This window comes from Pseudomonas sp. I8001, from assembly GCF_013385345.1.
In the GTDB taxonomy this organism is placed as follows: domain Bacteria; phylum Pseudomonadota; class Gammaproteobacteria; order Pseudomonadales; family Pseudomonadaceae; genus Aquipseudomonas.
Genome location: NZ_JACAQC010000055.1, coordinates 1 through 54,773, shown reverse-complemented (window position 1 = coordinate 54,773; position 54,773 = coordinate 1). Strand labels below are relative to the sequence as shown.

Below are 54,773 nucleotides of genomic sequence, written 5' to 3'. Positions count from 1 at the left end.
CCAATCTCAGCCATCACCCAAAAAACGGATATACACGCAAACCACCTTCCCCCGAGAAAGCACAAAGGGGACCCGAAGGTCCCCTTTAATTTGTCGTTGCGTGCTCTTTTTTTATTATTGAGGGGCGGTCTATTGTTGTTTTTGGCAACCGTGGCCCTTTACCGCTGTTTTTGGCGACCCCCATCCGGGGTCAAGAGCAAACGTATTTTTTTGAGCGCTGATCCGCTTCTTCGCACGCGATCCAACCAGTGGGTAGCTACCTTGAGGTAGTTTTTTGTTCTTCTCTATCCGGTTGCGGGTTTCGGCAAGCCGTACCCTGCGAAGCACATCTTCTCCAAAAAAATCTGTTAGCTGCGTCTCTGCCGTGTTGTTTTTGTTATGTCAGAGTCGTTACGTCTTATTTTTATTAGGTTTGGTGCTTTTTATTCTTGTTATGCAATAGAGATAGCAGAAGCCGTGCCAACTTTATAAAGTCCTTTAAAATCAATGCCTTGATTTTTTGGTGAGAAATTTCCTTCAGGAAATGCGACAAAATATGTTCCCGTGTTACCCGATGTGTAGCCGCGAGGTAACACATCGTCACAAGCGCACTACTCAACCGGCGCTGCGAGCCTTCGCCACGCGCGAACCGGTGGGGCGGCCGAGTACCGTACAAATCTGCTGACCCGCCAGAATCAGCTTGTCCATGTCGATACCGGTCTCGATGCCCAAGCCATTGAGCAGGTACAACACATCTTCAGTGGCAACGTTACCGCTGGCCCCCTTGGCATAGGGGCACCCGCCGAGGCCCGCAATAGAGCTGTCGAACACCTGGATACCTTCCTCAAGGCTGGCGTAGATATTGGCGATGGCCTGGCCATAGGTGTCATGGAAGTGCCCGGCCAGCTTGTCCCGTGGCACCTGCGCGCCGACCACCTCGAACATCCGGCGTGTTGCGCCTGCAGTGCCGGTGCCAATCGTGTCGCCCAGGGACACCTCATAGCAGCCCATGGCGAACAGCTCGCGAGCGACTGCCGCGACCTGTTCCGGCGCGACCTGACCTTCATAAGGGCAACCCAACACACACGACACATAACCCCGCACACTCACACCGTGCTGCCTGGCCGCGTCCATGATCGGCACGAAGCGTTCCAGGCTTTCGCTGATGGAGCAGTTGATATTGCGCTGGGAAAACGCCTCGGAAGCCGCCGCAAATACGGCCACTTCTTTTACGCCCGCCGCCAGTGCATCTTCAAAACCCCGCAGGTTTGGCGCCAGCGCGCCATAGGTCACGCCCGGCTTGCGCTGGATCTGCGCAAACACCTCGGCCGACCCGGCCATCTGCGGTACCCATTTGGGCGACACAAAACTGCCGACTTCGATGTAACCCAGGCCGGCGGCACTCAGGGCGTCCACCAATTGCACCTTGTCGGCGACGCTGATGGGTTGCGCTTCATTCTGCAGGCCGTCGCGGGGGCCCACTTCCACCAGGCGCACATGAGAGGGGAGGGACATGGCAGCTACCTTTTATGAATGGCCAACCTGGCCCTGAATGGTCTGTTCCAGCGCCTGGGTGCAACGCTCTTCGGCGGTGTCCAGTTCGAGCTTCATTTGTTCGATGTCGAGCAACTGTTGTTCCAGCTGCTCGCGGCGCTCGGCGATTTTCGCCAGCATGCTGTGCAGCTGTTTCTGGTTGCCGCTGGTAGGGTCGTAGAGTTCGATCAGTTCCCGGCACTCGGCCAGGGAAAAACCGATGCGCTTGCCCCGCAGGATCAGCTTCAGGCTGACCTTGTCGCGGGGCGAATAAATGCGCTCCTGGCCCCGGCGTTCCGGGGACAGCAGGCCTTGTTCTTCATAGAAGCGAATGGCGCGGGTGGTGATGTCGAGCTCGCGGGCGAGGTCGGAGATGCTGTAGGTCGTGCTCATGAGGGCGCTCAAGGAGTGTCTTGAGCGTTAAGCTAATGGCTGGTTGACGTTAACGTCAAGCTCGCTCCTACAGTTTGTCCAGCTTCTTCTCATGGGCCGTCACCTGCTGGCACAACTCGATCATCTGCTCGCGCATCCAGCGGTTGGCCGGATCCTGGTCGGTGCTTTCATGCCAGTACAGATGGGTTTCCACCATCGGCACATCATTCACCGGCAGGTTGAACCAGTGCAGTTCATGGCGCCGTGCGAAGCGCTCCGGCACGGTCATTACCATGTCGGTTTGCTGCAGCACCTGCGAGGCCATCAGGTAGTGCTGGGAGCGCAGGGCGATCTTGCGTTGCAGGCCCATCTTGCCCAGCGCCAGGTCGACATGGCCCAGGCCGTTGCGCCGGCTGGAGATATGAATGTGGGTCAGCGACAGGTAGTCATCCAGCGTCAGTTTGTCCTTGCCCGCCATCGGATGGCCCTTGCGCATGGCGCACACGTAGCGGTCTTCCATGAGCTTGACGTGGCGCACTTGCGGGTCGGTGTTGAGCGGCGCATCCACGGCAAAGTCCAGGCGACCGGCCGCCAGTTCCTTGGTGGTTTCCCGGCGCTTGGACAGGAAGCTCTCGATTACCACCGTAGGTGCCAGGCGGCGCAGACGCTGGAACAGCGGCGGCAGAATCACCGCTTCGGTGAGGTCGGTCATGCTGATGCGGTAGGTCTTGGCCGCCTGTTGCGGGTTGAAGATCCGGCTTTCCTGTACCGACACTCGCAGCAGCGACAGCGCGTTACGCACCGGGCCAATGATGTTCTGGGCCATGGGTGTGGGCACCATGCCTTGGGCTGTGCGCACGAACAGCGGGTCGTTGAAGGTCTCCCGCAGGCGGGCCAGAGCGTTCGACACCGCAGGTTGAGTAATCCCGACAATCTGCCCGGCGCGGGTCAGGTTGGCTTCGGTGTAGATCGCGTCAAAGACGATGAAGAGGTTGAGGTCGACCTTGCTCAGATTCATTTCGCTGCGCTCTTATTGTTAGGTGTCCATACGCCGATCATATATCGGTGATGAATGTTAATACACGCCGAGAATAGGCTAGGTAAATTATCAACGCTGTTCTAGCATCGATTCATGACCTCAACAACCTCCATTGAGAAGGTGCTGCCCATGGATTTCGCCTATTCGCCCAAGGTTCAGGAACTGCGTGAACGCGTCACCGCGTTTATGGACGCCTACGTTTATCCGGCCGAGCCTGTGTTCGAACGCCAGGTTGCCGAAGGTGACCGCTGGCAGCCCACCGCCATCATGGAAGAGTTGAAGCTCAAGGCTAAAGCCGAAGGCCTGTGGAACCTGTTCCTGCCGGAATCCGAATTGGGCGCCGGCCTCACCAACCTGGAATACGCACCCCTGGCCGAAATCATGGGCCGCTCCTTGCTGGGGCCGGAGCCGTTCAACTGCTCGGCACCGGATACCGGCAACATGGAAGTGCTGGTGCGCTACGCCAACGAAGAGCAAAAACAGCGCTGGCTCGAACCGCTGCTGCGCGGCGAAATCCGCTCGGCATTTGCCATGACCGAGCCGGACGTGGCTTCCTCCGACGCCACCAACATGGCCGCCCGTGCAGAGCGCGACGGCGACGAGTGGGTGATCAACGGTAAAAAATGGTGGACCTCCGGCGCCTGTGACCCGCGCTGCAAGATCCTGATCTTCATGGGCCTGAGCAACCCGGATGCGCCGCGTCACCAGCAGCACTCGATGATCCTGGTACCAGTGGATGCGCCCGGTGTGAAGATCGTGCGCCCGCTGCCGGTGTTCGGCTACGACGACGCACCCCATGGCCACGCCGAAGTGCTGTTTGAAAACGTCCGCGTGCCGTACGAAAACGTCCTGCTGGGCGAAGGCCGGGGCTTTGAAATTGCCCAGGGGCGCCTTGGCCCGGGCCGTATTCACCACTGCATGCGTTCCATCGGCATGGCCGAGCGCGCACTGGAACTGATGTGCAAGCGTTCCGTCAGCCGTACTGCCTTCGGCAAGCCGCTGGCCCGCCTGGGTGGCAATATCGACAAGATCGCCGACTCGCGGATGGAAATCGACATGGCGCGCCTGCTGACCCTGAAAGCTGCCTACATGATGGACACCGTGGGTAACAAGGTCGCGAAAAGCGAAATCGCCCAGATCAAGGTGGTGGCGCCGAACGTGGCGTTGAGGGTGATCGACCGCGCCATCCAGATCCACGGTGGCGCCGGCGTATCCAATGACTTCCCGCTGGCCTACATGTACGCCATGCAGCGCACCCTGCGCCTGGCCGATGGCCCGGACGAAGTGCACCGCGCAGCAATCGGCAAGTTCGAGATCGGTAAGTATGTGCCGCGGGAAATGATGCGCAGCGGGCAGTAAAACCGAGGTGTCTTCATCGCAGGCAAGCCAGCTCCCACAGGGGAATGCAGCCAACTGTGGGAGCCGGGCTTGCCGCGATGAGGCCAGTTGATCGTTCCCACGCTCTGCGTGGGAATGCTGCCCCGGACGCTCCGCGTCCTCAATACACCCAGACCTCCACCCGCCGGTTCTTGATCCGTCCCTCATCCGCCGTATTTGCCGCCACCGGCATCTCGGCACCGAACCCCTGAATGTCCCTCAGCACCACGCCGCTTTTAACCAGTTCCCGGCGCACCGCCATCGCCCGCAACTTCGACAATAGCGCCGCCCGTTGCGCATCACTCTTGGCATCCCCAAACCCCACCAGCGTCACCTGCTTATCCAGCTTGCCGTGGCTCTTTATATAAGCCACTACCCGCATCAGGTCCTGGCGCGCCTTGTTGTCGAGGCTGGCACTGCCTTCCTCAAACCGGAAATTCACCGTCAGGCGCTGCGCTTGTCGGGCAATCGCCTGGTAATCCCCGGGCATCGGCGCCCGTGGCTCCACCGCCATGGCCTGCACCTGCTGTGCGATAAAACCGTTGGCGGCGACGATCGCCTGGCCCTTGCTGCTTTGCGCAAAGTCCACCAGGGCCTTGGCCCAGGGGTTTTGTGCAACAGGTGGCAGGTAGAAGAACAACCGGCGTGACAGTGGGTAGTCCTCGGTGGCGATCAAACTGTTCAGCGGCAGCATCGGCTGCGAGTCGCCATCGACGATGGCCACCGCCTTGGCCTGGCGCACATAGGGCAATCCGATAAAACCGATGCCCTGGGGGTCATGGCTGACAGCATCCGACAACTGCTCGCTGGATTCGAAGCGCTTGGCGCTGCCATCCAACGACTTGCCGCGCCGGCTGAGCACCAGTTCCTTGAAGGTGTCATAGGTGCCGGATTGATCATCCCGCGCGTACAGGTGAATCTGGCCACCGATGCCGCCCAGTTGTTCCCAGGTCGAGACTTCGCCGCTGAAGATCTGCGCCAGTTGCGCGGTGTTCAGCGTCCCCAGCGGGTTGCGTGGGTTGAGGATGATCGCCAGCCCGTCAATGGCGATGACCTGTTCGGCGTCGGGGCTTTTCAGGTCGCCGAGGGCTTCGAGGTCCACCAGTTCGCTGTCCTTGATCGGCCGGGAAGACGCCGCGAGGTCGGCGCTGGCGTTTTTCAGGGCTGCGAACCCGGTGCTGGAGCCATGGGCCGCCACTTCCACCGTCACCTTCTGGCCCTGGCGAGTCTTGCCGACGATGTGCTGTTCGTTGGCCTGGTCAGATGGCTCGCTGTGCACCGCTTGCAGCCCCTGTTGCTCCATCAGCCCCTTGACCAGCGCCGGGCCAAGTGCCGCGCCGATGGTGTTGGAACCCTGGATACGCAAGGCCGGGCCATGTTCGGGGAAGGGCAGAGGGGTGGAAAAAGCGGCGAGGGGAAATGCGCTGAGCAGGGCCAGCAGGGATAGAACGCGCAGCATCATGCCGGCACCTTCTCAAGCCAAAGGGAGTGCCGCGAGATTAAGTCAGAGAGGTTTCAGCAATATGACCGGCATCACGCCGTCAAAAAGTGTGGGAGCGGGCTTGCTCGCGAATACGGTGTGTCAGTCGACGTATCCGGTGACTGACACACCGTATTCGCGAGCAAGCCCGCTCCCACATTTAACGGCGCTGCTGTTAAGAAGTCAGCTCAATTCCAGCCAGATCGGTGCATGATCGGAGGGTTTTTCCATGCCGCGCAGGTCGTAGTCCACACCGGCATCCTTTACCCGGGGCAACAAGCCCTGGGAAGCCAGGATCACGTCGATCCGCAGCCCGCGCTTTGGCTCGTCTTCAAAACCACGGCTGCGGTAATCGAACCAGCTGAAGCGGTCTGCCACATCCGGGTTGAGGTGGCGGAAGCTGTCCACCAGGCCCCAGTTCTTCAGGCGGGCCATCCACTCGCGTTCTTCCGGCAGGAAGCTGCACTTGCCGGTCTTCAGCCAGCGCTTGGCGTTGTCGGCACCGATGCCGATGTCGCAGTCTTCCGGGGAAATATTCACATCCCCCATTACCACCACGGCCTGTTCATTGCTGAACTGCGACTCCAGGAGGGTTTGCAGGTCCTCGTAGAAGCGCTGCTTGGCCGGGAACTTGGTGGGGTGGTCGCGGCTTTCGCCCTGTGGGAAATAGCCGTTCATGATGGTAATCGGGTTGCCGTTGGCGTCGGCGAAGGTGCCCCAGATAAACCGGCGCTGGGCGTCTTCTTCGTCACTGGCAAAGCCTTTGTGCAGCGCCAGCGGTTCCTGGCGCGAGAGCAGGGCAACACCGTAGTGGCCTTTCTGCCCGTGGTAATACACGTGATAGCCGAGGGCCTTGATCTCATCCAGCGGGAACTGGTCGTCGTGGACCTTGGTTTCCTGCAGGCCGATCACGTCCGGCTGATGTTTCTCGATCAGTGCCGCCAGCTGATGAGGGCGGGCGCGCAGCCCGTTGATATTGAAAGACACGATTTTCATGGTCGGCGGTCCAGTCTGGCAAAAGGGCGATGCTAGCCGACAATGTAGGACGGGAGCCAGCCTTGTAGCAGCTGCCGAGGCACAAGGCTGCGTTGGGCTACGAAGCGGCGTCCGGTGGCTACACTGAACGAAACAGTGCCGCAGACGTTCGTAATAACAAGAGCGCGACCTTTTGAGTCAGCGCCCAGGGGAGATTCACTGTTATGCCTGACACCTCGACTGCCATCGCCCAGATCCACATGCTCGACAGCGGCTATTCCCGCGAAGCCCGTTCGCTGTTGTACCAGGCCTATCGCCATGAGCCGACGTTCGCCTACATCTTCGAAGCCGAACGTCCCGGCTACGAACAGCGGGTGCGCGCCACGGTGCGTGAACTGGTCAAGCAGCACTTCTTCCAGAAACTCCCGGCGATTGGCCTGTTGGTCAACGACCGGCTGATCGGCATCGCCCTGATCGCGCCACCGACCCGCCGCCTGGGCATCACCGAAAGCTGGGCCTGGCAGTTGCGCATGTGGCTGAGTACCGGTGTGCGCGGTACCCGGCGTTACCTGGAATACCATCAGGCGGTGCTGGCATGCCTGCCCTCGGACTCGGTGCATGTGCTGCCATTGCTGGGGATTCACCCGCAATTCCAGGGCAAGCACTACGGTGAGCAACTGCTGGAAGCGGTGCATAACTGGTGCGCCGAAGACCCGCATTCCTCGGGCGTGGTGCTGGACACGGGGAATTCTCGCTATCTGGAGTTCTATAAGCGCCAGGGGTATGAAGAGATTGGCGAGGTGGCTGTAGGACCTGTTCTGGAGCACGTGTTCTTTCACGCAAATCCGCAGGTGTTACAGGCTGCAACGGTTTAAGACAGAATTATTCAGACAAATCCGGGTTCTAACTCGCTCCCAAGCTCGTGTAGCATCCCGGCCTATGAAGTTTCCAGGAAGATTTACCAGCGGCTTGATTCTGCTGTTCACGAGCTGCGGCGCCTTGGCGCAAAGCGAATTGGATGTGCGCATCAAGCCTTCAAACGACGCGTTGAAAGCCAACATCGAAGGCTATATCGGCGGGGTCGGCGATCGTGACGAAGAAGCCCTGCTGCGGTTCAGCCGTGGCGCCGAGGAGCAGGCCCGCAAGGCCGCCCAGGCGCTGGGCTACTACCAACCGCAGATTGCCAGCGATGTGAAGGGCGGCAAGAACCCGCGCCTGATCCTCACCATCGACCCCGGCGAACCGGTGCATTTGCGCAATGTGACCATTCGGGTCGACGGCCAGGCCGCCGACCTCAAGGCCTTTCGCGTGCCCGCCAGCGACCAACTCAAATCCGGCGCCGTGCTCAACCACGGCAACTACGAAGACGCCAAGCGCGTCATCCAGAACCAGGCGTCACGCTACGGCTTTTTCAGCGGGCGCTTTACCAGTCAGAAACTCTCGGTCGACCCCAAGGCGGGTGTGGCCGATATCCAACTGATTTATGACAGTGGCCCACGCTACACCTTGGGCAAGGTCAGCTTTGCCGGCGATACGCCGTTTGATGAAGACCTGCTGCAACGCATGGTGCCGTTCAAGAGCGGCACGCCTTACGACTCCGAACTGATCGCCGAACTCAACCAGAACCTGCAATCCAGCGGCTTTTTCGAGGGCGTGCGCGTGGACGCCGCCCCGGCGGCCTCGACCAATGACGTGATCCCGGTGGCCGTGCAACTGGAAACCCGCAAGCCGCGCACCATGGGCCTGGGCCTCGGTTACTCGACCGATGTCGGCCCGCGGGGCAAGGCCAACTGGACGCGCCACTGGGTCAACCCCCAGGGCCACAGTTATGGCTGGGAAGCCGAGCTTTCCGCGCCTCGGCAGAACGTCGGGTTGTGGTACGACATTCCCATGGACCCGCCACTGACCGACAAATTGCGCTTTGCCGGCGGCTACCAGAATGAAGAAATCGCCAACACCGACACCCTGAGTAAACTGCTCACCCTCGGCCCCGAGTGGCACAGCAAGTTGCCCAGCGGCTGGACGCGGGTGATTTCGCTCAAATGGCAGCGCGAAGAGTATCGCCTGGGCAACGACTCGGGCCTGAGTACGCTGCTGATGCCCGGCATCAGTTATTCCTACCTGCGCAGCGACAACCGCATCGACCCGCACAATGGCTATCGCCTGCTGTTCGACGCCAAGGTCGCCAAGGAAGGCCTGGGTTCCGACACCAACCTGCTTTACGGCACGGCGACCATCAAGGGCTTGACCACCCTGTGGGACAACCACCGTTTCCTGGCACGGGCGCAGTTTGGCGGCAGTGCCACCAATGGCTACAAATCCGTGCCGCCGTCGTTGCGCTTTTTTGCCGGTGGCGACCAGAGCGTACGGGGTTACGAGTACCAGACCCTGTCCCCGGAAAACGATCGTGGCGACCGCATCGGCGGCCGCTACATGGTGGCCCTGAGCGCCGAGTACCAATATTCCATCGCCGAAAAATGGCGGATCGCGACCTTTATCGACCAAGGCAACTCGTTCAACACCCTGGAAATGCCAAGCCTGAAAACCGGCGTGGGTGTGGGTGTGCGCTGGGTGTCGCCGGTTGGCCCGATCCGCCTCGACCTGGCCCATGCCCTCGAAGATCCGGGCGGCATTCGTTTGCACTTTTCCATGGGGCCTGAGCTGTGATGCGTGGTTTGAAAATAGCGGGGCTGGCCATTCTGGCGGTCCTCGCGGTGATAGTGCTGGCACTGTGGACGGTGCTGGGTACCCAAGCCGGCAGCCGGTGGGTGCTGGGCCAGGTGCCGGGTTTGACCGTGGAGAATTTCCAGGGTCGCCTGGGCGGGCAGTGGAGTGCCGACCATCTGTTATGGCAGCAGGACAGCAGCCGCGTGGAGCTTCAGGCGCCGAAGTTCGACTGGTCGCCCGCGTGTTTGATGCGCATGACCTTGTGTATCAACCAACTGGATGTGGAGCAGGTGAGCCTGCAATTTCCACCCGGCACCGAAGAAAGCAGCGGCCCGATTACCCTGCCGGACCTGAAACTGCCGGTCGCCCTTCAGTTGGGTGACATCCGCGTTGGCAGCCTGCTGTTCAATGGCAGCGAAGAGCTCCAGGGCCTGCAGCTGGCGGCGCACTGGACTGCCGCCGGGATGCAGATCGATTCGGTGCACCTGCAACGGGACGGTTTGGTCCTTGACCTGTCCGGCCTGCTGCAACCCACCGGCAATTGGCCGCTGGCCGCCAGCGGCAACCTGAGCCTGCCTTACGCGCCGGGCGGTGCGCCCTGGACGCTGGCGCTCAAGGTCGATGGCGATTTGCTCAAGACCCTCAAGCTCGACGCCGACAGCAGCGGCTACCTGCCGGCCAAGCTCAGCGGCGAATTGCAACCGCTGGTGGAAAACCTGCCGGCGCAGTTGCACATCACCGCCGACGGCTTCAAACCCAGCGCCGATTTGCCCGATACCCTGCAACTCAATCAGCTGGACCTGACCGCCAAGGGCGACCTGAGCAGCGGTTACCAGTTGCTGGGCAAAGCCGTACTGCCCGCGGAAAAAGGCCCGGTGGACCTGCTGCTGCAAGGCAAGGTCGACGCCAAGGGCGCGCAGATCGCCGGGCTGGATTTGAATGCCGGTGACAAACAAAGCCTCAAGCTCAGTGCCAATCTGGACTGGCAGCAAGGCTTCAGCGCCGACGCGAAAATCGACTGGCTGGATTTCCCGTGGCATCGCCTGTACCCCGTGATCGACGAACCCCAGGTGGCCTTGCGTACCTTCAATGGTGAAGTTTCCTACAAGGACGGCAACTATCTGGGCAACTTCAAGGCCGACCTCGACGGCCCTGCGGGCAAGTTCAGCCTGGCCAGCCCGTTCAGTGGCGACCTCAAGCAAGTGTTCCTCCCCGAGTTGAAACTCGCGGCTGGTCAGGGCAAGGCCGAAGGCCACCTGAACCTGCAATTTGCCGATGGCATCGCCTGGGACACGGCGCTGGACCTGTCGGCGATCAACCCGGCGTATTGGGTCGCGGAGTTGCCCGGCACCCTCGCGGGCCCGTTGCGCAGCAAGGGCGAAATGAAGAACGAGCAACTCAAGCTCAATGCCGACCTCGACCTCAAGGGCCGTCTGCGTGGCCAACCTGCCGTGCTCCAGGCCAAGGCCGAAGGCGCAGGCGAGCAATGGACCCTCGGCACCCTCGACATTCGCCTCGGCGACAACCGCATCTATGGCAGCGGCAGCCTGCAACAGCGCCTTGCCGGGCAGATCGACATCAAGCTGACGCGCCTCGCCCAGCTCTGGCCGCAACTGCGCGGGCAGATGAATGGTCGCCTCGACGTCGCCGGCACCCTGAAAGCGCCGCAAGGCAAGCTCAACCTGGTTGGCCAGCAACTGGCGTTTGAAGATAACCGCCTGCAAAACCTGACCCTGGACGCGAACCTGGATAATGCCCAGCGCGCCAAAGTCGACCTGAAAGGCAGTGGCATCCAGGCCGGTGAAACCCAGCTCGGCACCTTCAGTGCCAGCGCCCAGGGCGATATCAAAAGCCAGAAAGTCCAGCTCGACCTGGCCGGCCCGTTGCTCAAGCTGGCCCTGGCCCTGGACGGCAACCTCGACAAAGGCAACTGGCGCGGGCGCCTGGCCAGCGGCGATGTGCAAGCCGGTGGCCAGGACTGGAAGCTGCAAGCGCCGGCGAAGATCGAGCGCCTGGCCGATGGCAAGCTGACCTTTGCGGCGCACTGCTGGGTCTCCGGCCCGGCGAGCCTGTGCGGCGAAGACCAGCGCCTGATGCCCGAGCCGAAGCTGCGTTATCACCTCAAGCAGTTCCCAATCGACAGCCTGGCGCAGTGGTTGCCCAAGGATTTCGCCTGGCAGGGCAAGCTCAATGCCGACGTGCAGCTCGACCTGCCGGCCAGCGGCCCCAAAGGCGTGGTCTCGGTGGACGCCAGCGGCGGTACCCTGCGGGTCAAGGACAAGGACCAGTGGCTGGATTTCCCCTACGACACGCTGAAGCTGGAAACCACCCTCAACCCCACGCGCATCGACACCCAGCTCAATTTCCGTGGCGGCAAGCTCGGCGAGTTGCTGTTGCAGGCGCAGCTCAATCCGCTGGCAAAGAACAAGCCGATCACCGGCAACTTCACCCTGACCGGCCTCGACCTCGCGGTGGCCCGCCCCTTTGTACCCATGGTCGAGAAGCTCAACGGCAAGCTCAACGGTAACGGGCGAATTGGCGGCAGCCTGCTGGCGCCTCAGGTCAACGGCAGCATCAACCTGGTGGGGGGTGAAATCTCCGGCCCGGAACTGCCCACCAGCATTGAAGGCCTGAATATCCAGGCGTTGATTGCCGGCGAAAGCGTGCAGCTCAATGGCGGCTGGCGCAGCGGCAAGGCCGGGCAGGGCACTATCAAGGGGCAGATCGACTGGGGCCAGGCCCTGGCGGTGGATATCGCGCTGCAAGGCACGCAACTGCCGGTCACCGTGGAACCGTACGCGGCCCTGGAGGTGGCGCCTGACCTGAAGATCAGCATGAAGAACGACAAGCTGGCGATCTCCGGCAAGGTGCAGATTCCCAAGGGCGAGATCACCGTGCGGGAATTGCCCCCATCGACGGTCAAGGTCTCGGATGACACGGTGATCGTCGGCAGCCAGACCGAAGAGGGCAAGCCGCCGATGGCCATGGCGATGGACATCGATGTGGAGGTAGGCAAGGACAAGCTGAGCTTCGCCGGGTTTGGCCTTACCGCCAACCTGCAAGGCCATGTGCACATCGGCGACAACATGGACACCCGTGGTGAACTGTGGCTCAACGACGGCCGCTACCGGGCCTACGGCCAACGCCTGACTGTGCGCCGCGCGCGATTGTTGTTTGCCGGGCCGATTGACCAGCCGTTCCTGGATATCGAAGCGGTGCGGATCACCACCGAGCCGTCCCGGACCGTCACCGCCGGTATTCGTCTGAGCGGCAGTGCCGAGCAGCCGACTACGCAAATTTTCTCGGAGCCGGCCATGGCCCAAGAGGATGCATTGTCGTACCTGGTGTTGGGGCGTTCGCGCACCACCAACGGTGAGGACAACAACATGCTGGCCGAAGCGGCGCTGGGTCTTGGGTTGATGGGCAGTGCCGGGGTCACGTCGGACATCGCCAAGAACCTGGGCATCCAGGACTTTGAACTGGACACCCAGGGCAGTGGCAACAACACCGCCGTGGTGGCCAGCGGCAAGATCTCCGAGAAGCTCAGCCTGCGTTATGGCGTGGGGGTGTTCGAGCCGGCCAACACCATCGCCTTGCGCTATTTGCTGAGCAAGAAGGTGTACCTGGAAGTGGCCAGCGGCGTGGCCAGCTCCCTGGATATTTTCTACAAGCGCGATTTCTGATCCGTCCACGGTAATGGTGGGAGCCTGGCTCCCACCATTTATCCGCTAATTAGCAAGCAACCTAACTATTCGTTTGACATTCGCTGCCTAGGCAGTAACATCGTGTCACACATTCACTGCTTAGGCAGTTAATAGGCTGGTCACGATGAAGCACTTCACCCCCGAAAACTTCCACAACTGCCACCTCGGCCTGCTGCTGGGCCGGGCTGCGCTGCTCAAAGACAAGATCATCGACACCCACATGGAACCCCACGGCATCACGGCCGCGCAGTTCAAGGTGTTGATCATCATGGCCCAGTACGGCGTCGACACCCCGGCCGAGCTGTGCCGCAACCTGTCGTTGGACAGCGGCTCCATGACCCGCATGCTCGACCGCCTGGAACAAAAGGACCTGCTGGCGCGCAAGCGTTCCGAGCAGGACCGGCGCCAGGTGCAGTTGGTGCTGACCGCCGAAGGCCAGCGCGTGGCCGACATGCTGCCGCACATCGGTGCCCAGGCCTTGAACCAGTTGGCGGGCGCGCTGGAGCCGGGTGAATTGCAAACCCTGGAAAAAATCCTGAAGAAAATTCTGATAGCTGCGGGTGACCCCATCACCATCCAGCGGGTAGGTAGTGCATGAACAATCGCTCCTTGCGTGCCGGCCTCAGCCTTGTGCTGGTGGCCATGACTATGGCCGGTTGTGCCAATTTCAGCGGCTTGGACACAGAAGGCAAACGCCTCGAAGCCAATAACCTGCAAACCGGCAAATCCCTCAGCGGCGTGACCCTGTCCGCCGCTGCCTGGCCCACCGCCGACTGGTGGAAAGGCCTTGGCGATCCACAGCTCGACGGCCTGATCCAGGAAGCCCTGCAGAACAGCCCCGACATGCAAGTGGCCAGCGCCCGTGCCCACCAGGCCGAAGCCGCTGCCTATGCCGCCGACGCCGAGCGCATGCCAACCCTGGATGCCAGCGCCGGTGTCAGCCGTTCGCGCCTGGCCAAGGACCAGGACCCGTTGGGCCAGGGCGATGCCTACGCCACCGTGCGTAACATCGGTGCCAGCTTCAATTATAACTTCGACCTGTGGGGTGGCCAGCGCGCCGCCTGGGAAGCCGCGCTGGGCCAGGCCCGCGCTGCCGAAGTCGACCAACAGGCCGCGCGCCTGACCCTCGCGGCCAACGTCGCCAAGGCCTACAGCGACCTGGGCCAGGCCCATATCGTGCGTGACCTGGCCAATGATGACCTCAAGCGCACCCGGCAGATGCTCGACCTGGGCCAGCGTCGCCTGAACTCCGGGATCGACAGCCAGTACCAGTACCAGCAAACCGAAAGCCTGGAAGCCAGCTCCCAGTCGCAACTGATCGATGCGGAAAAGCAACTGCAGAGCGCGAAGATCGCCCTCGCAGTGTTGCTCGGCAAAGGCCCGGACCGTGGCAGCGAACTGGTACGCCCCAACGTGCTCAAGCCGAGCGCGGTTGCGGTGCCTTCGGTGTTGCCTGCCGAGCTGGTGGGCCGTCGCCCGGACCTGATCGCCGCACGCTGGCGGGTGGAGGCGGCGAGCAAGAACATCGCGGCCAGCAAGACCCGTTTCTACCCCAACCTCAACCTGAGCGCGAGCGCCGGGGCCGAGTCGTTGCTGGGGGATGCGATGTTTGGTTCGGCCAGCCGCTTCTTCAGCATTGCGCCGACCGTCTCGCTGCCGATCTTCGACGGCGGCCGCCTGCGCGCCGACCTCGACGCTCGCGACGCCGACTACGACCTGGCCGTGGCCCAGTACAACAAAACCCTGGTGCAAGCCTTGGGCGATATCGGCAACACACTCTCGCAATTGCGCGAGACCGGCCGGCAGATCCAGGCCCAGCAACACGCCGCTGACATTGCCCAGCAGTCCTACGACACCGGCGTCCAGCGTTACAGCTCAGGTATCGGCAATTACCTGGACGTGCTCAGCATCGAACAGCAACTGCTCCAGGCCCAGCGTCAGTTGGCCACCCTGAATGCCGAGCAAATCGATCTTTCGATTCAACTGATGCAGGCCCTGGGCGGCGGTTTCCACGCCGATAACGTGGCCTCGACCACCCCAGCCACGCGCACTGAATAATTCAAGGTACTTGTCATGGCCACTGCCGAAACCAGCAACAACGCTCCTGAAACAAACAAGGCTGAACAACCCAACAACAGCAACCCGCGCAAACGCAAAGTCATGCTGTTTGTGCTGGCGCTGATCGTCATCCTCGGCGCCCTGGGCGTGTGGGGTTGGTACGAATTGTATGGCCGCTTCAGCGAAAGCACCGACGACGCCTACGTCAATGGCAACGTGGTGGAAATCACCCCGCTGGTGACCGGCACCGTGGTGAGCATCGGCGCCGACGACGGCGACCTGGTGCATGAAGGCCAGGTGCTGATCAACTTCGACCCCAACGACGCGGCCGTCGGCCTGCAAAGTGCCCAGGCCAACCTGGCCCGCACCGTGCGCCAGGTGCGTGGTTTGTACAGCAACGTCGATGGCATGAAAGCCCAGGTGCTGGCGCAACAAGCCAACGTGCAAAAGGCCCAGGACAACTACAACCGACGCAAGAACCTCGCTGCCGGCGGGGCGATTTCCCAGGAAGAACTGTCCCACGCCCGTGACGACCTGACCTCGGCGCAAAACGCCCTGGCCAACGTGCAGCAACAGTTCAAGACCAGCAGCGCCCTGGTGGATGACACGGTGATTTCGTCCCACCCGGACGTGCAGGCTGCCGCCGCACAGTTGCGCCAGGCTTACCTGACCAACGCCCGCAGCACCCTGATCGCACCGGTGACCGGCTATGTGGCCAAGCGTACCGTGCAACTGGGCCAGCGGGTCCAGCCGGGTACTGCACTGATGGCGGTGATCCCGCTGGATCAACTGTGGATCGACGCCAACTTCAAGGAAACCCAGCTGCGCAATATGCGTATCGGCCAGCCGGTGGATATCGAATCCGACATCTACGGCAGCGACGTGAAATTCAGTGGCACCGTCGACAGCCTCGGCGCGGGCACGGGCAGCGCGTTTGCCTTGCTGCCGGCGCAGAACGCCACCGGTAACTGGATCAAGATCGTGCAACGGGTGCCGGTGCGTATCCATGTGAACGCCGATGAGTTGGCCAAGCACCCGCTGCGGGTGGGCCTGTCCACCGTGGTCAACGTCGACCTGCACGACCAGAGCGGCCCGGTACTGGCCCAGCAGGCGCCGCAGAAGGCGTCGTTCACCACCAACGTTTACGACCGCCAGTTGGCCGAAGCCGACGCGATGATCACCCAATTGATCCATGACAACAGCGTCGCCGCTCCCAAGGCTGCCCAGCGCTGATTCGCCAATCCATCAGCTGCGGCCCCGGCGGCCGTAGCGCCAATCATGTTGCACAGGATTCGCGATGAGTAACGCTAACGCCTCCTTCACGCCGCCCAGCTTGCTGATGGCCACCATCGGCCTGTCCCTGGCGACCTTCATGCAGGTGCTCGACACCACCATCGCCAACGTGGCGCTGCCGACGATTTCCGGCAACCTCGGCGTGAGTTCGGAGCAGGGCACCTGGGTCATCACCTCGTTTGCCGTGAGCAACGCCATCGCGCTGCCGCTGACCGGCTGGCTGAGCCGTCGCTTCGGCGAGGTGAAGCTGTTTCTGTGGGCCACCATCCTGTTTGTGCTGGCCTCGTTTCTCTGCGGTATTTCCACCTCGATGCCCGAGCTGATCGGCTTTCGGGTATTGCAAGGCCTGGTTGCCGGCCCGTTGTACCCGATGACCCAGACGCTGCTGATCGCGGTCTATCCCCCCGCCAGGCGTGGCATGGCCCTGGCGTTGCTGGCGATGGTCACGGTGGTGGCGCCGATTGCCGGGCCGATCCTCGGCGGCTGGATTACCGACAGCTACAGCTGGCCGTGGATCTTCTTTATCAACGTACCCATCGGCATCTTTGCCGTGATGGTGGTGCGCTCGCAACTGAAGAAACGCCCGGTGGTCACCAGCTACCAACCGATGGACTACGTCGGCTTGCTGAGCCTGATCGTCGGCGTCGGCGCCTTGCAGATCATCCTCGACAAGGGCAACGACCTGGACTGGTTCGAGTCGAACTTCATCATCATCGGCGCGGTGATCTCGGCTGTCGCCCTGGCGGTGTTCGTGATCTGGGAAATGACCGACGAGCACCCGGTGGTCAACCTGCGGCTGTTCGCCTATCGCAACTTTCGCATCGGCACGATTGTGTTGGTACTCGGGTACGCGGGTTTCTTCGGGATCAACCTGATCCTGCCGCAATGGCTGCAAACCCAGATGGGCTACACCGCCACCTGGGCGGGCCTGGCGGTGGCGCCGATCGGGATTCTGCCGGTGTTGATGTCGCCATTTGTGGGCAAGTACGCGCACAAGTTCGACCTGCGCTTGCTGGCTGGCCTGGCGTTCCTGGCGATTGGCTTGAGTTGCTTCATGCGTGCCGGGTTTACCAATGAAGTGGACTTCACACACATCGCCCTGGTGCAGTTGTTCATGGGTATCGGCGTGGCGTTGTTCTTCATGCCGACCTTGAGCATCCTGATGTCCGACCTGCCGCCGGCGCAAATCGCCGACGGCGCTGGCCTGGCGACCTTCCTGCGGACCCTGGGCGGCAGCTTTGCGGCCTCGTTGACCACCTGGATCTGGATTCGCCGGGCGGACCAGCACCATGCCTACATGAGCGAAAACATGACCACCTACGACTCGGCCACCCGGGACGCCTTGCAGGCGCTCGGCGGGGCAGGGCACAAGGCGTATGCGCAGTTGGACCAGATACTGACGAGCCAGGCGTACATGATGTCCACCGTGGATTACTTCACGTTGCTGGGGTGGATGTTCATGGCGTTGATCGTGATTGTATGGCTGGCGAAACCGCCGTTTGCAGCGAAGGCGGGGCCGGAGGCTTCTGGCCACTAAGCCTCAATCCATGATCATTCCCACGCTCCGCGTGGGAATGCCACTTTGATGATCGTTCCCACGCTCTGCGTGGGAACGCCGCTCTGGACGCTCTGCGTCCGCCTTTGATGGTCGTGACGCAGAGCGTCACAGGATGCATTCCCGCGCAGAGCGTGGGAACGATCTGGGTCAAGCGCCGGGCAGTGCCAACTGCGGATTGACGAAGTCAAACGCCGCCAGTTGAAACCCTTGCTCATCCACCTGCAACGCCCACCCTTGCTTGTCCCAATCCCCCAGCACAATGCGCTTGGCCGCTTGCTCGCCAATCTGCAACTTGTGAATCGCCGGGCGGTGGGTGTGGCCATGCACCAACGTACGCACGCCGAACTGCTGCATCACCCTCGGCACTTCCTCAGGCGTTACATCGACAATGTCGTTGGTCTTCATTCGCGTCTGCGCGCGGCTTTCACTGCGCAGCTTGCGCGCCAGCTTGTGCCGCGTGCGCATGGGCAGGTGGCGCAGGATGAGCAGCGTGATGGGGTTACGCAGGATGCGCCGCAGCTTCATATAGCCAAGGTCGCGGGTACACAGGCTGTCGCCGTGCATCAACAGCACGGGCTCGCCTGCGAGTTGCACCACACTCGGGTCCTTGAGCAAGGTTGCGCCTGCGGCTTTGCAGAACGCCTTGCCGATCAGGAAATCCCGGTTGCCATGCATGATGAAAATCTGGGTGCCGCTGTCGCTCAGCTCGCGCAGGGCCAGGCAAATCGAACGCTGGAAGGGCGTCATCCCATCGTCGCCAATCCAGGCTTCAAAGAAGTCCCCCAGAATGTACAACGCCTGGGCAGAACGGGCGCGGCCGTGCAGTAAATCCAGAAACGCCCGGGTTATGTCCGGGCGCTCCTCTTCCAGATGCAAATCTGAAATCAGCAATATCACTCAACGATCTCGGCTTTCTCGACGATAACGTCTTCTACCGGAACGTCCTGATGACCTGCCTTGCCGGTGGTTTGCACACCCTTGATCTTGTCGACAACGTCCTGGCCTTCGGTGACTTTACCGAATACCGCGTAGCCCCAGCCCTGCACGTTCTTGCCGCTGTGGTTCAGGAAGGTGTTGTCGGCGACGTTGATGAAGAACTGCGCGGAGGCCGAATGCGGCTCCATGGTACGGGCCATGGCGACGGTGTACTTGTCGTTGGAAAGGCCGTTGTCCGCTTCGTTCTGGATGCTGGGACGCTTGTCTTTCTTTTCTTTCATGCCCGGCTCGAAACCGCCGCCCTGGACCATGAAGTTGCCGATGACACGGTGGAAAACAGTGTTTTCGTAGTGGCCGGCTTTAACGTACTCGATGAAGTTGGCGACGGTGATCGGCGCTTTCTCGGCGTTCAGCTCGATGACGATGTCACCGTGGTTGGTGGTCAGTTTGACTTGAGTCATGTTCACTACTCTTTCAAGGAATTCGTGGGTTTGGGCGTTTTGCGCCTTACCTGCTTGGCAAAAACGGCAGCCAAGGCGCGCAGTTTAGCGTGACCTGCGGGAATTTCGAGGTGGTTTTTTACCGCCCGTGCAATAAATGCAGCAGTTTTTGGCCACGCTCTGTCAGGGCCTTGACAGCATCGGCTATGATAAGCCCTTTGTTTGTCGGCCTCACCCGGCCAAGTACTTCGTCTGTTCAAGGATCCTATGAGCAAGCCCACTGTCGACCCTACCTCGAATTCCAAGGCCGGACCTGCCGTCCCGGTCAATTTCCTGCGCCCGATCATCCAGGCGGACCTGGATTCGGGCAAGCACACGCAGATCGTCACCCGCTTCCCGCCTGAGCCCAACGGTTACCTGCACATCGGCCACGCCAAGTCGATCTGTGTGAACTTCGGCCTGGCCCAGGAGTTCGGTGGCGTCACGCACCTGCGTTTCGACGACACCAACCCGGCCAAGGAAGACCAGGAATACATCGACGCCATCGAGAGCGACATCAAGTGGCTGGGCTTCGAATGGTCCGGTGAAGTGCGCTATGCCTCCAAGTATTTCGACCAGTTGTTCGACTGGGCCGTCGAGTTGATCAAGGCCGGCAAGGCCTACGTAGACGACCTGACCCCGGAGCAAGCCAAGGAATACCGTGGCACCCTGACCGAGCCGGGCAAGAACAGCCCGTTCCGCGACCGTTCGGTGGAAGAGAACCTGGACTGGTTCAACCGCATGCGCGCCGGCGAGTTCCCGGACGGCGCCCGCGTACTGCGTGCCAAGATCGACATGGCCTCGCCGAACATGAACCTGCGCGACCCGATCATGTACCGCATCCGCCACGCCCATCACCACCAGACCGGTGACAAGTGGTGCATCTACCCGAACTACGACTTCACCCACGGTCAGTCGGACGCCATCGAAGGCATCACCCACTCCATCTGCACCCTGGAGTTCGAAAGCCACCGTCCTCTGTACGAATGGTTCCTCGACAGCCTGCCGGTACCGGCGCACCCGCGTCAGTACGAGTTCAGCCGCCTGAACCTGAACTACACCATCACCAGCAAGCGCAAGCTCAAGCAACTGGTCGATGAAAAGCACGTGTTCGGCTGGGACGACCCGCGCATGTCGACGCTGTCGGGCTTCCGCCGCCGTGGCTACACCCCGGCATCGATCCGCAATTTCTGCGAGATGGTCGGCACCAACCGCTCCGACGGCGTGGTCGATTACGGCATGCTCGAATTCAGCATCCGTCAGGACCTCGACGCGAACGCCCCGCGCGCCATGTGCGTGCTGCGTCCGTTGAAGGTGGTGATCACCAACTACCCGGAAGACCAGGTCGAAAACCTCGAACTGCCGCGTCATCCGCAGAAAGAAGAGCTCGGCGTGCGCAAGCTGCCGTTCGCCCGTGAAATCTACATCGACCGTGATGACTTCATGGAAGAGCCGCCAAAAGGCTACAAGCGCCTGGAGCCGAACGGCGAAGTGCGCCTGCGCGGCAGCTACGTGATCCGTGCCGACGAAGCGATCAAGGACGCCGATGGCAACATCGTCGAACTGCGTTGCTCCTACGACCCGGACACCCTGGGCAAGAACCCGGAAGGCCGCAAGGTCAAGGGTGTGGTGCACTGGGTGCCGGCGGCGGCCAGCGTCGAGTGCGAAGTGCGCCTGTACGATCGCCTGTTCCGCTCGCCGAATCCCGAGAAGGCCGAAGACAGTGCCAGTTTCCTGGACAACATCAACCCTGACTCGCTGCAAGTTCTCACGGGTTGTCGTGCCGAGCCATCGCTTGGCGACGCACAGCCGGAAGACCGTTTCCAGTTCGAGCGCGAAGGTTACTTCTGCGCGGATATCAAGGACTCGAAACCCGGTGCTCCGGTATTCAACCGTACCGTGACCTTGCGTGATTCGTGGGGCCAGTGATTCTGTTTTAAGGAACTGTCGTGCTAACGATCTACAACACACTCAGCAAGACCAAAGAAGTCTTCAAGCCGCTGGATGGCAACAAGGTGCGCATGTACGTGTGCGGCATGACCGTGTATGACTACTGCCACATCGGCCACGGCCGCAGCATGGTTGCCTTCGACCTGGTGACCCGCTGGTTGCGTTTCAGCGGTTATGACCTGACGTATGTGCGCAACATCACCGACATCGACGACAAGATCATCAATCGCGCCAACGAAAACGGCGAGTCGTTCGACGCGCTGACCGAGCGCATGATTGCTGCGATGCACGAGGACGAGGCACGCCTCAACATCCTCAAGCCGGACATGGAACCGCGCGCCACGGACCATATCCCGGGCATGCACGCGATGATCCAGACCCTGATCGACAAGGGTTACGCCTACGCCCCGGGCAATGGCGACGTGTACTACCGCGTCGCCAAGTTCATGGGCTACGGCAAGCTGTCGCGCAAGAAAATCGAAGACCTGCGCATCGGTGCGCGGATCGAAGTCGACGAAGCCAAGCAAGACCCGCTGGACTTCGTGCTGTGGAAAGGCACCAAGCCCGGCGAGCCGAGCTGGGAGTCGCCATGGGGCGCCGGGCGCCCGGGCTGGCACATCGAATGCTCGGTGATGTCCACCTGCTGCCTGGGCGAGACCTTCGACATTCATGGCGGCGGCAGCGACCTTGAGTTCCCGCACCACGAAAACGAAATCGCCCAGAGCGAAGCGGCCACCGGCAAGACCTACGCCAACGCGTGGATGCACTGCGGCATGATTCGCATCAATGGCGAGAAGATGTCCAAGTCCTTGAACAACTTCTTCACCATTCGCGACGTGCTGGAAAAGTACCATCCGGAAGTGGTGCGCTACCTGTTGGTGTCGAGCCATTACCGCAGCGCGATCAACTACTCGGAAGACAACCTCAAGGATGCCAAGGGCGCCCTGGAGCGTTTCTACCACGCGTTGAAAGGCCTGCCCTCCGTGGCGCCTGCGGGCGGCGAAGCGTTTGTTGCGCGGTTCACCGAAGTGATGAACGACGACTTCGGTACGCCTGAGGCCTGCGCGGTGCTGTTTGAAATGGTGCGTGAGATCAACCGCCTGCGCGAGAGCGATCTCGACGCAGCGGCGGGGCTTGCCGCACGTTTGAAAGAGCTGGCGAGCGTGCTGGGCGTATTGCAGATGGAAGCCGATGACTTCCTGCAGGCGGGCGCTGAAGGGCGTGTGGATGCCGCTGAAGTTGATGCGCTGATCCAGGCACGTTTGACTGCCCGGGCCAACAAGGACTGGGCGGAGTCTGACCGTATCCGTGACCAACTGACCGCGATGGGTGTGGTGTTGGAAGACGGGAAGGGCGGGACGACGTGGCGGTTGGCTGATCAGGCTTGATTGGTGATTGCTGAATGAAAAACGCCCCGACTGGTTCGGGGCGTTTTTTTTGGCCTGTCTATCCGTTATTCGGGTATTGGCGGCTATGGCGACCGCGCTTGCAGCGGACCACGGGCCGGACGCCTGTGCGGGGACATAGTTGACACATTCAAGGACAGATCAGGCCGGTTCAGGATCAAGCGCATAGCTGCTTAATGTGGGAGCTGGCTTGCCTGCGATACAGACACCTCGATTTAACCCAATTACTCAATGAGCATCAGCGCTTGCCACCGACCTCATACCGGCTTTGAACAAACCCATTATCCGACGCATACGTGCCGATATGCCGAAGCTCATGCTCGCCACCCAACTGGCTGAACAAGGGGATCCCCTGGCCCAGCACAACCGGAATACGCGTGATGATCATCTCGTCGATCAAACCCGCCTCAAGAAACTGCTGAATCGTCTGGCCTCCGTCGATATACAGGTGTTTCATCCCGCGCTCGGCCAACGCTGCCACGAGGCTGGTGACATCCTGGCTCACCACCTCAACCTTGCCCTTCAAAGCTGCAGGTAGCTCAACCGATTGGTGAGAGAGTGCTATGACCGGCGTGCCCTCATAGGGCCACTCCGGAAAGGACAACACTTTTTCCAGGGTCTTGCGGCCCATCACCAGCGCATCCACGCTGGCGATGAAGTGTTCATAGGTCACGCCGTTCAATTCGGCGCCTTCGTACTCTGGGCGATGAAGCCACTCGATATCACCGTCTGGCCTGGCAATAAAGCCGTCGACGCTGGCTGCGATAAAGACCGAACATTTGCTATCCATGGGGCGTGAAACTCCTTTTCTGTGTGCTTGAAAATATCGACTGTCATGGGTCGGCAACGCTAATGTTAATTTAATCTTCCGATGCAATAAGCGAGCATTGCCAAAAATCACCGTGGGTACCCGGCGTAGGCCGGTGTCCCTTTTCGTATTGCGAGGCTCTATGCGCCGTTGGTTAATCCGCTACCGTTACGCGATCATTTTCTGGCTGTGCTTCGGGGTTTTCCGCACCTCCCTGGCTGACTGGAATCCCATCCCGTCCGGTTCCATGCGCCCGACGTTGCTTGAGGGCGATGTGGTGCTGGTCAATCGCGTCGCGTATGACCTCAAATTGCCCCTTACCGATATTTCCCTGGCGAGACTGGATAACCCCCAGCGCGGCGATGTCGTCACGTTCTCTTCGCCCAAGGACGGTACGCGCTTGATCAAACGCATTGTCGGTATCCCCGGCGATACCCTGGAAATGCGCGACGAGGTGTTGTGGGTCAACGGTACGCCGGCCACCTACAGTAATGGGCAGGACATCAGCGAGCCCATCGCGCCTGGCCAAACAGTTCCGGGGATCAAGGTGACGGAGCGTGCGAACAGCAGCCAGCGCACGGTGCAGTTCATGCCGACAGTACGGGCGCTGCGCGATTTCGGCCCGGTGGTGGTGCCTGCCGACAGTTACTTCATGCTGGGCGACAATCGCGATAACAGCGATGACTCCCGCTATATCGGGTTTGTGCCGCGTCGGCTGTTGATCGGGCATGCCCACCATATCCTGGCGTCAGCGCAGATCCTGGATCACTGGATGCCACGATTGGGTCGATTTGGCGCGCCGATCCTGTAGTGGGCTGATCACGCGTTTGCGCTCAGCGCCCGCAGTGCAAAACCCGCAATGCGCTCCAGCTGCTCAGTGGTGGCGCCGCCCTTGCTGGCGACTTTCATGCCGCTGAGGGTGGCCATCAGAAAATCACACGCGCCCGAGCGATCGGTGCCGACGGTCAATTCGCCTTGTTCCTGCGCACGCTCTAGCGTCTGTTCGAATGCATTGCGCAAGCGTTCGGCGCTGTGGGCGGTGAGTTGATTGATCTCATCATCTTCCAGGCCGAACTCGCAGATGGCATTGACGCCCATGCAACCCGCCGTCCCTTCCCGCAGGGCGCGGGTGGCGAAGGATTGCAGGGTGTCGTGCAGTGCCTGCAGTGGGGTCGGGCCCTGGTTCAGGCGCTCGATCAAGTCGTCGACGCCGGTGCGCTGATACTCGGCCATCGCCAGCAGATACAACTGACGTTTGTCGCCAAAGGTGTTGTACATGCTCTGGCGGCTCAGTCCCATGGCCTGCATCAGTTCTTCAGTCGAGGCCGCGGCAAAACCCTTGTCGCAGAAAACCCGGATGGCCTCGCGCAGCACCTGGTCGCGGTCGAATGCTCTGGGTCTTGCCATGGTTACCTCGGGGGAAATTGCAGGTGAAGGCTCAGGCCAGGTAGCCGCCATCGATGGTCATGCTTGTGCCGGTGACAAATGCCGCTTCTTCGGACGCGAGATAAGCAACCATGCCGGCAACATCGTCGGCGGTGCCCACGCGGCCCAAGGGGATCAGGCTTTTGATCATGTCCGCATGGGGCCCGTCTGCCGGGTTCATGTCGGTGCTGGTCGGGCCCGGCTGCACGTTGTTGACGGTGATGCCGCGCGGCGCGAAATCAATCGCCAGGCCGCGGATCATACCGGCGATCGCCGACTTCGTCATGCTATAGACGCTGGAGCCCGGGAAGCCCGAACGTTGGGCGACCACGCTGCCGACGGTGATTATTCGGTCACCTGTGTGCATTACCGCCGAGCTGGCCTTGGCCGCCGCAAACGTGGCCCGCACATTGACCGCAAACATTCGGTCGAAGTCTTCCAGGCTGAAGGTGTCGACGGTGCCCATCAGCAGGATCCCGGCGTTGTTGACCAGGATATTCAAGGCGCCGAAATGCTCGACAGTGGCCGCGACCGCCCGTTCTATTGCCGCCACATCGGCGCTGTCGGCCTGAATCGCCAAGGCTTTTCCGCCCTTGCTTTCGATCAGGCCAACCAGCGCTTGCGCCTTGTCGGCAGAGGAGGAATAGGTAAACGCGACCGCTGCACCTTCAGCTGCAAGCCGGCGGACAATCGCTTCGCCGATACCGCGGGAACCGCCGGTGACCAGGGCGACTTTGTGGTTGAAGCGAGGGGTGTGAGCTGTCATGGGGGAGGCCTGAGGTTTAGTGGATTAAATAATCCACTAAACCGTACCAGCCTGGAAATACTTAGCCAAGCTGTTTTTGGATTAATTAATCTTTAACTTCCGGATGTGCTCTCGAATCCGTCATCAGACGCCGGTCATTTCAGGTCGCTGTAGGTCAACCTGAACTCCGACAGCGCCGGGTGCTCGGTTTTCCACTGGCGGCCATACGCCTTGGCTGTTTCCATTTCTTCGGCAGTCAGCGCGCTGGCCAGTTGTTGCAGGTAGCCTGCGGCATCGGCGTGCCGTGGGTTTTGCCGGGTACTGTCCATGACCAGCCAGTAGAGCCCATAGGCGTGGATTTTGTTCTCGGGGTAGTGATAGCGGTTGGTGCCACTTTCATCGATATCGAACCCGCCGAGCGCACCGGCATAGGTCATGACGCCATCAAGGTCATTCAGCGCCAGCCGTTTTTCCAGGTGTATGCGCTGGTAGGAGAGGTTGCGGTAGTAGGTCTGCATGTTGGCCAGCCACTTCATCGCTGGCGGGAAGCCCTTGAAGGCCGCATACCTGAGCATGGAGTCGCGGTTGTCACTGGCCTCCGGGTTTTTGTCGTACAACAGCGCCGCAATGTAATAGGCCTCGGCGCAGCCGGCATCACCTGCCTTTCTCAGCCACGAGCGATCTTTGGTCAGTTCATACAGCTGCAGCATCGCTGCGCCGTCGCCAGCATCGGCACCTGCCTGGGCGAGGGTCTTCGCCTTGGCCAGGTTGGTTTCGCCACCCAGGCGCATCAGGGCGTACACATGATCCTGGGCAGCGGCCAGGCGGTACCACGCCTGGGCCTCGGGGTCGACACTGCCGACCCGGCGCCGGATGGCTTCGCCCAGGGCGTATTGGGACGGCGCATCGCCGGCCGAGGCGGAGATGGTCAGGTGGATTTCGCACTCTTCGAATTCACCGAGTTGATACAACTCGAGACCCCGCTGCTTGGCTGCCTGTTGCTGGCTCGTCAAATGTGAAATCAGCGCATTCAGCGAGTTGAGCAAATCAAACAGCGTGGTCAGTGCATCGGAATGGGTATACATGATCATTACCTGTATCGGGATACGTTGTCCGATAAAGGTAGGTGGGGCGGTGGGGCCCCAGGTGACAGATAGTTATCGGCAGGAGCGCTGCCTTTCCCGCGCTCTGGGCAACCCCTCAAGCGCTACGGCTGCCACGTATTGCCTGGTCCAGAAACAACGCCGCATTCGCCACGGCCTGCATGCCTTCGGGCAAGATTGCCGCAAACAAATGCCAGACATGAAACATCCCGGGCCAAACCTCCAGCGACACGCGTACCCGGTTTTCCCCCAGGTGGGTGGCCAGGCGCATGGCGTCGCTGAGCATGACTTCGTTTTCGCCGATCTGCACCAGAATGGGCGGCAATCCCCGGACGTCCGCGAACACCGGCGACGCATCGGGATCATTCGGCAGCGCGCCATTGAGAAACGCTTTTGCAAGCAGCGTCAGCCCCAGTCGTGAGGCTTGCGGGTCGAGGCCGTCACGGTTGTCGATGGAGGCGCCGGTGTGTTCCAGGTTGGCCCACGGCGACAAGGCGGCGCCCCCGGCGGGCAGTGGCAGGCCTGCGTTGCGGGCCTTGACCATCACCGACACCACCATTGCGCCGCCGGCCGAATCGCCCGAGAACACGATGGACCTGGGGTCATTGCCCTGGTCGAGCAGCCAGCGATAAGCCTGCAACGTGTCATCAATAGGTACGGGGAACGGATGCTCGGGCGCCAGGCGGTAGTCGGGCAGGTAGACTTTTGCACCCAGCAGTTTTGCGAAGTGGCCGGCAAGGCCCAGGTAGCCCCGCGGGCTGCCGCCGACATAACCACCGCCATGGATGTAAAGCAGCACCCGGTCACCCTCAAACCCATCCGGCACGACCATCATGCCCGGTACGCCACCCATATCGACGTCACAAAAGCTGACACCGGCGGGAATCGGATGGGAACAAAGCACCTGCTCATAAGCCTTGCGCTGCTCATTGAGGGTGAGGGTGGTTTCCTGGCCCGTGAGAAATGGGCCGAAGTCAGCGGCGCAGGCAACCCACGCGTCGAGATGGGCCTGGACAAGGGGAGTGAATGCCATGGGGGAGAACCTCATAAAGTGATCCCGATACCGGGATTAGCGATTGAGGTTCTATTTTATGGATTCTATTGGAGAACGAATTTCACCACTGCGGCGCCTGCCGGGATCAGCTGCCGCTGTCAGTGCGACGGCTACTGACTTCAGCCGGCACATCATCCCCAGCCATGCGCTTGCGGAACAGCGCAGTGCGTGCCAGCAATAACGTGGTCACCGGCACCGTGATCGACAGCAGGATCGGGATCAACCAACCGTGCAACACCGGCCCGGACTTGAGCACCGAAAAGTAGATGATCGAGGCCAGCGCCACACACCAGGCGCCCAAGGTCGAGGCCAACGCCGGCGGGTGCATGCGCTGGAAGAAGTCTTTCATCCGCAACAACCCAATCGCCCCAATCAGCGCAAACAGGCTGCTAAGCACCAACAATACCGCGACGATCACTTCAACCCACAGCGGCAACACATCGACATTGATCATTCGATCACCTCCCCACGCAGCAGGAATTTCGCCAGGGCAAACGACCCCACAAAGCCAAACAGCGCAATCAACAGCGCCGCTTCAAAATACGTGTCACTGGCATACCGAATACCCAGCACCAGCATCATCAGCATGGCCAGGATGTACAGGTAATCCAGCGCCAGCACCCGGTCTTGGGCCGACGGGCCTTTGAACAGGCGCACCAGGGTCAGTACCATGGCCAGGGAGAACAGGAACAGGCTGAACAGGATCGCATTGGAGAGCAGGGCGCTCATTCGAAGATCTCCATCAGGGGCCGTTCGTAGGCGTGTTTGAAGTGCTCGATAAACTGCGCTTCGTCATCCAGGTCGAACACGTGGATCAGCAGGACGCTGCGGTCCAGGGCCAGTTCCGACCATACGGTGCCCGGCGTCACGCTGGTGATCATCGCCAGCACGGCCAGGCCGTTGGCATCCCGCAGGTCCAGGGGGATCTTGATAAAGCGCGAACGCGGTGGGCGAGAGCCGCAGGTCAGGATGCCCCAGGCCACGGCGAGGTTGGAGATGATCACGTCACGCCCCACCAGGAAGAACAAACGGATGATCACCCCCGGGCGGCGGATGCGGATCGGCAGCGGGCGCAACGGCGCCATCATCAGCGGTGCCGCAAAGCCGAGGATCGCCCCCAGCAGCAGGTTGCCGGGGCTGACGGACAGGTTCAGCACCAGCCACAACAACCACAATGCCAATGACAGCCACGGGGCAGGGAACAGGCGCTTCATGGCTGCACCTCCAGGGCGGCGGCCTTGGCTTCAGGGCTCGGCACCGGACGCGTCGCCATGACCGCCATCACATAGTGTTCCGGGTTGTTCAGGCTCTCGGCGGCCGCCTGGGTATAGCGCATCAGCGGCTCGGCCTTGAAGGTCAGGGCGATGCTCAGGCCCAGCAGGAAGAAAATCGGCACGCATTCGAAGCGGCGCAGCAGCGGCGATGGACGTTCTTCCGGGGTCCAGAAGCGCTGGATGCCGAGGCGGGCGAAGGCGATCAGCGAAGCCAGGCCGGAGAAGATCAGCAGTGCCACCAGGCCCCAGGCGGCCGGACGCACCGGTTCGTCGATGGCATTGCCCAGGCCCAACGGGTTGATCAAGGCGCTGAGCAGGCTGAGCTTGCCGATAAACCCGGACAGCGGCGGCATGCCGATGATCAGCAGGGCGCAGGCGATAAAACTCAGGCCGAGGAACGCCACCGTCCAGGGAATCACCTGGCCGACCACGGCTTTCTGTTCATCGTCGAGGTTGGTGCCGGGCGGTGGATGCAGGGATTCCATGGCCTTGGGCAGGGCTTCGATTTCGTCGTCCAGGGGCATGTCGTTGGCCGAGCGCGAACGCTCGATCAATTCGGCCAGCAGGAACAGCGCACTCAGCGCCAGGGTGGAGCTGACCAGATAAAACAGCGCCCCGGCGGTCAGGCTTGGCTGGGCAAACCCCACCGCCGACAGCAGGATCCCGGCGGACACCAGGATGCTCAGGCTGGCCATGCGTTCCAGACGTTGCGCCGCAATCATCGCCAGCGCCGCGCAGACGATGGTTGCCATGCCGCCGTAGATCAGCCAGTCGCCACCGAACAGCGCCGAGGCACCCGCCTGGCCGGAGAACAGCAGGTTCCACAGGCGCAGCACGGTGTACACGCCGACCTTGGTCATGATCGCAAACATTGCCGCCACTGGCGCACTGGCCGAGGAGTAGGCAGGCGCCAGCCAGAAGTTCAGCGGCCACATCCCGGCCTTGGCCAGGAAGGCGACGGCGAGGATGCCCGCACCGGCATGCAGCAGGCCGCGATCGGCTTCCGGCACCAGGGGGATTTTCAGTGCCAGGTCGGCAAAGTTCAGGGTACCGGTGACGCCATAGATCAGCGCCGCGCCAATCAGGAACAAGGTCGAGGCCAGCAGGTTGATCGAGATGTAATGCAGCCCCGCCGACACCCGCGCCCGGCCGGAACCGTGGAGCATCAGGCCGTAGGACGCCGCCAGCAGCACTTCGAAAAACACGAACAGGTTGAACAGGTCGGCGGTCAGAAAGGCGCCATACAGGCCCATCAACTGAATCTGGAACAGCGCATGGAAACTGGTGCCGGCCCGATCCCAACGGGCCATGGCGAACAGCAGGGCGCTGACGCCAATGATCCCGGTGAGCACCAGCATCATCGCCGAGAGTTGGTCCACCACCAGCACGATGCCGAACGGCACCTGCCAGTTGCCCGGCAGGTACACACCGATGGAGCCGGGGCCGCCTTTCTGGGTCCAGTACAGCAACAGCACGGCGATGCCCAGGCCCACCATGCTGGAGAACAGGTTGATCCGCGCCTTGAGCGGGCGGTGCTTCTCGCCGAGCATCAGCATCAGCGCGGCGGTCAGCAACGGCAGCAGGATCGGCGCGATGATCAGTTGATTCATCCAGGTCATTCCTTGGGCTCCCGGCCGTCCACATGGTCAGTGCCGGTCAGGCCCCGGGATGCCAGCAGCACCACCAGGAACAGTGCGGTCATGGCGAAGCTGATCACGATTGCCGTCAGCACCAGGGCCTGGGGCAGCGGATCGGTGTAGTTGAGCAAGTCTTGCGGCACGCCATCCTTGATGATCGGCTCCTTGCCGATGAACAGGCTGCCCATGCTGAAGATGAACAGGTTGACCCCGTAGGAGAGCAGGCACAGGCCCATCACCACCTGGAACGTCCGTGGCCGCAGGATCAGCCAGACGCCGGAGGCCGCCAGGACCCCAATGGCAATTGCGATGACTTCTTCCATCAGGCGGCTCCTCCTGGGCTGGCAACGGCTTTCGCCTGGTTACTGGGTTTATGGGCGCGCACCGATTGGTGGCCGAGGGCGGTGAGCATCAGCAAGGTCGAGCCGACCACCATGGCGTACACACCGACGTCGAAGAACAGCGCGCTGGCGACGTGGATGTCCCCCAGCACCGGCAGGCTAAAGTGCCAGGTGTGCGTGGTGAGGAACGGGTAGCCGGCGAGCAGTGCGCCCAGCCCGGTCAGGGTTGCCGACAACAAGCCAAAACCCATCCAGCGCATCGGCCGCAGGCTCATCTGCGCCTCGACCCACTGGGTACCGGCGACCATGTATTGCAGGATGAACGCGACGGACATCACCAGGCCGGCGACAAACCCGCCGCCCGGTTGGTTGTGCCCACGCATGAACAGGTAGAACGAGACAACCAGCGCAATCGGCAGCAGCAGGCGCACCAGCACCGCCGGCACCATCATGAAGCCCAGGGCGGTGTCGCTGGCCTGGCGCGGGTTGATCAGGTCGGTGGCCACGTCGGGTGCCAGTTGGCGCTGTTGCGCGGGCAGTTCCATGCTTTCCTTCGACGGGCGGAAGCGGCGCAGCAGGGCGTAGACGGTCAGCGCCACGGCGCCGAGCACGGTGATTTCACCGAGAGTGTCGAAGCCCCGGAAGTCCACCAGCATCACGTTCACCACATTGCTGCCACCGCCTTCTGGCAGGGCACGGCTGAGGTAGAAGGAGGAGATGTCGTTGGGCGTCTGGCGGGTCAGCATCGCGTAGGAGAGCAGCGCCATGCCGCCACCGACCACGGTGGACAGGAGGAAGTCCCGCAGGCGGCGGATGCGTGCCTTGCGCAGCGAGCTGGGCAGTGGGGAAACTTCTTCGATCCGCCGTGGCAGCCATCGCAGGCCCAGCAGGATCAGCACGGTGGTGACCACTTCCACCACCAGTTGCGTCAGCGCCAGGTCTGGCGCCGAGAACCAGACGAAGGTCACGCAGGTCACCATCCCGCACACGCTGACCATGGTCAGGGCTGCCAGCCGGTGGTACTTGGCTTGCCAGGCGGCGCCCAGGGCGCAGGCGATTGCCAGCAGCCACAGGGTGACGAACACGATGGAGCCCGGGATCTTCGGCCGGTCGCCCCAACTGATGCCGCTGTAGAGCATCGGGATCAACCCGGCGATCACCGCCGCCAGCACCAGCAGGAACAGCTGGGTTTGCAGGCGCTTGGTGCTGATGCGTTTTTCGATCTTGCGCACCCCGCGCATCATCACCACCAGGCAGCGCTCGAAGCCGCGCTTGCCATTGAAGTAGCTGATGATCGGCGGGTATTTGAAGCGGCCCAACTTGAGTTGCTTGCGCAGCAGCAGATAGAGCACCACGCCGCCGGACATGGCCACCAGGCTCATGATCATCGGCGCGTTCCAGCCGTGCCAGATGGCGAGGCTGTATTCCGGCAGTTCGCCGCCGACCACCGGCAGGGCCGCTGCGGCGAGGATCGAACCGACCACCTGGGCCGGGAAAATCCCCACCAGCAGGCAGGTAAACACCAGCAACTCCACCGGCGCACGCATCCAGCGTGGCGGCTCGTGCGGGGTGTGGGGCAGGTTGGTGGCCTTGGGGCCGAAGAACACATCCACGGTAAAGCGCAGGGCATAGGCCACGCTGAAGGTACCGGCGATGGTGGCGATGACCGGCAGGGCGATTTCCACCCAGGCGGTGGCGGAGATGAACACGGTCTCGGCGAAGAACATTTCCTTGGACAGGAAGCCGTTGAGCAGCGGCACGCCGGCCATGGACGCACTGGCGACCATCGCCAGGGTGGCGGTAAACGGAATCAGCTTGAACAGGCCGCTGAGCTTGCGGATGTCACGGGTGCCGCTTTCGTGGTCGATGATCCCCGCCGCCATGAACAGCGACGCCTTGAAAGTGGCGTGGTTAAGGATATGGAATACGGCGGCGACAGCGGCCAGCGGGCTGTTGAGGCCCAGCAGCAAGGTGATCAGCCCGAGGTGGCTGATGGTGGAGTAGGCCAGCAGGCCCTTGAGATCGTTCTGGAACATGGCGCAATAAGCGCCGAGCAGCAGGGTAATGGCACCGGCACCGCCGACAATCCAGAACCACTCTTCGCTGCCGGACAGCGACGGCCACAGGCGGGCCAGCAGGAACACGCCGGCCTTCACCATCGTTGCCGAGTGCAGGTAGGCCGACACCGGCGTCGGTGCAGCCATGGCGTGGGGCAGCCAGAAGTGGAAGGGGAATTGCGCGCTTTTGCTCAGGGCGCCGATCAGCACCAGGGCAAGCATGATCGGGTACAGCGAATGGGCACGGATCTGATCACCGGCAGCCAGGACCTGGTCCAGGTCGTAGCTGCCGACGATATGCCCGAGCAGCATCACCCCCGCCAGCAGGCACAAGCCGCCCGCGCCGGTGACCATCAGCGCCATATAGGCTCCACGCCGGGCATCGGCGCGGTGGTGCCAGTAGCCGATCAGCAGGAACGAGAACAGGCTGGTGAGCTCCCAGAAAAACACGATCTGGATCAGGTTGCCGGAGATCACCAGGCCGAGCATCGCACCCATGAAGGCCAGGAAAAACGCGAAGAAGCGCGGCACCGGGTCTTCCGGCGACATGTAATACCGGGCGTACAGCGACACCAGGGTCCCGATGCCCAGCACCAGCATCGAGAACAACCAGGCAAAACCGTCCATGCGCAATACGAAGTTCAGCCCGAGGCTGGGCAACCACATGAATTCTTCACGTATCACGCCACCATGGGCGATCTGGGGGTAGAGCAGGGCGACTTGAACCGTCCCGACCAGGGCCACAAGGCCGGCCAGCAGGGACTCTGTGTTGCGTGCGTTGTGCGGCAGCAAGGCCGCCAGACAGCTGCCGATAAAAGGCAGAAGCAGTAGAACTATCAGGGACATAGGCTTCTAATCTGCGGGAGTTTGGGATGCATCATACGTGCCGGAATCTTGATCACCAAACGGCAAGATGTGGCAGGATCCTACAAGGTAGGCTGAAAAAGGCTGTTTGGCATTGTTTCAATGCCCGTATCCAGGGCAGGTATGCTGTTCAGAGGTTTTTTTCAGCCTGTTGCATAAGGACGTGTGATGACCCAGCGATTGCTCCACCTTGACCATGTCGCCTGCAGCCTGCCGGATGGACGCAGCCTGTTCGACAACCTGAACCATGCCTTCAGCGCCCGGGCGACCGGCCTCGTGGGGGCCAACGGGACTGGCAAGTCCTTGTTGGGCGCAATGCTCGCAGGCACCCTGCAGCCCACCCGCGGGCATGTGCGCCGTGAGGGCAGTGTGTACGCGGTGACGCAACTGCTGGAGCCCGAACACTATCCCAGCGTGGCGGCGCTGGCGGGTGTCGACCAAGTGCTGGCAGCGTTGGCGCGCATCGCCGAGGGCAGCGTGGACGAACACGACCATGCACTGGCTGTTGATCAATGGGATTGCGCGCCTCGACTGGCGGCGGCCCTGGAGCAAATCGGCCTGGGGCACTTGACTGCCGACTCGCCAACCGCGGCCCTCAGTGGCGGCGAACGCCAGCGCGTCGCTTTGCTGGGCGCCTGGTTGTCGAGGGCAGACTGGTTGATCCTCGATGAGCCCAGCAACCACCTGGACATCGATCAGCAGCACAAGCTTGCCCAGCAGATTGATCGCTGGTCCGGCGGCCTGGTGCTGATCAGCCATGATCGCGGGCTGCTGGAGCACATGGATGAGATTGTCGAACTGTCGCCCAAGGGCTTGGCGGTGTACGGCGGTAATTACAGCCACTATGCGGCGACACGAGAGCAGGAGCAGCAGGCGTTCCAGTCGGCGTTGCAGGGGGAGCGCGCGCACGCCAAACGTGAGCAGCGTGAAGCGGTTATCCAGATGGAGCGTCAGCAGCGCCGCAATGCCCGGGGCGACCGCCAGGCCCGGGATGGCAACCAGACCAAACTGATCACCAACGCCCAGAAAGAGCGCAGTGAAAACAGCCAGGGCAAGTTGCGCCTTAACCAGCAGCTGGCGCGTGAGCAGCAACAGCAGCGGATCGCCGAGGCGCGTGCGCGGTGTGCGCCGGAGATCCAGCGCATGATGCTGTCGCCGGAAAGCGTGGTGCCCCAGGGCAAGCTGGTGTTGCAACTCAACGAGGTGGTGCTGCCGTTTGGCAGCCCGGCACCGATCAATCTGACCCTGACCGGCCCGATGCGCATGGCAATCGTGGGGGCCAATGGCAGTGGTAAGTCGACCCTGTTGCGGGTGATTGCCGGCCAGTTGCCGGTGGCTGCCGGTGAGTTGGCGCGCAGTTGCCATATCGGCTGGCTGGACCAACACGCCGGGCTGGAGCACCCCGAGCGCACGGCGGTGCAATGGCTTTACGAAAGTAATCCGCTACTGGCGGAAAGCGAAGCGCGTACCCGGCTGGCGCAAATGGGCATCGATGCCGACCGGGCGGTCCTCGATACGCGCCAACTGAGCGGCGGCGAGCGTCTGAAAATTGCCCTGGCCGCACAGCTCTACGCCGAGCATCCGCCGCAATTGTTGTTGCTGGACGAACCCGACAACCATCTGGACTTGCCCAGCCGGATTGCCCTGGAGCAAATGCTCAATCAGTACCAGGGCGCGCTGATCGTGGTGTCCCATGACGAGGCGTTCCTGCAGGCCATCAACCTGGACGGTGAGTTGCGCCTCTGAGGCCGTTCAACCCTGGTTTTCATGTTCCAGTTTGGCCTGGGGCTCGGCGAGCCGCTGACGGCGGGTTTTCATCTCACTGACAATCACCGCCGCCACGATCAACGCCGCGCCCACCATGGCAATCGGCGGGAAGCGCTCCCCGGCAATCCGCCCGACTACGCCGGCCCACACCGGCTCCCCGGCATAAATCAGCGTGGCGCGAGTCGGCGAGACGCTTTTCTGCGCCCAGTTCATCGCCACCTGAATCACCGCGCTGGTCAGCCCCAGGCCCACCGCGCTGAACAGCAGCAACCAGGAAAACCCTGGCAGCGCCTCGCCCATCGGCACCACCATCAGGAACGACAGCACCGACGCCGTGGCCAGTTGCACCACCGTTACCCGGCGTACATCCACCTGCCCGGCAAAGGCGCTGATCAGGATGATCTCGGCGGCAATTGCTACCGCACCGATCAACGTGGCGATTTCACCGGGGCTGAAATTCAATGATGCCCCGGCCGGGCCGGTCAGCAGCATCAGCCCGGTAAACGCGAGCATGATGCCGATGCTCGGCATCAACCCCGGCCGCCGTCCCAGTACCAGCCATTGCAGCAGCGGCACGAATGGCACATACAGCGCAGTAATAAATGCCGATTGGCTGCTCAGGATCGTCTGCAAGCCAATGGTCTGCAAACCGTAGCCGAACATGATCGCCACACCGATAAAGCAGCCGGCCTTCAATTCAAACAGCGTCAGGTTCCGCAGGCTGCGGAATGAGAACGCCCCGACGATGAACGCCGCCGCAGCAAAACGCAGGCCGACGAAAAACATCGGGCCGCTGACCGCCATGGCGTGCTGCACCAGCAAAAAGGTGCCGCCCCAAAACATGGTGATCACCACCAATACACATTCGGCTTTGCTGAAACGGGAAAACAACGGGGAGGTGGTCATGGCGGCTCGGTCTTGCACAGGAAGGGCGCGGACCGCACAATGCGCCGCAAGCTGGGCAGTATACTGCGCAACCCCACCCTGTGAGCAATATAGTGCACAAAGAAAATCCGCAACGGGCCTCGGTCCTGCAACACGTCAGCCAGAACGTTCGGCGCCTGCGCCATGCGGCTGAGTTGAGCCAGACGGCGCTGTCCGAAAAATCCGGCGTCAGCCGGCGCATGCTGGTGGCAATCGAGGCGGGGGAGAAAAACGTCAGCCTGTCGACCCTCGACCGGGTGGCCGAAGCCCTGGACGTGGCCTTCAGCGACTTGATCCAGGCCCCGGATGCCGCTGATCACAGCCGTATCAACGAACTGGCCTGGGCCGGTGACATCCCCGGCAGCAAAGCCGTGCTGCTGGCCAAGGCCACCGCGCGTCGCGAGGTGGAACTATGGGAGATGCGCCTGGAGCCCGGCGATCGCTACATGCCTGAACCGGACCCCGAGGGTTGGAGCGTGCAGTTGTTTGTGTTCGAAGGCACGCTGACGCTGGTGCTGGGGGATGAGGAAAAAAACGTCGCCACCGGTGAGTTCCTGATGTTCGCCAGCCGCTACCTTCACGCCTATCGCAATGACGGCGACGTGGCAGTGCGGTTTGTGCGCAACGTGGTGATTTAACTGTTGGCAGCGCAACAGTGGTTGGACACTTTGCTGTTTTGAACTGCCAACGACTTCCCTGATATACCGGCAACCTGCTGATTTCATTGCGCATCGCATTCGGGCACGACTCCTGCAATCACCCCAGTATCTCTCTGGAGCCTGGAGTCGGCCCATGTCAGCCCAACCCCTACAACCTGCCCACATCATCCGTTCGGACGCCGAGGCCATTGCGGTTGCCACCGAGTTGGCCAAGCGTTTTGCCGTGGACGCCGGCGTGCGCGACCGCGAGCGACGCCTGCCGGTGGCCGAGCTGGATGAATTTTCCGCCAGCGGCCTGTGGGGCATCACCATTCCCAAGGCCTACGGCGGCGCGGGAGTGTCCTATGTGACGGTGGCCGAGGTGATCAAGCTGATCTCCGCCGCCGACCCGTCCCTGGGGCAGATTCCGCAGAACCACCTGGGCGTCGTCGACATCCTCCTGCAAACCGCCAGCGAGGAGCAAAAGCAGCACTACTTCGCCAAGGTCCTGCAGGGCTATCGGTTCGGCAATGCCTTCTCCGAAGCCAAGAGCAAGAACGCCGGCACGTTTGACACACAAGTGCGCTTCGACGGCGACAGTGCGTACATCAACGGCGAGAAGTTCTACTGCACCGGCGCACTGTTCGCCCATATCGTGCCGACGGTGGGCGTCAACGAAAAAGACCAGGCGTTCATCGCCTTTGTCGAACGGGACGCGCCGGGCCTGCAAGTGATCGACAGCTGGGACGGCTTCGGCCAGCGCACCACCGCCAGCGGCGGCGTGACCCTCGACGGTGTGAAGGTGCCGCTGAGTGCGGTGATCCCCGCGCACCAGGCCTTCGACCAACCCACCGCCAACGGCCCGATTTCGCAGATCATCCAGGCGGCCGTCGACACCGGCATCGCCCTCGGGGCCCTGGAACAAGCCAAGATTCATGCACGCCAGGCCCGGCCCTGGATCGACAGCCAGCAGGATCACGGCTGGCAAGACCCGTTCACCATCGCCGCCATCGGCGACCTGGAATGGCGGGTCCACGGCACCGAAGCGATCCTCGCCAAGGCCGGCATTGCCGTCGACCAGGCCCTGGCCAACCCCAACGAAGACACGGTGGCCAATGCCTCGTTGGTCGTCGCCCAGGCCAAAGTGCTGTCGGCGGAAACCGCCTTGCTCGCCAGCAGCAAACTCTTCGAACTGGCCGGCACCCGCTCGGTGTCCGGCAAGCACAACCTCGACCGCTTCTGGCGCAACGCGCGTACCCACACCCTGCACGACCCGGCCCGCTGGAAATACCACCTGATCGGCAACTTCGTGCTCAACGGCGTCAAGCCCGCACGCCATGCCTGGAACTGAGGAGCTGCATCCATGACCGCACTGAATCAGGCGCGCCAACTGCTGGAAAGCACCCGGCGCTTTGTCGAGAAAAGTGATGATCCCTACGTGATCAGCCGCTTTGGCGATTTGCAGATTCGCGTGGAGGTAGCGGCTGCTTTGTTTGAACGTGCCGAAACCCACCCAGGCCCGGTGGCCCTCACAGAAGCCCAGATAGCGGCTGCCGAGGCCCTCATCGCTGTCAGCAACGCCGAATTCGAACTCACCGGCCAGCGTACTGCGCTGCCGCCGACCCTTGATGATCCCCTGCGCTGGAAATACCAGATTGTCGGCAACTACCACCTCAACGGTGTCGCCCCCCGGAGTAACGTTTAATGCCTCGTGAAATCCGTTTGAATGCCTTCGACATGAACTGTGTCGGCCACCAGTCGCCGGGCCTGTGGGCCCACCCGCGTGACCGCTCATGGCAGTACAAGGACTTGGAATACTGGACCGACCTGGCAAAAATTCTCGAGCGCGGCAAGTTCGACGGCCTGTTCATCGCCGACGTGCTGGGCATCTACGACGTCTATAACGGCAACGGTGACGCAGCGATTCGCCAGGCGACCCAGGTGCCGGTCAACGACCCGCTGTCGCTGATCGCACCCATGGCGCTGGTCACCGAACACCTGGGTTTTGGCCTCACCGCTTCACTGTCCTTCGAACACCCGTACCCGTTCGCCCGGCGCCTTTCCACCCTCGACCACCTGACCAAGGGCCGCGTCGGCTGGAACATCGTCACCTCGTACCTGGAAAGCGGCGCGAAGAACCTCGGCCAGAAAGCCCAGACCGAACACGATGCGCGCTACGACTACGCCGAGGAATACCTGGAGGTTTGCTACAAACTCTGGGAAGGCAGCTGGGAAGAGGGCGCGGTGTTACGCGACCGCGAACGGCGGATCTTCAGCGACCCGAGCAAGATCCACGAGATCCGCCACGTCGGCAAACACTTCCAGGTGCCCGGCATTCACCTGTGCGAACCGTCGCCACAACGCACGCCGGTGCTGTACCAGGCCGGGGCGTCGAGCCGTGGCAAACAGTTCGCCGCCGAACAGGCCGAATGCGTGTTCGTCGCCGCGCCGTCGAAAGTGCTGCTGAAGAAAACCGTCGCTGACATCCGTCGGCGTGCGGCTGAGGCAGGCCGTGATCCGAAGAAAATCCTGATCTTCAACCTGCAGACGGTGATCGTTGGCGAGACCGATGCCAAGGCCAAGGCCAAATTCGACGAATACAAATCCTACGTCAGCTACGAAGGCGCGATGGCCCTGATCTCCGGCTGGACCGGCATCGACTTCAGCCAGTTCAAGCCCGATGAACCCCTCAAGCATGTGCATACCAACGCCATTCAATCGGCGGTGGAAGCCTTCTCCACTGCCGACCCGAACAAGGTCTGGACCCCGAATGAACTGGCAGACTGGGTCGGCATCGGCGGCTTCGGCCCGTTGTTCGTCGGCGGCCCGGAAACCGTGGCCGATCTGTTGCAGGAATGGGTTGAAGAGACCGATGTGGACGGCTTCAACCTGGCCTATGCACTGACCCACGAGACTTTTATCGACGCGGTCGAGTTGCTGGTGCCCGAGTTGCAGAAGCGCGGCGTGTACAAGACCGAATATGCCCAGGGCACCCTGCGGGAGAAATTGTTTGGGGACGGCGCGCGGTTGGCGGACAACCATCCGGGGGCCAGCTATCGTGATTTGTCGGGTGTACATAAAACAAATGTGGGAGCGGGCTTGCTCGCGAATGCGGACTGACATTCAGCATTGATGTTGCCTGACGCACCGTTTTCGCGAGCGAGTCGAGCCGTCCCACCGCCGCCCACATAAATCCGGCCAGCGGACCACCGCATGCTTGTTTCACCAATAGGAGCATCACCCTATGAGCGTGCATGAACTTGAACTTGCGCTGGATGTGGAATGGCCCGCCGAACGGGTTACGGTGTTGCCCGAGGCGTTGGCGCAGTTGCGCCATTGGGCACAAGTGACCCCGTTGCACAGCGCCCTGCGCCACAAACGTGACGGCCAGTGGTATGCCTGGCGCTGGATCGATGCGTTGCGGGATGTCGAGCGCCTGGCTGATGGCTTGCGTCAGCAGGGCTTTACCGAGCAGTCGCGGCTGGCCCTCAGCGGTGCCTTCGAACCCGGCCTATTGCTGCTGGCCCTGGCCGCCCAGGTGATCGGTGGCCAGATCCTGACCCTGGCGGATGACCTCGAGCCCGCTGCCCTGCAGCAACAAGTGTGGCGCATCCGGCCTACCCACGCGTATGTCCCTGGGCTCCAGACGTTGGCGATGGTGCGACGGATCGACCCTGTGGACACCTCACAACGGCTCTGTCGCTGGTGGCAGCCTTCGGGCAAGACCGAATTGTGGAGCGGGGAAAGCACCCACTGGCAAGGCGGCCTGGCGACGGTGCTGGAGCAATGGCTGATTAGCGGCCAGAGCCTGGGCTTCCCGCAGTCGGGCTGAACTAGGCGTCCCGGGTCGATGTGCTGGATACTGCACGGGGCGATTTTTACCACAACCATTCAGGCAGACAGTAAGGGCGCAATTTCATGAGTGAAACCGAACGCGGACAGGCGACGAGCGCCATTCGCAACGCCGATGTGCTGATTGTCGGCGGCGGCCTGAGCGGGACGATGCTGGCGGTGCAGTTGCTGCGCCTGCCGGGCACGCGGCAGATCCTGGTGATCGAGCCGCGCCAGGAACTGGGGCGCGGCGAGGCCTACAGTGCGGTAGAGCTTGGGCACACCTTGAACGGCAACGCCGCGCGCATGAGCGTCGACCCGGACAACGCCGATGACCTGACCCAGTGGCTGACCGCCTACATCGCCGGCGGCGGCTGGCCCGAGTCGGACCAGCAGCACGTGCCCATCAGCGAACTGTTTCCGCCCCGCGGGATTTTTGGCCTGTACGCGCAGCAGCGGCTGGCCGAGGCCAAGGCGATTTCCGCGTCGACCGTCGAGCACATTCGCGCCGAGGTGACAGACCTTGAGGTGGATGAACACGCCACACGGCTGACCTTGAGCGACGGCCAGCAACTGCGCGGTGCCTGTGCGGTATTGGCCACCGGCATGTTCCCGGCGGCACGCACGCCACAGACCGAATCCAGCGGCTTGAATGCCGCTGCCGTCGACCCGTGGGATGTATCGGCCATGACCCAACTGGACCCGCAATCCACCGTGCTGATCATCGGTTCCGGGCTGACCATGGTGGACGCCGTGGTGTCCCTGGAACAGGCCGGCCATCGCGGGCCCATCGAGATTTTTTCGCGCCACGGCCTGTTGCCCCATGTCCGTCGGCAGCCGCCGGCCTGGGTCGACTTCCTGGGAGAAGACCACAGCCTGCGCAGCCCCCGGCAATTGCTGCGGGAGGTGCGGCGCCAATGCCGGCTCGCGCTGGAGCAGGGGATTGACTGGCAAGCGCCGCTGGACACCGTGCGTGCCAACATCGGGCGGTTGTGGAGCCAGGCCAGCGAGGGCGAGAAACGTCAGTTCGTGCGGCATGTGCGGCCCTGGTGGGAAAGCCACCACCACCGTTCGCCGCCGTTGAGTGCCGAGTTGGTGGCGCGGTTGCATGGGGCAGGGCGGCTGCGGATCCGGGCGGCTTCGTACAAGGGGCTGGTGCCTTCGCAAGGTGAGGTGACGATCCGCCTGCGTCATCGTGGAGAGCAGGATGTGGTGCAGGTGTCGGGGGCAGCGCTGATCAACTCCAGCGGGATTGAATATGACTGGCGGCGCGTGGCCCGGCCGTTGCCCAGGCAGTTGCTCAAGCGCGGGCTGATTCAGCCCGGGCCGTTGGCGTTGGGGATTGCGGCGGATGTGTCGGGGGCGGTGCTGGATGCCCACGGGAATGTCAGCCGGCGGCTGTTTGCCATGGGCCCGCCGTTGCGCGGGATGTGGTGGGAAAGTACCGCAGTGACGGATGTCGCGATTCAGGCCAAGGCGCTGGCCGCGAGGTTGGCACACCTCTAAATCTAATGTGGGAGCTGGCTTGCCTGCGATAGCGGTGGGTCCGCTGCATCTTTATCAACTGAGAGATTGCTATCTCGGGCAAGCCAGCTCCTACAGGTCGGGTTCATGGACCGACCTTCACAAACCCAGGCTTCAACCCAAACACTTCAACCCCCTGGGCCGTCGACTGCCCGGTGGTCACCGTCACCCGCTCCACCGGTTTATCCATCGCTGCCCGATATTCCACCGTCATCACCCCATCCCCGCGACTGATCGCCTGGGCCGGTACGACAATCGCCTGGTCATTGTTGTAGGTCACAATGGTCAACCGCGCACTCATCCCCAACCTTACCCGTTGCAACTGTTGTGGGGTCAGCTTGGGAATCGACAGGGTTACCGGAAACTGCGCGCTGCCCTGGCTGTCGCTGGCAATCGCCAAGCCACTGACCACGCTGACCGATCCCGTCAGCCGTTCCCCATCAAACCCGTCGCCCATCACCTCCACCGCCTGCCCTTGGTGCAACTGGTTGATGTCCAGCTCCGACACCTTGGCGACGATTTTCAGTTTCTCGATATTCGCCAGTCCAAACAGCACCTGGCCCTGGCTGACCTTGCTCCCGGCCTGCACCGGCGCGTTATTGCCCCCGCCGCCCTGGGTCGATGAATTACTGCCCGGCGCCGGCACCACAATGCCGGAGAACGGTGCCTTGACCTCCTTGCCATCGAGCAGGGTGCGCAGGGCTTCATATTTCACCGTGGCGTTGGTCAGCTCCATATCGGCGATCTGCCGGTATTCGCCCTTGCCTTGTTCAACGGTCTGTTGCAGCTCAGCGCGGGCGGCCGTCAGGTCGAGTTGTTGCTGGGTGGCCTGCTGTTTCAGGTCGTCGAGTTCGTTGCGCGGGATGATGCCGCGCTTGAACAGGTTTTCGCTTTCGGTGAGTTTGCGCTGGGTGTTGCTGGCGGTCATTTCGGCAGTGCGCAGGGTGCGGCGGGCGCGCCCGACTTGCTGGCCGCTGTCCCAGTCCTGCATTTCCTGCACCGTGCGCCGGGCCTTGAGCTGGGCGGAGAGGGCGTCGCGCAGTTGCACTTCGAGGGTGGCCGGGTCCATGCGCAGCAGCACCTGCCCGGCCTCGACCCGCTGGCCCTGTTCCACCAGGTTGGCCTGCACATTACCGTCGAACGGCGCGGTGAGGGTGATGGTGGTGTCAGGCTCGATCTTGCCCACCAGGCCGATCTGATGCACCAGCGGGTCGACCTTCACCGCCAGCCACTGCTCGGCGTTGCCGGGCTGGTTGGCGGCCGGGCTTTGACGGCTGAGCAGCGAAATGCCGACGCCAGCCACCAGCACAATCAACACGGCGCCCAACAGGCGCTTCTTATTAGTAGTCATTGAGGGCGATTTCCCAACTTTCCAGCGTCATGCCCAAGGTCAAGTCGAGCTGAGTCTGGGCGTTCAAATAGGCAATCAGCGCATTGAGCCGCGAGTTCTCGGCGTTGCGCAGGTCGGTTTCGAAACTCAATACCTGGAAGTTCGTGGAGCGCCCGGCGCTGAGTTTTTCCCGTTCGATTTCGATCTTGCGCTTGGACAACTCTACCGCCCGCTGGGAAATTTCATACTGGCGCCAGCGAGTGCCCAGGTCGCGCACCACATCATTGACGTCGCGCTCCAGTTGCTGGCGGGCGTCGGCGATGATGATCTCCTGGTTTTCCACATCGACCCGCGCGTGCACCTCGGCCTGGCGAGTGCTGATGTCGCCGATGGGAATCTGCACCTGCACGCCCGCGTAGCTGTCCCAGCGCCGATTGCTGTTGTAGCCGTTATCGTCATTGGTGGCGGCCCGAATCTGGTTGGCACCGGCCACCAGGTCCACTTGCCAGCGGCCGGAGTCCTTGGCGATCACCAGGTTGAGGTCGGCCTGCTGGCTGCCGAGCAGGGTGGCGAGGTATTCCGGCTGCTGGTTCTGCGCCAGCACGAAAGCCTGGCGTTTATCGATGTCCATGGGCCTGGCTTCAAGGGCCTCGGTGGCGCGGATCGGTGTCGACAGGTCGAGGGCCAGCAGGCGCAGCAGGGCCAGGCGGCTGGTGTCCAGTTGGTTCTGGGCTTCTTCCACCCCCAGTTGCTGGGTGGCGATATCGGCTTCGGTCTGCACAATCTCGAACTCGGCCATGCGCCCGGCGCTGATCAGCGCCTTGTTCACTTCAAGCAAAGTGCCGGAGCGCTTGAGGGCGTCCTGCACGATGCTCAGTTGTTCCTGGGCCCGCAGCAACTCGCGGTAGGTGGCGATGATGTTGCTGATGGTTTGCGCCACGTTGGCCTTGAGGTTCAGGCGGTTGGCCTGTTCCGACAGGCGTGACAGGCGCAGCGGGGCGGTGGTGGCGTCCCAGCCGGCACCGCGCATCAGCGGTTGGATCAGCGACAGGTCGAGGCCGTCGCTGCGGTAGCGTCCGGCGCGATCGGCGTTGTTCAGTTGTTGGGTCCAGTTCATGCTCAGGCGCGTGCCGTACTCACCGAGCAAGGTGGCATTAGGCGCGAGGTTAGCGTTGCGGGAGCTGTCTTCAGTGCCTTTAGTCGTGCGGTAGTAGCTGTTCAGGGTCAGCTTGGGGTTGAACGTGTCTTCAGCCACCCGCAGGTCGAATTTCTGCGCCACCCGTTGCAGGTACGCGCTGCGAATCGCCGGGTTGTTGCGCAGGCCCAGGTACACCGCATCCCCCAGGGTCAGGGTGGTGGACTGGGCATTCAGCGACACGCTGCGTTCATAGCCACTGCGGGTGGTACTGGGCGCGGAGGGGCGAATCACCACGTCGGCGGCCACGCTGTGCAGGCTTACCAAGGCGGTCAACAACAGCAGGCGTTTATTCATCGCGCAGGGCCTCCACCGGCTGCAGCCGCGAGGCCGACACCGCCGGATAGATCCCGAAAAACAGCCCTACCAGCAACGTGCTGCCGACCCCGAGCGGCAGCGCGGCCATCGCCAGGGAAAACTGCCAGCCGGACAGCCTGGCATACAGGTACGCGGCGGTCATGCCCAGTACCGCGCCGCATACCGCACCCACGGCGGTCAGGGTCACGGCTTCCAGCAGGAACAGGTTGCGAATGTCGCGCTGGCGCGCCCCGAGGGCCATGCGAATCCCGATTTCCCGGCGCCGCTCCGAGACGTTCATCAGCATCACGTTCATCACGCCGACGCCGCCGCCCACCAGGGAGATCGCGCCCAGGGCCAGCAGCAGGTAGGCGAAGGTCCGGCTTTGGCGGGTCATGCCATCGATCATTTGCTGGGGCACCTGAATGTCGACATCGTGGTCGGTGAGCTGGGCTCGCAGTGCCACGGCTGAGTCCTGGGCGAGGCGTTCCATATCCTGGCCGGGGGTGGCACGGATGATCACGTTGCCGATTTGCGGGCTGGCGTAGATCCGGCGCATGCCTGGGGCGGGGACGAACAGCGATTCGTTGGCCTGTACGGGAATCAGCATTGCCCGGGGCTGGCTGTGCAGAATGCCCACGATCAGGAACAGGTAATCGTTGATACGTACCCGGTCGCCCAGTTGCAGCGGGTCGCCGGGCACGCTCAAGGCCTGGACGACCTGGTCACCGACGACCGCATAGGTTTCCCCAGCATCGAAACTCGACAGGAAGCGCCCGTCGCGCACCGACAGGCGCATGGCATCCTTGAGGTCTGGCGTACTGCCGACGAGGCTTGCGTTCCAGGTACGGCCATGGAACACCACTGGCCCGCTGAACAGCGAGACCGCACCGATATGGGCAATGCCGGGAACGCTGCGGCGCACGGCTTCCAGGTCCAGGCTGGCGGGCATTTGCGCAGTGCTGGCACCCCTGGGCGGGAATTGCGCTACCAGGGTGTCGGTGCCCATGTCCTTGAAAATCATCGCCGCGTCTTCGGCGGCGTTGTGCCCGATATTGATCAGCGCCACCACCGAGGAACTGCCGATGACGATGCCCAGCAAGGCCAGGATCGAGCGCTTGCCCAATGTGCGCAGGCTGACAAACGCCTCGTGCAGCAATTGGCTCAGGCTTTGTTCGACCCGCAGGCTCATAGGCGCCCGGCCTCTTGCACCACACCATTGCGCACCAGGATCTTGCGATTCAGGCGTTCGGCAATGTGCGGGTCGTGGGTGACGATGATCAGCGTCACCTGCTGCTCGCGGTTGAGCGCCAGCAACAGGTCCATGATCTCCTGGGCGGTGGTGCTGTCGAGGTTGCCGGTGGGTTCGTCGGCGAGGATCACCGACGGGTTGCCGACCAATGCCCGGGCGATGGCGACCCGTTGGCGCTGGCCGCCGGAAAGGTCGGCCGGGCGATGGTGGGCGCGCTCGGCCAGGCCCACCTGGTCGAGCATGCGCAGGGCCTGTTCCACCGAGTCGTGGCGTGACACGCCGCGGTAGCTCAGGGGCAGGGCGACGTTGTCCAGGGCACTGAGGCGTGGCAGCAGGTTGAAACTCTGGAAGACGAAACCGATCTGCTGATTGCGGATCGCCGCCAGTTGATCGGGGCTGGCGCTGAAGATGTCATGGCCGGCAAAGCGGTACTGGCCGCAGTCGGGCAAATCCAGCAGGCCGAGAATATTGAGCAGGGTACTTTTGCCGGAGCCGGAGGCGCCGAGGATGCCGCAGCTGTCACCGGTTTCGATGGCCAGGCATACATCATTGAGAATCGACAGGTGTTGACCGGCCAGCTGATAGCTTTTGCCGATGCCTTGCAAGGAGATAAAGCCTGGGTGCGCGGGGGTATCTGTCATCATGACTACGCCTGCAGCCTCGACAGCGCCGTGCTTCCCCCGAAAATCCTTGTAACAAGTTCAGGAGCTGCCTGGTACACGTCACGGACTGGTTTTATTTCTTGTTTTTAAAATATTGTTTGAATACTAACCGCGATCCAGCCGTTCCGCCAGCCATGGATATAGAGCGGTTTTACCCTTTGAAACGATTCTTCAAAGGGACGTTTCCGGCGCTGAAAAAATCCATCAGCTACCCTCAATGAGCCCGTTGCTGTTGGCTTTGAATAGTATGGCGCTGTGTCACTACTTGCTTTCAGGCAGCGGCCCCGGTATAAAAAATCAAATTAATTTTTAAAACAATATTTCCGCAGTGGAACCCCAATCCCTATGGTCGCGAAGAAACTCAGCGCTCCAAACGTTACCAAGACCCGATTGCTGGATGCGACAGAGGCTCTTTTCATCAAATACGGCTATGACGCTGTTTTGTTGCGGCAGATAACCGAGAGGGCCCAGGTCAATCTCGCTGCGGTGAATTACCACTTCGGGGACAAGGACTCCCTGATGAAAACCCTGCTGATGCAGCGCCTGGAGCCGCTCAACGAGCAGCGCCTGGAGTTGCTCGCCCGGTGCGAAGCCGAATCCGACGGCCCGCTGGATTGCGACACCTTGCTCGGGGTGCTGTTCGCCCCGGCCATGGGCCTGGAACGCAGCGACCCGGCCAGCGGGGAAGGGCGTTCATTCATCCGGTTCCTGGGGCGGGTGTACAGCGACACGTCGCCGTTTATCCAGGAATACCTCAAGGTGCATTACCAGCCGGTGTTCCAGCGCTTCTTCGAAGCCTTCGCACTGGCGCTTCCGGACTTGCCGCGCAACGAACTGGGGGTGCGCCTGCAATTTGCCCTCAAGGCGATCTCCGGGGTGATGGCCGGTACCGAGCTGCGTTTGCTGATGAACTCCATGAGCCTGGGACGCCCGGCCACGGATGCCGAGGTCATGGCCAAGCTGATTACCCTGGTGTCGGCGGCGATTCGTGTGCCGCAGCAAAGTCCTGAAGCCGAAACGGCCCTGGCGCGGGTGCTCGATACCCAGCGCGCGATACGTGAGCAAGCGGCGTCGCCTGTCAACAAGGTGGCTCGTTGACCCATCAAGACCGGCTCGCAATGAGCCGGTTTGCTTCGACTCCTCTCTCCAGAAGCCGTGTGCCCACTCAAATCCCGGGCAAAAAAAACCCGCTGGGGCGGCGGGTTTTTAACTACAACGTTTGTAACGGATGAGGCTTTACCCTACGTCTCTGGATGTGAATAAAACGTGAAAAATATGTAAGAGAAAGTGTGAAGTCTATTGGCTTGTGTAATCCCGACAAATGGCAGTCAGCGTTTACTGTGAACCTGGCCGATAAAGTCTACAAGGTACTCACTCACCCGTTCCGGCGTATCCTCCATCAGAAAGTGCCCGGCGTTTTCCACCACCTGCAGCACGGCCCCACGAATGTCGTTTCGCAGGCGATGTGCATAAGCCAGCGGCTGCCATTCATCTTCAGCGCCCCATAAAATCTGCACCGGCAAATCCATGCCCGGCAGGCGCTGCGCAAAATCGGCGGTATACCGCGAGTCGTAATGCGCCACCTGATGCTGGTAGAACGCTGGCTGACCGATCACGCCACTGATCGGCGCCAGGTATTCCTCCAGCAGCGCGCCCTGCATCACGCTCTTGTCGAACACCGCCATGGCCAGTTGTCGGATCATCAACGCGCGGTGTTCATCCGGTGCCATGCGTGCATGTTCGGCAAACCGCTGATGAATCCCGCGCCAAGTGGGCGATGGCCACGAGTCATAGCTGGGGGCGTCGGCGACCGTCAATGAGTGGACCCGCTGCGGGTGGTCAAGGGCAAACAGCAGCGCGTTGACGCCGCCGATGTCATGGCCCACCAGGTGCACACGCTCGAGCCCCCAGTGGTCCAGCAAATCGCCGATCAAGCGGCTTTGCACTGCCACCGAAGTATCCCCCTGGAGTGGACGCTCCGAAGCGCCGAAACCCAACAGGTCAAACAAATGGACCTGCATGCCGGCGGCAGTCAGACGCGGCACCACCCTGCGCCAGATGATGGAATGGGCGGGTGTGCCGTGCAGCAACAGCACCGGCAGCCCCTCGCCATGGCGGCCAGTGGCGATGCGCCAACCGTTGATCAGTGCGGTTTCGTTAAGCAGGGCAGTCATGACAGGTCCTCGCGGTTGATTAAGGCTTTACCCTAAAGCCCGACTGGTCATGACGCCAATGACAACTTACTCTCTGCTAATCCTGTTTTTGTCATAGGTCTGATCATGAACCAGCGACTGCCCATCGATGTGCTGCGTGCCCTGCAAACTGTGGTCGAAACCGGTAGTGTCACCCGGGCGGCCGAGCGTTTGAACCTCAGCCAGTCGGCGGTCAGCTGGAAGATCAAGCGCCTGGAGAAACAACTCGAGCGGCCGTTGATCCAGCGCGAGGGCCAGCGCCTGGTGGCCAGTGATGATGGCGCGCAGTTGCTCGTCCACGCCCGGCGCATCATCGAGGCCCACGATGCAGCGCTGGCGCATTTCAATCCGGTGCAGTTACAAGGTTCCATCCGCCTGGGCGCCACCGAACAGGTGCCGATGGCCGAGTTGTCGAACTTGCTCGGCCAGTTTTCCCGGCAACACCGCCAACTGGATGTGCGAATTGTGGTGGAGCAGAGCCACGTGCTTCGCCAGGCCCTGGTGGACCGTGAGCTGGACCTGGCGCTGCACCAGGATTTCATCCCGCGTATCGAAGCGCGGGACCAATTGCTGTGGACCGAACAGGTGCACTGGTGCGCCCGGCCCGGCTGGCAGCCTGCGCCTGACGAATGCGTGCGGCTGATCACCTTCGGCCCCGGCTGTTTTTACCGGCAACTGGCCCAGGAACGCCTGAGCGCCTTGGGCATTCGCTGGCAGGTGGTGGTGGAATGTGGGTCGGTGGAGGGTGTGGTATCGGCCATCGCCGCCGGGTTGGGCATCGGCCTGCTCAGCAGTGACCATCTCGACAAGCGCGTGGAAGTGTATCGCCCCTTCGACCAGCGGATGCCGCTGCCCGAAGTGGCGAACGTGTTGCGCTTTGCCGAGGACAGCCCCGAGCCCCGGTTACAGGCGTTGCAGCAGCTGTTGATACAGGCGCTGCACCGGGGCTGATCAGATTTTCCAGTGGCTGGCGCTCTTGGCCAGGCGCTGGCGCATGGCGTCAATATTGGCTGCCAGTTGCAGGGTCAATAACCGGTAACCGTCCAACGCGTTGACCACCGGCACTTCAAAGGTCTGTTCGTGGGTCGGCGTGTTGCTCGGACGTTCCAGCCGGTCGGTGGCCCCGGATTGCAACGCCCGCGCCATCCCGATCAACTGCACCCGAATCTGCCGGTGCTCGGCTTTCAACGCCACCTGCATGCGCGCCAGGGCTTCCTTGTCCCGTGGGTCGGGGCGGGTGTTGCCGAGGATCTCCAGGGTGCTGATGCACATCCGCAAATGGCGCTGCAGGGTGTCCAGCTCGGTCATGGAAATCCGCACTTCCTTGGACACCGATGGCATCAGCGAGCGTAGTTGCAGCATCGCGGCGTTCAGGCGATTCAGCAGCTTGAGATGTTCATCATCGGTGACCGATTGGCCGCTGATGATCCGGCTATAAATCGCCGCGCAATCGCGCAAGGCACTGGCCAGGTTGTAGCGCCAGGAATACACCGCATACAGCGGCAGGGCGAAGGAAAACGCCAGGGCCAGGACGATGCCGATCAGGATGTCGACCGTGCGCCACAACCCGTCCGATATCGGATTATCGCCATGGCCCGCAACGATAAATACGGTGATGGCCGACAGCAACGCGATGTATCCGCCCTTGCCGATGGCGTGATAGGAAAAGAACCCGCACACCACCGACATCAGCAAATACGTCAACAGCGGTTGCCCCAGATACGCCTGTTGCAGCACCAGCAGCAAACCGACGCTGGCGCCGATCAACGTGCCGTAGGCGCGCTCGACGGCTTTCTTGCCGATATTGCCGTGGTGCTGCAAACCGCCGATCACGATCAGCATCGTCACCGAGGCCCACTCACCATGGGGCAGGTTGATGCCGGTGGTGAGCAGGATCGTTGCGAGCAACCCAATGGAAACCCGCACCGCGTGGATCAACTTGGCGTGACGGTAGCGCCGATACGGGTCCAGCAACGGACGCAGCAAGCGGCGGGCGAAGAGAGGGAGATTCATTGGTATCAGGGTAACCTCGTTGTTCAGGCTTCACTCAGTTCCAATGTGGGAGCGGGCTTGCTCGCGAAGGCGGCGTGTCAGTCAATACATCCGGCGACTGAACCACCGCTTTCGCGAGCAAGCCCGCTCCCACATTTTTAGATCGGTGTCGGGCTCAGAAAATATAGTCAGTGGTCAGAAAGCTCGACGTGCGTTCCTGCAGGATGTCACTGACCAGTTCCTTGTTGCTCGCCTGGAACTTGGTCGCCACCAGGGTACGGATCGAAAACACGCGCAACGCATCATGTACCGACAGCGTGCCCTCGGCCGAGTTCTTGCGCCCGTTGAACGGGAAACTGTCCGGCCCGCGCTGGCACTGGGCATTGATGTTGATCCGGCCCACCTGGTTGGCGAACGCGTCCACCAGGCGCCCGACTTCCCTCGGGCTGGTGCCGAAGATACTCAGTTGCTGGCCGAAGTCCGACTCCAGCACGTAGTCGATCACCGTCTCCAGGTCGCGGTAAGGCACGATCGGCACCACCGGACCGAACTGCTCCTCGTGGTACACGCGCATCTGCGGGTTCACCGGGTACAGCACCGCCGGGTAGAAAAACGAGCCACGGCTGGCGCCGCCATTCTCGTTCACCACCTTGGCGCCATGGGCCAGTGCGTCGGTCACCAGGCCGCCGAGGTAATCCACCTTGCCCTGCTCGGGCAGTGGCGTCAGCGACACACCGTCTTCCCACGGCATGCCAGGCTTGAGGGTCGCCAGCTTGCGGTTGAATTTCTCGATAAAGCTGTCGACCACGTCCTCATGCACAAACAGGATCTTCAACGCGGTGCAACGCTGGCCGTTGAACGAGAGCGAACCGGTGACAGCTTCGTTGACCGCATTGTCCAGGTCGACCTGCGGCAGCACGATCCCGGGATTCTTTGCATCCAGGCCCAACGCCGCGCGTAGCCGGTGCGGTTTCGGGTGCAGTTTCTTCAAATCGCTGGCGGCCTTGTTGGTGCCGATAAACGCAAAGATATCGATCTTGCCGCTGGCCATCAGCGCGCTGACCGTCTCGCGACCGCTACCGTAGATCACGTTGATCACGCCGGCCGGGAAGCTGTCGCGGAACGCCTCCAGCAACGGGCGAATCAGCAGCACGCCGAGCTTGGCCGGCTTGAACACCACGGTGTTGCCCATGATCAGCGCCGGGATCAGCGTGGTGAAGGTCTCGTTCAGCGGGTAGTTGTAGGGGCCCATGCACAGTGCCACGCCCAGCGGCACCCGGCGGATCTGCCCCAGGGTGTCCTGTTCCAGCTCGAAGCGGCTGGAGCGGCGGTCGAGTTCCTTGAGGGCGTTGATGGTGTCGGTGATGTAGTCGCAAGTGCGGTCGAACTCTTTCTGCGAGTCCTTGAGGTTCTTGCCAATCTCCCACATCAGCAGCTTGACCACTGCGTCACGCTGTTCGCGCATACGCCGCAAAAACGCTTCGACATGCTGGATGCGATCCACCACGCGCATGGTCGGCCACGCGCCCTGGCCACGGTCGTAGGCGGCCACGGCAGCGTCGAGGGCGGTCAAGGCGGTGTCGGCGTCCAGCAGCGGGGTGCTGCCGATGATCACCGGCGTGTCACCGTCGGCACCGCGCAACTGCACCGGGCTGCGCACTTCGGCCAAGGGGCCGTTCCACACATGCAACTGGCCGCCGACCAGGTAATCACGTTGTTCGATGGGCGCCGCGAGCCGGAATTGCTCGGGAATCTCGGCGGCAGTGGGAAACAGCTGGGCGAGCAGGTTGTCGGTGGTCATGTCGCTACCCCTGGAGTGGTTGCAAAACGTGACTAGAGATTCACCCATCAACGCCCCGTGTGGCAAGGGCTAGACGCATTAACCCGCGAACCTTGGAAAACCTTGAGCACAACCGTGAGCTCGCCGGGTAAACTGCGCGGCTTTCTTGAAGGAGTTCACATGAGTCAGTACCAGCCGGGCATTCTTGCCGCACCGGTGCCGTTGCAGGCACGCCATCTGTTTTTTGCCATTGAGTCGCTGGATGCCGTGCCTGCCGCACTGGATGCGCTGGTGCAGTTGGTGGACGCCAGTGCGGTGGTCGGTTTTGGTGAGCCGCTGGTCAATGCCCTTGGCGCCCGGATTGACGGGTTGCGGGCGTTCCCTCATGTGAGCGGGCCGGGGGCGGAGAATCCGTCGACCCAGCAGGCGCTGTGGGTCTGGTTGCACGGTGTGGATCGCGGTGAGTTGCTGTTGCGCAGCCGGGCGTTCGAGAAGGCCCTGGCGCCGGGGTTTGGTCTGGTGCAGATGACCGAGGGGTTTCGCTACAAGACCGGGTTTGATCTGACCGACTATGAGGATGGCACTGAGAATCCGCATGATGATGCGGCGGTGGAGGCAGCGGTGGCGCAGGGTGGTGCGAGTTTTGCGGCGATCCAGCAGTGGCAGCATGATCTGGATGGGTTTGCGGCGTTGCCGGCTCTGGAGCGGGACCACATTATTGGTCGGCGCCATGGTGATAACGAGGAGCTGGAGGACGCGCCGGAGTCGGCGCACACCAAGCGTACGGCTCAGGAGAGTTTTACCCCGGAGGCGTTTGTGGTGCGGCGGTCGATGCCATGGGCCGAGAATGGTCAGGCGGGGTTGATGTTCCTGGCGTTTGGGCATTCGTTTGATGCGTTTGAAGCCCAACTGCGGCGGATGAGTGGGCTTGAGGATGGGATTGTTGATGGGTTGTATCGCATTAGCAAGCCGTTGACTGGGGGGTATTACTGGTGTCCGCCGGTGCGTGATGGGCGGTTGGATTTGAGCTTGGTGCGCTGAGGTTTTTGTTCGGGGTACATATCCATTATTTAGGTAACGGCCGCCTATGGTTCCGCTCTTACAGCGGGTCACTTTTGGCAAACGCCCGGAATGCCGGCCCAGCCAAAAGTAACCAAAAGGTCTCTGCCCCACCACTCGGTGCCTCGCTTAGGCTCGGCATGCCCGCACTCCGGCCATCGTGGTTGACGGGGCTCGCAGATCAAAATCAAAATCAAAAGCACGGCGGCCTGAAAG

At 61.9% G+C, this 54,773-nt stretch carries 46 protein-coding genes and 1 pseudogene; 21 read left to right on the top strand and 26 right to left on the bottom strand.

Going from position 1 to position 54,773, the window contains the following annotated elements; translation table 11 throughout:
- Window positions 1-594: 594 nt before the first annotated feature.
- From HX839_RS28085 to HX839_RS28075, 3 genes are all read right to left on the bottom strand, one after another.
- On the bottom strand, window positions 595-1,494 hold the full coding sequence (locus HX839_RS28085) for a hydroxymethylglutaryl-CoA lyase (protein ID WP_003211808.1): 900 nt from the start codon (window positions 1,492-1,494) through the stop codon (window positions 595-597).
- Between the two features lie 12 nt (window positions 1,495-1,506).
- Window positions 1,507-1,905, bottom strand: coding sequence for a MerR family DNA-binding transcriptional regulator (locus HX839_RS28080; protein WP_003211806.1), 399 nt, complete (start codon window positions 1,903-1,905; stop codon window positions 1,507-1,509).
- Between the two features lie 67 nt (window positions 1,906-1,972).
- Entirely contained in the window at window positions 1,973-2,902 is a 930-nt protein-coding gene (locus tag HX839_RS28075) for a LysR family transcriptional regulator (protein ID WP_003211805.1), read from the bottom strand.
- 150 nt (window positions 2,903-3,052) lie between these two features.
- On the opposite strand from HX839_RS28075, the gene HX839_RS28070 reads away from it, so the two are divergent.
- Window positions 3,053-4,282 (top strand): acyl-CoA dehydrogenase, encoded by a 1,230-nt coding sequence (locus HX839_RS28070; protein WP_003211803.1) that lies wholly within the window; start codon window positions 3,053-3,055, stop codon window positions 4,280-4,282.
- A gap of 139 nt (window positions 4,283-4,421) precedes the next feature.
- Here HX839_RS28070 and HX839_RS28065 read toward each other — a convergent pair whose 3' ends face one another.
- Window positions 4,422-5,762, bottom strand: coding sequence for a substrate-binding domain-containing protein (locus tag HX839_RS28065; RefSeq protein WP_003211801.1), 1,341 nt, complete (start codon window positions 5,760-5,762; stop codon window positions 4,422-4,424).
- Between the two features lie 201 nt (window positions 5,763-5,963).
- Window positions 5,964-6,776 carry an exodeoxyribonuclease III gene (gene xthA / locus HX839_RS28060; protein WP_102369515.1) on the bottom strand — a complete coding sequence of 271 codons (813 nt, stop codon included), beginning with the start codon at window positions 6,774-6,776 and terminating at the stop codon, window positions 5,964-5,966.
- A gap of 203 nt (window positions 6,777-6,979) precedes the next feature.
- Between xthA and HX839_RS28055 the strand changes: the two genes are divergently transcribed.
- From HX839_RS28055 to HX839_RS28025, 7 genes are all read left to right on the top strand, one after another.
- Entirely contained in the window at window positions 6,980-7,630 is a 651-nt protein-coding gene (locus tag HX839_RS28055; protein WP_003211798.1) for an N-acetyltransferase, read from the top strand.
- A gap of 64 nt (window positions 7,631-7,694) precedes the next feature.
- On the top strand, window positions 7,695-9,422 hold the full coding sequence (locus tag HX839_RS28050; protein ID WP_177068032.1) for an autotransporter assembly complex family protein: 1,728 nt from the start codon (window positions 7,695-7,697) through the stop codon (window positions 9,420-9,422).
- The gene (locus HX839_RS28045) at window positions 9,422-13,105 is read left to right on the top strand and encodes a translocation/assembly module TamB domain-containing protein (protein WP_177068031.1); all 3,684 of its coding nucleotides are present in this window, start codon (window positions 9,422-9,424) and stop codon (window positions 13,103-13,105) included. The genes HX839_RS28050 and HX839_RS28045 overlap by 1 nt, the downstream gene beginning before the upstream one ends.
- Before the next feature lie 145 nt (window positions 13,106-13,250).
- Window positions 13,251-13,724 carry a MarR family winged helix-turn-helix transcriptional regulator gene (locus HX839_RS28040; protein WP_003211792.1) on the top strand — a complete coding sequence of 158 codons (474 nt, stop codon included), beginning with the start codon at window positions 13,251-13,253 and terminating at the stop codon, window positions 13,722-13,724.
- Window positions 13,721-15,184: an efflux transporter outer membrane subunit gene (locus HX839_RS28035; RefSeq protein ID WP_087694798.1), complete on the top strand. Its 1,464-nt coding sequence runs from the start codon at window positions 13,721-13,723 to the stop codon at window positions 15,182-15,184. Before HX839_RS28040 ends, HX839_RS28035 begins: the two co-directional genes overlap by 4 nt.
- A 15-nt stretch (window positions 15,185-15,199) precedes the next feature.
- Entirely contained in the window at window positions 15,200-16,417 is a 1,218-nt protein-coding gene (locus HX839_RS28030) for an efflux RND transporter periplasmic adaptor subunit (RefSeq protein WP_087694799.1), read from the top strand.
- Window positions 16,418-16,481: 64 nt separating this feature from the next.
- Window positions 16,482-18,014 (top strand): DHA2 family efflux MFS transporter permease subunit, encoded by a 1,533-nt coding sequence (locus HX839_RS28025; protein ID WP_003211786.1) that lies wholly within the window; start codon window positions 16,482-16,484, stop codon window positions 18,012-18,014.
- Between the two features lie 168 nt (window positions 18,015-18,182).
- On the opposite strand, the gene lpxH is transcribed toward HX839_RS28025, so the two are convergent.
- Both lpxH and HX839_RS28015 read right to left on the bottom strand, forming a co-directional pair.
- Window positions 18,183-18,932 (bottom strand): UDP-2,3-diacylglucosamine diphosphatase, encoded by a 750-nt coding sequence (gene lpxH, locus HX839_RS28020; RefSeq protein WP_177068030.1) that lies wholly within the window; start codon window positions 18,930-18,932, stop codon window positions 18,183-18,185.
- Window positions 18,929-19,432: a peptidylprolyl isomerase gene (locus HX839_RS28015; protein WP_003211783.1), complete on the bottom strand. Its 504-nt coding sequence runs from the start codon at window positions 19,430-19,432 to the stop codon at window positions 18,929-18,931. Before HX839_RS28015 ends, lpxH begins: the two co-directional genes overlap by 4 nt.
- 246 nt (window positions 19,433-19,678) lie before the next feature.
- Between HX839_RS28015 and HX839_RS28010 the strand changes: the two genes are divergently transcribed.
- Window positions 19,679-21,379: a glutamine--tRNA ligase/YqeY domain fusion protein gene (locus HX839_RS28010; protein ID WP_177054858.1), complete on the top strand. Its 1,701-nt coding sequence runs from the start codon at window positions 19,679-19,681 to the stop codon at window positions 21,377-21,379.
- Window positions 21,380-21,399: 20 nt separating this feature from the next.
- On the top strand, window positions 21,400-22,788 hold the full coding sequence (cysS, locus tag HX839_RS28005; RefSeq protein WP_008432427.1) for a cysteine--tRNA ligase: 1,389 nt from the start codon (window positions 21,400-21,402) through the stop codon (window positions 22,786-22,788).
- 256 nt (window positions 22,789-23,044) lie between these two features.
- On the opposite strand, the gene HX839_RS28000 is transcribed toward cysS, so the two are convergent.
- Complete coding sequence (locus HX839_RS28000) at window positions 23,045-23,596, bottom strand: dihydrofolate reductase family protein (RefSeq protein ID WP_102369510.1); 552 nt, start codon at window positions 23,594-23,596, stop codon at window positions 23,045-23,047.
- Between the two features lie 160 nt (window positions 23,597-23,756).
- On the opposite strand from HX839_RS28000, the gene lepB reads away from it, so the two are divergent.
- Window positions 23,757-24,425, top strand: coding sequence for a signal peptidase I (lepB, locus tag HX839_RS27995; protein WP_008432435.1), 669 nt, complete (start codon window positions 23,757-23,759; stop codon window positions 24,423-24,425).
- An 8-nt stretch (window positions 24,426-24,433) separates the two neighbouring features.
- Here lepB and HX839_RS27990 read toward each other — a convergent pair whose 3' ends face one another.
- The 10 genes from HX839_RS27990 to HX839_RS27945 all read right to left on the bottom strand — a co-directional run bounded on the left by HX839_RS27990 (window position 24,434) and on the right by HX839_RS27945 (window position 34,096).
- Complete coding sequence (locus HX839_RS27990) at window positions 24,434-25,021, bottom strand: TetR/AcrR family transcriptional regulator (RefSeq protein ID WP_023658972.1); 588 nt, start codon at window positions 25,019-25,021, stop codon at window positions 24,434-24,436.
- Between the two features lie 31 nt (window positions 25,022-25,052).
- On the bottom strand, window positions 25,053-25,805 hold the full coding sequence (locus tag HX839_RS27985; RefSeq protein ID WP_008432437.1) for a 3-oxoacyl-ACP reductase family protein: 753 nt from the start codon (window positions 25,803-25,805) through the stop codon (window positions 25,053-25,055).
- 134 nt (window positions 25,806-25,939) lie between these two features.
- Window positions 25,940-26,869, bottom strand: a complete 930-nt coding sequence (locus HX839_RS27980; RefSeq protein ID WP_177020710.1) for a sel1 repeat family protein — start codon at window positions 26,867-26,869, stop codon at window positions 25,940-25,942.
- A gap of 115 nt (window positions 26,870-26,984) precedes the next feature.
- The gene (locus HX839_RS27975; RefSeq protein WP_003211755.1) at window positions 26,985-27,920 is read right to left on the bottom strand and encodes an alpha/beta hydrolase; all 936 of its coding nucleotides are present in this window, start codon (window positions 27,918-27,920) and stop codon (window positions 26,985-26,987) included.
- 106 nt (window positions 27,921-28,026) lie between these two features.
- The gene (locus HX839_RS27970) at window positions 28,027-28,395 is read right to left on the bottom strand and encodes a Na+/H+ antiporter subunit G (protein WP_003211753.1); all 369 of its coding nucleotides are present in this window, start codon (window positions 28,393-28,395) and stop codon (window positions 28,027-28,029) included.
- Window positions 28,392-28,670, bottom strand: coding sequence for a K+/H+ antiporter subunit F (locus HX839_RS27965; RefSeq protein ID WP_003211751.1), 279 nt, complete (start codon window positions 28,668-28,670; stop codon window positions 28,392-28,394). The genes HX839_RS27970 and HX839_RS27965 overlap by 4 nt, the downstream gene beginning before the upstream one ends.
- Window positions 28,667-29,155 carry a Na+/H+ antiporter subunit E gene (locus tag HX839_RS27960; protein WP_003211750.1) on the bottom strand — a complete coding sequence of 163 codons (489 nt, stop codon included), beginning with the start codon at window positions 29,153-29,155 and terminating at the stop codon, window positions 28,667-28,669. Before HX839_RS27960 ends, HX839_RS27965 begins: the two co-directional genes overlap by 4 nt.
- Window positions 29,152-30,834, bottom strand: coding sequence for a monovalent cation/H+ antiporter subunit D (locus HX839_RS27955; protein WP_177045383.1), 1,683 nt, complete (start codon window positions 30,832-30,834; stop codon window positions 29,152-29,154). Before HX839_RS27955 ends, HX839_RS27960 begins: the two co-directional genes overlap by 4 nt.
- Window positions 30,831-31,175, bottom strand: a complete 345-nt coding sequence (locus HX839_RS27950) for a Na+/H+ antiporter subunit C (protein WP_003192163.1) — start codon at window positions 31,173-31,175, stop codon at window positions 30,831-30,833. Before HX839_RS27950 ends, HX839_RS27955 begins: the two co-directional genes overlap by 4 nt.
- Window positions 31,175-34,096, bottom strand: a complete 2,922-nt coding sequence (locus tag HX839_RS27945; protein WP_003211746.1) for a monovalent cation/H+ antiporter subunit A — start codon at window positions 34,094-34,096, stop codon at window positions 31,175-31,177. Before HX839_RS27945 ends, HX839_RS27950 begins: the two co-directional genes overlap by 1 nt.
- A gap of 186 nt (window positions 34,097-34,282) precedes the next feature.
- Between HX839_RS27945 and HX839_RS27940 the strand changes: the two genes are divergently transcribed.
- The gene (locus HX839_RS27940; protein WP_177068029.1) at window positions 34,283-35,860 is read left to right on the top strand and encodes an ABC-F family ATP-binding cassette domain-containing protein; all 1,578 of its coding nucleotides are present in this window, start codon (window positions 34,283-34,285) and stop codon (window positions 35,858-35,860) included.
- 6 nt (window positions 35,861-35,866) lie between these two features.
- Here HX839_RS27940 and HX839_RS27935 read toward each other — a convergent pair whose 3' ends face one another.
- Window positions 35,867-36,787 (bottom strand): DMT family transporter, encoded by a 921-nt coding sequence (locus HX839_RS27935; protein WP_177068028.1) that lies wholly within the window; start codon window positions 36,785-36,787, stop codon window positions 35,867-35,869.
- A gap of 92 nt (window positions 36,788-36,879) precedes the next feature.
- Between HX839_RS27935 and HX839_RS27930 the strand changes: the two genes are divergently transcribed.
- The 6 genes and pseudogenes from HX839_RS27930 (at window position 36,880) to HX839_RS27905 (ending at window position 42,780) form a co-directional block, all read left to right on the top strand.
- The gene (locus HX839_RS27930) at window positions 36,880-37,443 is read left to right on the top strand and encodes a helix-turn-helix domain-containing protein (protein ID WP_003211741.1); all 564 of its coding nucleotides are present in this window, start codon (window positions 36,880-36,882) and stop codon (window positions 37,441-37,443) included.
- A gap of 154 nt (window positions 37,444-37,597) precedes the next feature.
- On the top strand, window positions 37,598-38,794 hold the full coding sequence (locus HX839_RS27925) for an SfnB family sulfur acquisition oxidoreductase (protein ID WP_177045376.1): 1,197 nt from the start codon (window positions 37,598-37,600) through the stop codon (window positions 38,792-38,794).
- Window positions 38,795-38,806: 12 nt separating this feature from the next.
- Window positions 38,807-39,148 (top strand): hypothetical protein, encoded by a 342-nt coding sequence (locus tag HX839_RS27920; RefSeq protein ID WP_003211737.1) that lies wholly within the window; start codon window positions 38,807-38,809, stop codon window positions 39,146-39,148.
- Window positions 39,148-40,563: an LLM class flavin-dependent oxidoreductase gene (locus HX839_RS27915; RefSeq protein ID WP_003211735.1), complete on the top strand. Its 1,416-nt coding sequence runs from the start codon at window positions 39,148-39,150 to the stop codon at window positions 40,561-40,563. Before HX839_RS27920 ends, HX839_RS27915 begins: the two co-directional genes overlap by 1 nt.
- Window positions 40,564-40,687: 124 nt before the next feature.
- A pseudogene (locus HX839_RS27910) lies at window positions 40,688-41,269 on the top strand (AMP-binding protein); the annotation flags it as partial.
- A 92-nt stretch (window positions 41,270-41,361) separates the two neighbouring features.
- On the top strand, window positions 41,362-42,780 hold the full coding sequence (locus tag HX839_RS27905) for an FAD/NAD(P)-binding protein (protein ID WP_177068027.1): 1,419 nt from the start codon (window positions 41,362-41,364) through the stop codon (window positions 42,778-42,780).
- Between the two features lie 103 nt (window positions 42,781-42,883).
- Here HX839_RS27905 and HX839_RS27900 read toward each other — a convergent pair whose 3' ends face one another.
- From HX839_RS27900 to HX839_RS27885, 4 genes are read right to left on the bottom strand one after another with little or no spacing between them, the layout of a single operon-like run.
- Window positions 42,884-44,149 carry an efflux RND transporter periplasmic adaptor subunit gene (locus tag HX839_RS27900; RefSeq protein WP_177068026.1) on the bottom strand — a complete coding sequence of 422 codons (1,266 nt, stop codon included), beginning with the start codon at window positions 44,147-44,149 and terminating at the stop codon, window positions 42,884-42,886.
- Window positions 44,139-45,620 (bottom strand): TolC family protein, encoded by a 1,482-nt coding sequence (locus tag HX839_RS27895; protein WP_008432459.1) that lies wholly within the window; start codon window positions 45,618-45,620, stop codon window positions 44,139-44,141. Before HX839_RS27895 ends, HX839_RS27900 begins: the two co-directional genes overlap by 11 nt.
- The gene (locus HX839_RS27890) at window positions 45,613-46,812 is read right to left on the bottom strand and encodes an ABC transporter permease (protein ID WP_177068025.1); all 1,200 of its coding nucleotides are present in this window, start codon (window positions 46,810-46,812) and stop codon (window positions 45,613-45,615) included. Before HX839_RS27890 ends, HX839_RS27895 begins: the two co-directional genes overlap by 8 nt.
- Window positions 46,809-47,516, bottom strand: coding sequence for an ABC transporter ATP-binding protein (locus HX839_RS27885; RefSeq protein WP_023658970.1), 708 nt, complete (start codon window positions 47,514-47,516; stop codon window positions 46,809-46,811). The genes HX839_RS27890 and HX839_RS27885 overlap by 4 nt, the downstream gene beginning before the upstream one ends.
- Window positions 47,517-47,879: 363 nt before the next feature.
- On the opposite strand from HX839_RS27885, the gene HX839_RS27880 reads away from it, so the two are divergent.
- Complete coding sequence (locus HX839_RS27880; protein WP_003211721.1) at window positions 47,880-48,632, top strand: TetR/AcrR family transcriptional regulator; 753 nt, start codon at window positions 47,880-47,882, stop codon at window positions 48,630-48,632.
- A 230-nt stretch (window positions 48,633-48,862) separates the two neighbouring features.
- Here HX839_RS27880 and HX839_RS27875 read toward each other — a convergent pair whose 3' ends face one another.
- Window positions 48,863-49,708 (bottom strand): alpha/beta fold hydrolase, encoded by an 846-nt coding sequence (locus tag HX839_RS27875; RefSeq protein ID WP_177068024.1) that lies wholly within the window; start codon window positions 49,706-49,708, stop codon window positions 48,863-48,865.
- Window positions 49,709-49,813: 105 nt separating this feature from the next.
- On the opposite strand from HX839_RS27875, the gene HX839_RS27870 reads away from it, so the two are divergent.
- Window positions 49,814-50,677: a LysR family transcriptional regulator gene (locus tag HX839_RS27870; RefSeq protein WP_177068023.1), complete on the top strand. Its 864-nt coding sequence runs from the start codon at window positions 49,814-49,816 to the stop codon at window positions 50,675-50,677.
- Here HX839_RS27870 and HX839_RS27865 read toward each other — a convergent pair whose 3' ends face one another.
- Both HX839_RS27865 and HX839_RS27860 read right to left on the bottom strand, forming a co-directional pair.
- Window positions 50,678-51,739 (bottom strand): FUSC family protein, encoded by a 1,062-nt coding sequence (locus tag HX839_RS27865; protein ID WP_177068022.1) that lies wholly within the window; start codon window positions 51,737-51,739, stop codon window positions 50,678-50,680.
- A 154-nt stretch (window positions 51,740-51,893) separates the two neighbouring features.
- Window positions 51,894-53,519: an NADP-dependent glyceraldehyde-3-phosphate dehydrogenase gene (locus HX839_RS27860; RefSeq protein ID WP_008432465.1), complete on the bottom strand. Its 1,626-nt coding sequence runs from the start codon at window positions 53,517-53,519 to the stop codon at window positions 51,894-51,896.
- 159 nt (window positions 53,520-53,678) lie between these two features.
- Between HX839_RS27860 and HX839_RS27855 the strand changes: the two genes are divergently transcribed.
- Window positions 53,679-54,539, top strand: coding sequence for a Dyp-type peroxidase (locus tag HX839_RS27855; protein WP_177068021.1), 861 nt, complete (start codon window positions 53,679-53,681; stop codon window positions 54,537-54,539).
- Window positions 54,540-54,773 lie beyond the last annotated feature (234 nt).

Excerpts from the sequence above, each read along its gene's own strand:
- HX839_RS28010 (WP_177054858.1), top strand. The coding sequence starts at position 19,679 with ATGAGCAAGCCCACTGTCGACCCTACCTCGAATTCCAAGGCCGGACCT.
- lepB (WP_008432435.1), top strand. The coding sequence starts at position 23,757 with ATGCGCCGTTGGTTAATCCGCTACCGTTACGCGATCATTTTCTGGCTG.
- HX839_RS28070 (WP_003211803.1), top strand. The coding sequence starts at position 3,053 with ATGGATTTCGCCTATTCGCCCAAGGTTCAGGAACTGCGTGAACGCGTC.
- HX839_RS27955 (WP_177045383.1), bottom strand. The coding sequence starts at position 30,834 with ATGACCTGGATGAATCAACTGATCATCGCGCCGATCCTGCTGCCGTTG.
- HX839_RS28015 (WP_003211783.1), bottom strand. The coding sequence starts at position 19,432 with ATGACTCAAGTCAAACTGACCACCAACCACGGTGACATCGTCATCGAG.
- HX839_RS27865 (WP_177068022.1), bottom strand. The coding sequence starts at position 51,739 with ATGAATCTCCCTCTCTTCGCCCGCCGCTTGCTGCGTCCGTTGCTGGAC.
- HX839_RS27905 (WP_177068027.1), top strand. The coding sequence starts at position 41,362 with ATGAGTGAAACCGAACGCGGACAGGCGACGAGCGCCATTCGCAACGCC.
- HX839_RS27920 (WP_003211737.1), top strand. The coding sequence starts at position 38,807 with ATGACCGCACTGAATCAGGCGCGCCAACTGCTGGAAAGCACCCGGCGC.
- HX839_RS28065 (WP_003211801.1), bottom strand. The coding sequence starts at position 5,762 with ATGATGCTGCGCGTTCTATCCCTGCTGGCCCTGCTCAGCGCATTTCCC.
- HX839_RS28075 (WP_003211805.1), bottom strand. The coding sequence starts at position 2,902 with ATGAATCTGAGCAAGGTCGACCTCAACCTCTTCATCGTCTTTGACGCG.
- HX839_RS27975 (WP_003211755.1), bottom strand. The coding sequence starts at position 27,920 with ATGGCATTCACTCCCCTTGTCCAGGCCCATCTCGACGCGTGGGTTGCC.
- HX839_RS27960 (WP_003211750.1), bottom strand. The coding sequence starts at position 29,155 with ATGAAGCGCCTGTTCCCTGCCCCGTGGCTGTCATTGGCATTGTGGTTG.
- HX839_RS27940 (WP_177068029.1), top strand. The coding sequence starts at position 34,283 with ATGACCCAGCGATTGCTCCACCTTGACCATGTCGCCTGCAGCCTGCCG.
- HX839_RS27890 (WP_177068025.1), bottom strand. The coding sequence starts at position 46,812 with ATGAGCCTGCGGGTCGAACAAAGCCTGAGCCAATTGCTGCACGAGGCG.
- HX839_RS27970 (WP_003211753.1), bottom strand. The coding sequence starts at position 28,395 with ATGATCAATGTCGATGTGTTGCCGCTGTGGGTTGAAGTGATCGTCGCG.
- HX839_RS28050 (WP_177068032.1), top strand. The coding sequence starts at position 7,695 with ATGAAGTTTCCAGGAAGATTTACCAGCGGCTTGATTCTGCTGTTCACG.
- HX839_RS27945 (WP_003211746.1), bottom strand. The coding sequence starts at position 34,096 with ATGTCCCTGATAGTTCTACTGCTTCTGCCTTTTATCGGCAGCTGTCTG.
- HX839_RS27915 (WP_003211735.1), top strand. The coding sequence starts at position 39,148 with ATGCCTCGTGAAATCCGTTTGAATGCCTTCGACATGAACTGTGTCGGC.
- HX839_RS27965 (WP_003211751.1), bottom strand. The coding sequence starts at position 28,670 with ATGAGCGCCCTGCTCTCCAATGCGATCCTGTTCAGCCTGTTCCTGTTC.
- xthA (WP_102369515.1), bottom strand. The coding sequence starts at position 6,776 with ATGAAAATCGTGTCTTTCAATATCAACGGGCTGCGCGCCCGCCCTCAT.
- HX839_RS27875 (WP_177068024.1), bottom strand. The coding sequence starts at position 49,708 with ATGACTGCCCTGCTTAACGAAACCGCACTGATCAACGGTTGGCGCATC.
- HX839_RS28080 (WP_003211806.1), bottom strand. The coding sequence starts at position 1,905 with ATGAGCACGACCTACAGCATCTCCGACCTCGCCCGCGAGCTCGACATC.
- HX839_RS28030 (WP_087694799.1), top strand. The coding sequence starts at position 15,200 with ATGGCCACTGCCGAAACCAGCAACAACGCTCCTGAAACAAACAAGGCT.
- HX839_RS27895 (WP_008432459.1), bottom strand. The coding sequence starts at position 45,620 with ATGAATAAACGCCTGCTGTTGTTGACCGCCTTGGTAAGCCTGCACAGC.
- HX839_RS28085 (WP_003211808.1), bottom strand. The coding sequence starts at position 1,494 with ATGTCCCTCCCCTCTCATGTGCGCCTGGTGGAAGTGGGCCCCCGCGAC.
- HX839_RS27950 (WP_003192163.1), bottom strand. The coding sequence starts at position 31,175 with ATGGAAGAAGTCATCGCAATTGCCATTGGGGTCCTGGCGGCCTCCGGC.
- HX839_RS27885 (WP_023658970.1), bottom strand. The coding sequence starts at position 47,516 with ATGATGACAGATACCCCCGCGCACCCAGGCTTTATCTCCTTGCAAGGC.
- HX839_RS27925 (WP_177045376.1), top strand. The coding sequence starts at position 37,598 with ATGTCAGCCCAACCCCTACAACCTGCCCACATCATCCGTTCGGACGCC.
- HX839_RS27985 (WP_008432437.1), bottom strand. The coding sequence starts at position 25,805 with ATGACAGCTCACACCCCTCGCTTCAACCACAAAGTCGCCCTGGTCACC.
- HX839_RS27870 (WP_177068023.1), top strand. The coding sequence starts at position 49,814 with ATGAACCAGCGACTGCCCATCGATGTGCTGCGTGCCCTGCAAACTGTG.
- HX839_RS27880 (WP_003211721.1), top strand. The coding sequence starts at position 47,880 with ATGGTCGCGAAGAAACTCAGCGCTCCAAACGTTACCAAGACCCGATTG.
- HX839_RS27990 (WP_023658972.1), bottom strand. The coding sequence starts at position 25,021 with ATGGCAAGACCCAGAGCATTCGACCGCGACCAGGTGCTGCGCGAGGCC.
- HX839_RS28035 (WP_087694798.1), top strand. The coding sequence starts at position 13,721 with ATGAACAATCGCTCCTTGCGTGCCGGCCTCAGCCTTGTGCTGGTGGCC.
- HX839_RS27860 (WP_008432465.1), bottom strand. The coding sequence starts at position 53,519 with ATGACCACCGACAACCTGCTCGCCCAGCTGTTTCCCACTGCCGCCGAG.
- HX839_RS28025 (WP_003211786.1), top strand. The coding sequence starts at position 16,482 with ATGAGTAACGCTAACGCCTCCTTCACGCCGCCCAGCTTGCTGATGGCC.
- HX839_RS27900 (WP_177068026.1), bottom strand. The coding sequence starts at position 44,149 with ATGACTACTAATAAGAAGCGCCTGTTGGGCGCCGTGTTGATTGTGCTG.
- HX839_RS28040 (WP_003211792.1), top strand. The coding sequence starts at position 13,251 with ATGAAGCACTTCACCCCCGAAAACTTCCACAACTGCCACCTCGGCCTG.
- HX839_RS28045 (WP_177068031.1), top strand. The coding sequence starts at position 9,422 with ATGCGTGGTTTGAAAATAGCGGGGCTGGCCATTCTGGCGGTCCTCGCG.
- HX839_RS27980 (WP_177020710.1), bottom strand. The coding sequence starts at position 26,869 with ATGTATACCCATTCCGATGCACTGACCACGCTGTTTGATTTGCTCAAC.
- HX839_RS28000 (WP_102369510.1), bottom strand. The coding sequence starts at position 23,596 with ATGGATAGCAAATGTTCGGTCTTTATCGCAGCCAGCGTCGACGGCTTT.
- HX839_RS27935 (WP_177068028.1), bottom strand. The coding sequence starts at position 36,787 with ATGACCACCTCCCCGTTGTTTTCCCGTTTCAGCAAAGCCGAATGTGTA.
- HX839_RS27855 (WP_177068021.1), top strand. The coding sequence starts at position 53,679 with ATGAGTCAGTACCAGCCGGGCATTCTTGCCGCACCGGTGCCGTTGCAG.
- HX839_RS28055 (WP_003211798.1), top strand. The coding sequence starts at position 6,980 with ATGCCTGACACCTCGACTGCCATCGCCCAGATCCACATGCTCGACAGC.